46 protein-coding genes and 1 pseudogene (2 of these 47 only partly in view) are annotated in these 57,671 nt (G+C 71.6%); 19 read left to right on the top strand and 28 right to left on the bottom strand.

The window, feature by feature from the left end:
• The 3 genes from ACFY6S_RS02145 to manD form a co-directional block, all read right to left on the bottom strand.
• A protein-coding gene (locus tag ACFY6S_RS02145; protein WP_388829531.1) for an MFS transporter crosses the window boundary here: on the bottom strand, positions 1–83 show its beginning. 1,315 nt of this gene lie to the left of the window's left edge; 83 of the gene's 1,398 nt are visible here — the first part of the coding sequence; its start codon is at positions 81–83; its stop codon lies off the left edge, out of view.
• Positions 84–213: 130 nt separating this feature from the next.
• Positions 214–1,707 carry a mannitol dehydrogenase family protein gene (locus ACFY6S_RS02140; protein ID WP_388829528.1) on the bottom strand — a complete coding sequence of 498 codons (1,494 nt, stop codon included), beginning with the start codon at positions 1,705–1,707 and terminating at the stop codon, positions 214–216.
• On the bottom strand, positions 1,704–2,912 hold the full coding sequence (manD, locus tag ACFY6S_RS02135; RefSeq protein ID WP_388829525.1) for a D-mannonate dehydratase ManD: 1,209 nt from the start codon (positions 2,910–2,912) through the stop codon (positions 1,704–1,706). Before manD ends, ACFY6S_RS02140 begins: the two co-directional genes overlap by 4 nt.
• A gap of 217 nt (positions 2,913–3,129) precedes the next feature.
• On the opposite strand from manD, the gene ACFY6S_RS02130 reads away from it, so the two are divergent.
• On the top strand, positions 3,130–3,843 hold the full coding sequence (locus ACFY6S_RS02130) for a GntR family transcriptional regulator (RefSeq protein WP_388829522.1): 714 nt from the start codon (positions 3,130–3,132) through the stop codon (positions 3,841–3,843).
• A 29-nt stretch (positions 3,844–3,872) separates the two neighbouring features.
• On the opposite strand, the gene ACFY6S_RS02125 is transcribed toward ACFY6S_RS02130, so the two are convergent.
• Positions 3,873–4,274 (bottom strand): DUF6221 family protein, encoded by a 402-nt coding sequence (locus tag ACFY6S_RS02125; protein ID WP_388829519.1) that lies wholly within the window; start codon positions 4,272–4,274, stop codon positions 3,873–3,875.
• A gap of 180 nt (positions 4,275–4,454) precedes the next feature.
• Between ACFY6S_RS02125 and ACFY6S_RS02120 the strand changes: the two genes are divergently transcribed.
• Genes ACFY6S_RS02120 through ACFY6S_RS02110 form a run of 3 tightly spaced genes read left to right on the top strand, consistent with a single transcriptional unit; the run spans position 4,455 to position 6,798 of the window.
• Positions 4,455–5,135 carry an ABC transporter permease gene (locus tag ACFY6S_RS02120; RefSeq protein ID WP_388829516.1) on the top strand — a complete coding sequence of 227 codons (681 nt, stop codon included), beginning with the start codon at positions 4,455–4,457 and terminating at the stop codon, positions 5,133–5,135.
• On the top strand, positions 5,132–5,806 hold the full coding sequence (locus ACFY6S_RS02115) for an ABC transporter permease (RefSeq protein WP_388829513.1): 675 nt from the start codon (positions 5,132–5,134) through the stop codon (positions 5,804–5,806). Before ACFY6S_RS02120 ends, ACFY6S_RS02115 begins: the two co-directional genes overlap by 4 nt.
• Positions 5,803–6,798, top strand: a complete 996-nt coding sequence (locus ACFY6S_RS02110; protein WP_388829510.1) for an ABC transporter substrate-binding protein — start codon at positions 5,803–5,805, stop codon at positions 6,796–6,798. Before ACFY6S_RS02115 ends, ACFY6S_RS02110 begins: the two co-directional genes overlap by 4 nt.
• Before the next feature lie 34 nt (positions 6,799–6,832).
• Here the strand turns inward: ACFY6S_RS02110 and ACFY6S_RS02105 are convergent, their stop codons facing one another.
• On the bottom strand, positions 6,833–7,804 hold the full coding sequence (locus tag ACFY6S_RS02105) for an acetylxylan esterase (protein ID WP_388829507.1): 972 nt from the start codon (positions 7,802–7,804) through the stop codon (positions 6,833–6,835).
• Between the two features lie 216 nt (positions 7,805–8,020).
• Between ACFY6S_RS02105 and ACFY6S_RS02100 the strand changes: the two genes are divergently transcribed.
• Positions 8,021–8,683: an O-methyltransferase gene (locus ACFY6S_RS02100; protein ID WP_388829505.1), complete on the top strand. Its 663-nt coding sequence runs from the start codon at positions 8,021–8,023 to the stop codon at positions 8,681–8,683.
• 42 nt (positions 8,684–8,725) lie between these two features.
• Here the strand turns inward: ACFY6S_RS02100 and ACFY6S_RS02095 are convergent, their stop codons facing one another.
• From ACFY6S_RS02095 to ACFY6S_RS02055, 9 genes are all read right to left on the bottom strand, one after another.
• Positions 8,726–9,850 carry an HAD-IIIC family phosphatase gene (locus ACFY6S_RS02095; RefSeq protein ID WP_388829502.1) on the bottom strand — a complete coding sequence of 375 codons (1,125 nt, stop codon included), beginning with the start codon at positions 9,848–9,850 and terminating at the stop codon, positions 8,726–8,728.
• Positions 9,851–9,882: 32 nt separating this feature from the next.
• Positions 9,883–10,998, bottom strand: a complete 1,116-nt coding sequence (locus tag ACFY6S_RS02090; protein WP_388829499.1) for an acyl-CoA dehydrogenase family protein — start codon at positions 10,996–10,998, stop codon at positions 9,883–9,885.
• Positions 10,991–11,290 carry an acyl carrier protein gene (locus ACFY6S_RS02085; RefSeq protein WP_388829496.1) on the bottom strand — a complete coding sequence of 100 codons (300 nt, stop codon included), beginning with the start codon at positions 11,288–11,290 and terminating at the stop codon, positions 10,991–10,993. Before ACFY6S_RS02085 ends, ACFY6S_RS02090 begins: the two co-directional genes overlap by 8 nt.
• Positions 11,287–12,180 (bottom strand): 3-hydroxyacyl-CoA dehydrogenase family protein, encoded by an 894-nt coding sequence (locus tag ACFY6S_RS02080; RefSeq protein WP_388829493.1) that lies wholly within the window; start codon positions 12,178–12,180, stop codon positions 11,287–11,289. The genes ACFY6S_RS02085 and ACFY6S_RS02080 overlap by 4 nt, the downstream gene beginning before the upstream one ends.
• A 122-nt stretch (positions 12,181–12,302) precedes the next feature.
• Positions 12,303–13,412 (bottom strand): Rieske 2Fe-2S domain-containing protein, encoded by a 1,110-nt coding sequence (locus tag ACFY6S_RS02075; protein ID WP_388829490.1) that lies wholly within the window; start codon positions 13,410–13,412, stop codon positions 12,303–12,305.
• A gap of 10 nt (positions 13,413–13,422) precedes the next feature.
• The gene (locus ACFY6S_RS02070; protein WP_388829487.1) at positions 13,423–14,877 is read right to left on the bottom strand and encodes a cytochrome P450; all 1,455 of its coding nucleotides are present in this window, start codon (positions 14,875–14,877) and stop codon (positions 13,423–13,425) included.
• 17 nt (positions 14,878–14,894) lie between these two features.
• On the bottom strand, positions 14,895–15,908 hold the full coding sequence (locus ACFY6S_RS02065; RefSeq protein WP_388829484.1) for a 3-oxoacyl-[acyl-carrier-protein] synthase III C-terminal domain-containing protein: 1,014 nt from the start codon (positions 15,906–15,908) through the stop codon (positions 14,895–14,897).
• A 17-nt stretch (positions 15,909–15,925) separates the two neighbouring features.
• On the bottom strand, positions 15,926–21,979 hold the full coding sequence (locus ACFY6S_RS02060) for an SDR family oxidoreductase (protein WP_388829481.1): 6,054 nt from the start codon (positions 21,977–21,979) through the stop codon (positions 15,926–15,928).
• Entirely contained in the window at positions 21,976–23,472 is a 1,497-nt protein-coding gene (locus ACFY6S_RS02055) for an acyltransferase domain-containing protein (protein WP_388829478.1), read from the bottom strand. Before ACFY6S_RS02055 ends, ACFY6S_RS02060 begins: the two co-directional genes overlap by 4 nt.
• A 1,220-nt stretch (positions 23,473–24,692) precedes the next feature.
• Between ACFY6S_RS02055 and ACFY6S_RS02050 the strand changes: the two genes are divergently transcribed.
• The 5 genes from ACFY6S_RS02050 to ACFY6S_RS02030 all read left to right on the top strand — a co-directional run bounded on the left by ACFY6S_RS02050 (position 24,693) and on the right by ACFY6S_RS02030 (position 28,814).
• On the top strand, positions 24,693–25,355 hold the full coding sequence (locus ACFY6S_RS02050) for a UbiX family flavin prenyltransferase (RefSeq protein ID WP_388829475.1): 663 nt from the start codon (positions 24,693–24,695) through the stop codon (positions 25,353–25,355).
• A gap of 8 nt (positions 25,356–25,363) precedes the next feature.
• Entirely contained in the window at positions 25,364–25,969 is a 606-nt protein-coding gene (locus ACFY6S_RS02045; RefSeq protein WP_388829472.1) for a UbiX family flavin prenyltransferase, read from the top strand.
• 123 nt (positions 25,970–26,092) lie between these two features.
• Positions 26,093–26,725 carry an NADPH-dependent F420 reductase gene (locus ACFY6S_RS02040; protein ID WP_388829469.1) on the top strand — a complete coding sequence of 211 codons (633 nt, stop codon included), beginning with the start codon at positions 26,093–26,095 and terminating at the stop codon, positions 26,723–26,725.
• A gap of 13 nt (positions 26,726–26,738) precedes the next feature.
• Positions 26,739–28,235, top strand: a complete 1,497-nt coding sequence (locus ACFY6S_RS02035; protein ID WP_388829466.1) for a UbiD family decarboxylase — start codon at positions 26,739–26,741, stop codon at positions 28,233–28,235.
• A 240-nt stretch (positions 28,236–28,475) separates the two neighbouring features.
• On the top strand, positions 28,476–28,814 hold the full coding sequence (locus ACFY6S_RS02030) for a hypothetical protein (protein ID WP_388829463.1): 339 nt from the start codon (positions 28,476–28,478) through the stop codon (positions 28,812–28,814).
• Here ACFY6S_RS02030 and ACFY6S_RS02025 read toward each other — a convergent pair.
• Positions 28,811–28,999 (bottom strand): hypothetical protein, encoded by a 189-nt coding sequence (locus ACFY6S_RS02025; RefSeq protein WP_388829460.1) that lies wholly within the window; start codon positions 28,997–28,999, stop codon positions 28,811–28,813. The genes ACFY6S_RS02030 and ACFY6S_RS02025 overlap by 4 nt on opposite strands.
• 66 nt (positions 29,000–29,065) lie before the next feature.
• On the opposite strand from ACFY6S_RS02025, the gene ACFY6S_RS02020 reads away from it, so the two are divergent.
• On the top strand, positions 29,066–29,839 hold the full coding sequence (locus ACFY6S_RS02020) for a glycosyltransferase family 2 protein (protein ID WP_388829457.1): 774 nt from the start codon (positions 29,066–29,068) through the stop codon (positions 29,837–29,839).
• Between the two features lie 1,032 nt (positions 29,840–30,871).
• Here ACFY6S_RS02020 and ACFY6S_RS02015 read toward each other — a convergent pair.
• The 7 genes from ACFY6S_RS02015 to ACFY6S_RS01985 all read right to left on the bottom strand — a co-directional run bounded on the left by ACFY6S_RS02015 (position 30,872) and on the right by ACFY6S_RS01985 (position 44,587).
• A complete protein-coding gene (locus ACFY6S_RS02015) occupies positions 30,872–32,908 on the bottom strand; it encodes a family 43 glycosylhydrolase (protein WP_388829454.1) in 2,037 nt (678 codons plus the stop codon).
• Positions 32,909–32,941: 33 nt separating this feature from the next.
• Positions 32,942–34,954: a beta-galactosidase gene (locus tag ACFY6S_RS02010; RefSeq protein WP_388829451.1), complete on the bottom strand. Its 2,013-nt coding sequence runs from the start codon at positions 34,952–34,954 to the stop codon at positions 32,942–32,944.
• 58 nt (positions 34,955–35,012) lie between these two features.
• On the bottom strand, positions 35,013–38,666 hold the full coding sequence (locus tag ACFY6S_RS02005) for a glycosyl hydrolase 115 family protein (protein ID WP_388829448.1): 3,654 nt from the start codon (positions 38,664–38,666) through the stop codon (positions 35,013–35,015).
• 163 nt (positions 38,667–38,829) lie between these two features.
• Entirely contained in the window at positions 38,830–41,445 is a 2,616-nt protein-coding gene (locus ACFY6S_RS02000) for an alpha-L-rhamnosidase C-terminal domain-containing protein (protein ID WP_388829445.1), read from the bottom strand.
• 120 nt (positions 41,446–41,565) lie between these two features.
• Complete coding sequence (locus ACFY6S_RS01995) at positions 41,566–42,840, bottom strand: ABC transporter substrate-binding protein (RefSeq protein ID WP_388829442.1); 1,275 nt, start codon at positions 42,838–42,840, stop codon at positions 41,566–41,568.
• A gap of 47 nt (positions 42,841–42,887) precedes the next feature.
• On the bottom strand, positions 42,888–43,709 hold the full coding sequence (locus ACFY6S_RS01990; protein WP_388829439.1) for a carbohydrate ABC transporter permease: 822 nt from the start codon (positions 43,707–43,709) through the stop codon (positions 42,888–42,890).
• A complete protein-coding gene (locus tag ACFY6S_RS01985) occupies positions 43,706–44,587 on the bottom strand; it encodes a carbohydrate ABC transporter permease (protein WP_388829436.1) in 882 nt (293 codons plus the stop codon). Before ACFY6S_RS01985 ends, ACFY6S_RS01990 begins: the two co-directional genes overlap by 4 nt.
• Positions 44,588–44,918: 331 nt before the next feature.
• Between ACFY6S_RS01985 and ACFY6S_RS01980 the strand changes: the two genes are divergently transcribed.
• The gene (locus ACFY6S_RS01980) at positions 44,919–45,923 is read left to right on the top strand and encodes a LacI family DNA-binding transcriptional regulator (protein ID WP_388829433.1); all 1,005 of its coding nucleotides are present in this window, start codon (positions 44,919–44,921) and stop codon (positions 45,921–45,923) included.
• A gap of 75 nt (positions 45,924–45,998) precedes the next feature.
• On the opposite strand, the gene ACFY6S_RS01975 is transcribed toward ACFY6S_RS01980, so the two are convergent.
• Both ACFY6S_RS01975 and ACFY6S_RS01970 read right to left on the bottom strand, forming a co-directional pair.
• Positions 45,999–46,181 (bottom strand): SDR family NAD(P)-dependent oxidoreductase, encoded by a 183-nt coding sequence (locus ACFY6S_RS01975; RefSeq protein WP_388829430.1) that lies wholly within the window; start codon positions 46,179–46,181, stop codon positions 45,999–46,001.
• A gap of 145 nt (positions 46,182–46,326) precedes the next feature.
• A complete protein-coding gene (locus ACFY6S_RS01970) occupies positions 46,327–47,532 on the bottom strand; it encodes an ABC transporter ATP-binding protein (protein ID WP_388829427.1) in 1,206 nt (401 codons plus the stop codon).
• 218 nt (positions 47,533–47,750) lie between these two features.
• Here ACFY6S_RS01970 and ACFY6S_RS01965 point away from each other — a divergent pair, with 218 nt between their 5' ends.
• Positions 47,751–49,049, top strand: coding sequence for an alpha/beta fold hydrolase (locus ACFY6S_RS01965; protein ID WP_388829424.1), 1,299 nt, complete (start codon positions 47,751–47,753; stop codon positions 49,047–49,049).
• Between the two features lie 125 nt (positions 49,050–49,174).
• Complete coding sequence (locus ACFY6S_RS01960) at positions 49,175–49,483, top strand: DUF5133 domain-containing protein (RefSeq protein WP_388829421.1); 309 nt, start codon at positions 49,175–49,177, stop codon at positions 49,481–49,483.
• Positions 49,484–49,556: 73 nt separating this feature from the next.
• On the opposite strand, the gene ACFY6S_RS01955 is transcribed toward ACFY6S_RS01960, so the two are convergent.
• Both ACFY6S_RS01955 and ACFY6S_RS01950 read right to left on the bottom strand, forming a co-directional pair.
• Positions 49,557–50,816 carry an amidohydrolase gene (locus ACFY6S_RS01955; protein ID WP_388829727.1) on the bottom strand — a complete coding sequence of 420 codons (1,260 nt, stop codon included), beginning with the start codon at positions 50,814–50,816 and terminating at the stop codon, positions 49,557–49,559.
• Positions 50,817–51,020: 204 nt separating this feature from the next.
• Positions 51,021–51,536: pseudogene (locus ACFY6S_RS01950) on the bottom strand (trimeric intracellular cation channel family protein); the annotation flags it as partial.
• 284 nt (positions 51,537–51,820) lie between these two features.
• On the opposite strand from ACFY6S_RS01950, the gene ACFY6S_RS01945 reads away from it, so the two are divergent.
• The 5 genes from ACFY6S_RS01945 to ACFY6S_RS01925 all read left to right on the top strand — a co-directional run bounded on the left by ACFY6S_RS01945 (position 51,821) and on the right by ACFY6S_RS01925 (position 56,015).
• Positions 51,821–52,789, top strand: a complete 969-nt coding sequence (locus ACFY6S_RS01945; RefSeq protein WP_388829418.1) for an NADPH:quinone oxidoreductase family protein — start codon at positions 51,821–51,823, stop codon at positions 52,787–52,789.
• On the top strand, positions 52,786–53,973 hold the full coding sequence (locus ACFY6S_RS01940) for an acyl-CoA dehydrogenase family protein (protein ID WP_388829415.1): 1,188 nt from the start codon (positions 52,786–52,788) through the stop codon (positions 53,971–53,973). Before ACFY6S_RS01945 ends, ACFY6S_RS01940 begins: the two co-directional genes overlap by 4 nt.
• Positions 53,970–55,061, top strand: a complete 1,092-nt coding sequence (locus ACFY6S_RS01935) for an acyl-CoA dehydrogenase family protein (RefSeq protein WP_388829412.1) — start codon at positions 53,970–53,972, stop codon at positions 55,059–55,061. Before ACFY6S_RS01940 ends, ACFY6S_RS01935 begins: the two co-directional genes overlap by 4 nt.
• A gap of 188 nt (positions 55,062–55,249) precedes the next feature.
• On the top strand, positions 55,250–55,444 hold the full coding sequence (locus ACFY6S_RS01930; RefSeq protein WP_388829409.1) for a hypothetical protein: 195 nt from the start codon (positions 55,250–55,252) through the stop codon (positions 55,442–55,444).
• Positions 55,445–55,559: 115 nt separating this feature from the next.
• Positions 55,560–56,015: a lamin tail domain-containing protein gene (locus ACFY6S_RS01925; RefSeq protein ID WP_388829406.1), complete on the top strand. Its 456-nt coding sequence runs from the start codon at positions 55,560–55,562 to the stop codon at positions 56,013–56,015.
• A gap of 14 nt (positions 56,016–56,029) precedes the next feature.
• Here the strand turns inward: ACFY6S_RS01925 and ACFY6S_RS01920 are convergent, their stop codons facing one another.
• Positions 56,030–57,013 (bottom strand): XRE family transcriptional regulator, encoded by a 984-nt coding sequence (locus tag ACFY6S_RS01920; protein ID WP_388829403.1) that lies wholly within the window; start codon positions 57,011–57,013, stop codon positions 56,030–56,032.
• Between the two features lie 176 nt (positions 57,014–57,189).
• Positions 57,190–57,671: the 3' end of a S1 family peptidase gene (locus ACFY6S_RS01915; protein WP_388829400.1), read on the bottom strand. 706 nt of this gene lie beyond the right edge of the window; the window shows 482 of its 1,188 coding nt (coding positions 707–1,188); its start codon lies off the right edge, out of view; its stop codon occupies positions 57,190–57,192.

The raw sequence follows: 57,671 nt of genomic DNA, 5'->3' as shown, positions 1-57,671 counted from the left end.
CAGCCGGAGACGGCGGCTCTGGTGAGGTCGCGCGTGGTGCGCGTCACGGGGCCGGTGGGCGCCGTCCGCGTGGTGTCCGTCATGGTGAACTCCGTTGTTCAGGGCCGTGCTCAAGAGCGGGAACGGGGGCTTGCGGTAAGGCGGGGGACGGGGGTGAGCAGCAAAGGGGCTCGGATGGAGGGGCGCGGGTGGAGAGCGGGGCGCGGAGTGCGGTCAGATCTCGACCCGGCCGGCCCGCAGCGCGGGGAGCCGGGCGGTGACGGCCCCGACCAGCGCGGCGTCCTCGGCCAGGTCCGCCGCGCCGACCACCCGCAGCAGCCGCCGTACGGTGTCCTCGGTGTCCGGCACGCCCTGCCGTCCGGCGCTCAGCGCGCCGGCCGCCGGGTCGCTCGTCCCGTACAGCTGGCCACCGTCGAGGCCCGGGCGCGTCGCGTGTACCCAGCCGGCGAGGGCGAGTTCGAGCACCGGGGTGCTCGCCGAGGCGGAGCGCAGCGCGCGCAGCGCGTCGAACCACCGCTCGGGGATCTTCAACGAGCTGTCGGAGCCGATCTGTTGGAGCAGATGGCGCATCGAGGGGTTGCGGAAGCGCTTCACGAGATCGTTCGCGTAGGCCGCCGGATCGGGGCCGCCGGCGGGCAGGGTGGGCCCGACCTCGGCGCACAGGCCCCGTACGAGCCGCTCGCCCCAGTCGGTCGACAGGGCGTCGGCGACGGTGCCGCACCCCGTCGCCGCGCCCAGGTGGGCGAGGGCGGAGTGCGCTCCGTTGAGCAGCCGCAACTTCGTGAGCTGGTACGGCACCACATCGGCGACGAACAGCGCGCCGTCGAGTTCCCACGGCGGGCGCGGCGCCGCGAACGAGTCCTCCAGGACCCAGCTCCGGTACGGTTCCCCGACGACCGGTACGCCGTCGCGCACCCCGAGCGCCGCCTCGGCCGCCCGCCGGTCCGCGTCGGCCGTCGCGGGCACGATCCGGTCGACCACGGTCGCCGGGAAGGCCACCGAGCCCGCCATCCAGTCGAGCACCGCCTGCCGCGCGGGCCAGGAGGACGCCGCGACGAAGCCGCGTACGACCGTGGCGAGCGCGGCGCCGTTCGCGGCCATGTTGTCGCAGGAGACGAGGGTGACCGGCGCGCCTCCCGCGCGCATCCGCGCGGCGAGCCCGGCGGCGATCCGTCCCACGACCGTGGTGAGGTCGCCGCCCTCGGGCGCCGCGAGGTCCCGGGCGATCTCCGGCGCCGAGGTGTCGAGTTCACCGGTGCCGGGACGGCGGTGGTGCCCCTTCTCGGTGATGGTCAGTGTCACCGCCGTGACCTCGGGGGAGGCGAGCAGCGCGTCGATCCGTGCGGCGTCCCGCCGCATCGCGAGCACCTCCGTCACCGATCCGACCACCCGCGTGGCCGGCCCCTCGGGGCGGCGTTCGGTCACCGAGTAGAGGCAGTCCTGTGCCCGCATCGCCGCCACCGTGGCGGCCGAGCGAGGGGCGACCGCGACGATTCCCCACGGTTCGCCGGAGCGTGCCGAGGCCCGCTCGGTGTAGACGGCCTGGTGCGCCCGGTGGAAAGCGCCGAGGCCGAAGTGGACGGTACGGGGCCGCAGTTCGCGCGGATCGACGGCCGGGCGCAGTTCGGGCGCGAGCCGGCCGAGCGTGGCACGTCCCAGCGGCGGCGGTGCGGCGGCGCCCGGCACGGACGAAGTCGTCCCGCTCACCAGTCGTGCACCGACCCGTCGAGTCGGCGCGCCACCGGCAGATAGCGCGCCTGGTACGGGAACCGCTCGGCCGCCTTCTCGTCGTAGGAGACACCGAGGCCCGGTTCCTCCGACGGGTGCAGCATGCCGTCGGCGAAGGTCACCCCGCTGCGGAAGACCTCGGCGGTCTCGTCCGCGTGCCCCATGTACTCCTGGATACCGAAGTTGGGCACGCTGATGTCCACATGGACGGCGGCGGCCAGTGAGACCGGCGAGAGATCCGTCGCCCCGTGCGAGCCGGTCCGCACCTGGTAGAGCGCGGCCAGATCGAAGATCCGGCGCAGATGGGTGATGCCGCCGGCGTGCACGACGGTGGTGCGCACATAGTCGATGAGCTGCTCGGTGATCAGGTGCTGCACGTCCCAGATCGACGTCAGCACCTCGCCGACCGCGATCGGCGTCGTCGTGTGCTGCCGGATCAGCCGGAACGCCTCCTGGTTCTCGGCCGGGGTCGGATCCTCCATCCAGAACAGCTCACTGTCCTCGACGCGCTTGCCGAAGCGGGCCGCCTCGATGGGCGTGAGCCGGTGGTGCACATCGTGCAGCAGATGGAAGCCGAAGCCGAAGCGCTCGCGCACCGCCTCCAGATACGTCGGCGCGAACCGCAGATACGCCCCGGTGTCCCAGGGCTGCTCGTCGGGCAGCGAGGTCGCGGCCGGCTCGTACACCTTGCCCTTGCGCACCCCGTAACTCCCGCCGACGTCCGGTACGGCGGCCTGCGCGCGTACGGCCTTGTAGCCGAGGGCGAGGAACCGTTCGACGTCGTCCAGCAGCGAGGGGACATCCGTACCGCTGGCGTGCGCATAGACCAGGACGCCGTCGCGCGAGCGGCCACCGAGCAGCTGGTAGACGGGCAGGCCGGCGACCTTGCCCTTGATGTCCCACAACGCGGTGTCGACGGCGGCGATCGCGGTCATGGTGACCGGACCCCGGCGCCAGTAGGCGCCCCGGTACAGGTACTGCCACATGTCCTCGATGCGCGCCGGGTCCTTGCCGATCAGCAGCGGGACGAGATGGTCGCGCAGATAGCTGGCGACGGCCAGCTCCCGTCCGTTCAGGGTGGCGTCGCCGTGGCCGGTCACCCCGTCCGACGTCGTGACGCGCAGGGTGACGAAGGTCCGTCCGGGGGAGGCGACGAACACCTCCACACGTTCGATCTTGCTCACAGGTTCACTCCTTCGGACGTTCCTGACCGTGCCGGCCCGGCCGGGCGCGGGAGACCGCCACTGGTCGACACGACTGGTATACAAGCACTGGTCGCGAAGAGAAGCAATACATGTGCGGCACCGCACGGAGCGGGCCGCGGCGGCATCGCCTCGCAGGTCGGCGCGTGCTCCGGACGGGAGTGCGGCCACGGAGCACCCGCCCCGATACGATGAGCGCATGGCTCAATCGAACCGGCGCAGCACCAGCCGCCGCGCCGTCTACACGACGTTGCGCCGCAAGGTCCTGACCCTTGAGTTCCCGCCGGGCTCGGCCCTCTCGGAGAACGAACTCGCGGCATCCCTCGGCGTGAGCCGCACCCCGGTCAGGGAGAGCCTGATCCTGCTGTCCGAGGAGGGCCTCGTCCAGGTCTTTCCGCAGGTCGGATCATTCGTCTCGCGTGTCGACCCGGCCAAGGTCGCCGACGCGCAGTTCCTCCGGGAGGCGGTCGAGCTGGCCTCGCTCGAGGACCTCCCCGCCGAGCTGGACCCCGAGCTGGTCGCCGAGCTGCGGCGCAATCTGGAGGCGCAGCAGCGGCCCGGCCTGGACCTGGAGGGCTTCTTCGAGCTGGACGAGGCGTTCCACCAGTGCCTGCTGCGCCTGAGCGGGCACGGCAGCGCCTGGGCGACGGTCGTCTCCGCCAAGGGACATCTGGACCGCGCCCGCCGGCTCGGTCTCTACGACACCGCCTCGTCGTCCGGCTTCGCCGCCCAGCACGTCGAGATCCTCGACGCGGTACTGGCGGGCGACGTCTCCATGGCCAGGGCGGCGATGCGCGCCCATCTGCGGGCGGTGTTCGACGACGTCGAGCGCATCAGAGCGCGCTCACCCGAACTGTTCGCCACGGACCCGGGAACCGTCCCCGTCCGGCGCAACATCGTCGTCTGGGAGTGAGCTCCACCCCTCCGCCCGCCACCGGGCCGTCACTGGAAGAACCTCGGCAGCCAGCCCGCCCGGTACTCCGGGTGCCCCGCGTGCTCGGCCGCCAACTGGCGTACGACGAAACCGAGCCCGACCGCCCGGCCCGCCCGGAACGTCTGGTCGGGGCGGTCCACGTCCAGCGCGGCCACCTCCTCGTACTCGTCGACGAGCACCCGGCTGGTCTCGATCCTGCGCAGGGTGTGCGCCGGGTCCTGGTACGCGGCGTGCCGGTCGTAGCCGAACCCCTTCAACGTGAACGCGACCGTGCCGTTGGCGTCGTGCACCTCGCCCGGCAGATCGGGCGGGCAGCGCCAGGAGTCGGCGCCCGCCGCCCGCGCGATCGCCTCCTCCTCGTCGAGCCGGGCGCGTACGAAAGCCATCAGGGCGGCGTTGGGGTTCTTCATCAGGGTCCGGTCCTTCACTGCCGTCACCGTCGCGGGCCCAGGCCCGCACCGGTGCTGTTCGTCCAGCTCAGGATGGCGTACGGCGGCCCTCCGCGTCTCCTCGCCGCTCCCTGTCGGCCACGCGCCCCGGACGGCCCAGCAGGACGGGCCGCCGCCGGGGATAGCGTCTGGAATGGACGGGTGACCGCGCCTCCGGACGACTGCCTCGCGCGCAATGACTGGATCTGCGGAGCCTATCTCTCCAGCCGCCGCGCGATCCTCTGGGACGCGGTCCTCCAGCACCTCCAACTGACCTTCTCCGCCGTCCTGCTCGGCCTGCTGATCGCCGTCCCCCTCGCCCTCGCCGCCCGCCGGTGGAACTGGGCGGCCGGCCCCGTCCTCGGCGTCACCACCGTGCTCTACACCATCCCCTCCCTGGCGATGTTCTCCCTGCTGCTGCCGGTGTACGGACTCTCCGCCTCGCTGGTCGTCGCGGGACTCGTCCTGTACTCGCTGACCCTGCTCGTGCGGAACATCCTCGCGGGTCTGCGCGCCGTGCCCGAGGAGACCCGGCAGGCCGCGCGCGGACTGGGATACGGGCCCGTCCGGCTGCTGCTCGCCGTCGAGCTGCCGCTCGCGCTGCCCGCGGTCATGGCCGGCCTGCGGATCGCGACCGTCTCCGCCGTCTCCCTCGTCACCGTCGGGGCGATCGTCGGCCACGGCGGCCTCGGCAATCTCATCTACGCCGGGATGAACACCTTCTTCAAGGCCCAGGTCCTCACCGCCTCCGCCCTGTGCGTCCTGATCGCCGTCGCCGCCGATCTGCTGCTGCTCGGCCTGCAACGGCTCCTCACCCCCTGGACCCGCGGGGCGGCCACATGAACACGCTCACCGCCGCCTGGTCCTGGCTCACCAGCGCCGCCCACTGGCCCGGGCCCGACGGCATCGCGAGCCGGCTCGGCGAACACCTCTTCCTCACCGCCGTCTGTCTCGCCCTCGGCTGCGCGATCGCCCTCCCCGTCGCCCTCGTCCTCGGGCATCTCGGCCGGGGCGGCGCCCTCGCGGTCAACATCTCCAACGCCGGCCGGGCCGTCCCCACCTTCGCCGTCCTCGTGCTGCTGCTCCTCACCCCGGTCGGGGGCCACGGCCAGTGGCCGACGATCATCGCGCTGGTCCTGTTCTCGATTCCGCCGCTGCTCACCAACGCCTACGTCGGGATGCGAGGAGTCGACCAGGACGTCGTCCGGGCGGCGCGCGGCATGGGAATGACCGGCGGCCAGCTGCTGCGGCGGGTCGAGGTACCGCTGGCCCTGCCGCTGATCCTGACCGGGGTACGGATCGCCGCCGTCCAGCTGGTGGCGACCGCGACGCTCGCGGCGCTGGTCGGCGGCGGCGGCCTCGGCCGGATCATCACCGCCGGATTCAATCTCGCCGACACCCCCCAGGTGGTGGCGGGGGCGGTGCTGGTCGCCGTGTTCGCGCTGCTGGTCGAGGCGGTCTTCGTCCTGGTGGGGTGGGCGGCGCCGCGCTGGGTACGGGGCCGGTCCGGATGAGGCCGGCGCCGCGCACCCGTACCCGTGTCCGGGGACGCGCGTCCGCCGGCCGGCGGACGGCCGTCGTCCCGGTCCTGGCGCTGCTGCTGACCGCCGGCTGCGCCACCGGACCCTCATTGGAGCACCGGGGCGCCGTCACCGCGCCGCCGGGTGACAGCAGGCATCTGACCATCGGCTCCGCCGGATTCACCGAGAGCGATCTGCTCGCCCGGATGTACGCGCTGCTGCTGAACCGCGCCGGATATCACACCGAGATCCTCTCCGTGACCAACCGGGAGATCTACGAACCGGCCCTGGAGAGCGGCCAGATCGATGTCGTCCCCGAGTACGCGGCGACCTTCGCCGACTGGCTCGCCGCCAGGGCGCGCGGCCCCGGCTCCCCGGCGGGTTCACCCGATCTGGGCGCGACGATGAAGGCGCTGCGCCCGCTGGCCGCCGCGCGCGGCCTGGCCGTCCTCGACCCCGGCCGCGCCACCGACCAGAACGCCTTCGCGGTGGCCGCCTCCTACGCCCGCGAACACCGGCTCAGAACCCTGAGCGATCTCGGCGCGTCCGGGCTGCCGGTGCGGCTCGCGGCCGGAGACGAATGCGTACAGCGCCCCTACTGCGAGCCGGGGCTGAAGAAGACGTACGGCATCCGCGTCACCGGCATCGACCCCAAGGGCGTCGGCACCACCCCGGCCAAACAGGCCGTGCGCGAGGGTCAGGACCAGATGGTCCTGACCACCACCACCGACGCCACACTCGACCAGTTCGGGCTGGTGCTCCTCGCCGACGACAAGCACCTCCAGAACGCCGACTACATCGTTCCCGTCGTCAACCGCGCACGGGCCGGCGGACCGGGGATCGTCCGCACGCTCGACCGGCTGAACACCGTACTGACCACCGAGGATCTCGCCTCGATGAACCAGCGGGTCGACGACTGGCGCCGGCTGCCGGAGGACGTCGCCACGGCGTATCTGGAATCCAAGGGGCTGCTCCCGGCCGGCTGATCACCCCGGACCACCGCAGGTTTCCCAGGAGTTGTCAGGGCGTCAGCCGGGCCGGAAGCCAGGCCAGTTGAGCGGCCGACTGGTACGCCTCGCCGCCCTCGTGGTCGTTGAAGTGGTACACCTCTATCGACTTGTCCCGGTGCGCGTAGGCGTTGAAGGCGGCGAAGACCGTCGAGGGCGGGCAGGTCTCGTCCTCCAGCGCCACGGAGAACAGCGCCGGGGCCCGCCCGCGCGCCGCGAAGTGCACCCCGTCGAAGTAGCTGAGGGTGCGCCGGGTCCGCTCCGTACGGTCGCGGAAGGTCTTCAGATAGCTGCCCACCTCACGGTACGGATGGCGATCGGTGAACGTCGTGGCGCGCGGGAAGTCGCACAGGAAGGGCACGTCCGCCGCGACCGCCGACAGATCCGGCACCAGCCCGGCCACCGCGAGGCTGATACCGCCCCCCTGACTCGCCCCCCGTACCGCCGTGCGCTCCGCGTCGATCAGCGGATGGGAGCGGGCCGCCTCCACCGCCCGCACCGCGTCCGTGAACAGCCGCCGGTAGTAGTAGGTTTCGGGCTCCTCGATGCCCCGGGTCATGAAGCCGGGGAACGAGGGGGCGCTGCCGACCGGATCAGGGGTGTCGCCGCCGTTCCAGCCGGCGCCCTGGCCCCGGGTGTCCATCACGAAGTGCGCGTACCCGGCGGAGCCCCAGAGCAGATGCGTGTGCGGCAGCCCGCGCCCCCCGCCGTACCCGAGGTACTCCACGACCACCGGCAGCGGTTCACGCGCCCCCGCCGGCAGCACCAGCCAGCCCTTGACGGGGTGGCCGCCGTAGCCCGCGAAGGTCACGTCGAGGACCTCCAGCGTCGTCAGCGCCGTGGACACGGGCCGGAAGCGGGCGTCGAGGTCGTGACCGCGCGCCTCGTCGAGCGTCCTGGCCCAGAACCGGTCGAAGTCGTCCGGCTCCACGGACGCGCTCCGGTAGTCGCGCAACTGGTCGAGGGGCATGTCGGTCAGGGACATAGGAGGACCGCCTTCGTGAGGATCGGCCGGAGGCGCGTCAGGACGCCCGGCGATCACACCGTACGGGCGCGGGCGGGCCGGCAGAAGACCACGCGGGGCCACGCGCACCGACCGCGCGGAGCCCCGGCGAAAGGCCCTGGATCCGGCCGAGTTCGGGCCCGGTGGCACGACTGTGCGCCATTGAGGTTCGACGGGCGGTCATCTAGAGTTTTCGCCATGGCGAATCAGATCGCAGCCGGGCCGGACATTCTGGAATACGTCAGGGATTTCTCGCTCAGGGAAGACGGTATTCTGCGCGATCTGCGCCTGGCGACCGCGGAATTGCCCGGCGGGGAAGCGATGCAGGTCATGGCCGAGGAAGGACAGTTCCTCGCCATTCTGGTCGCGGCGACCGGCGCCGCCGACGTACTGGAGATCGGCACCTTCACCGGTTACAGCACTCTGTGCATGGCGCGTGCCCTGCCGCCGCACGGGCGTCTGGTCACCTGTGACATCAGCGACCGGTGGCCGGAGATCGGTGCTGATTTCTGGCGTCGCGCGGGTGTTTCCGAGCGAATCGAACTTCGCGTCGGTCCGGCGGCCGAAACTCTGGAGGAGATGATTGCCGACGGCCGGTCCGACAGTTTCGGTCTTGTTTTCATCGATGCCGACAAGGCGAATTATCCGCGCTACTACGAGCTGGCATCGCGGCTCGTACGGCCGGGCGGGCTGATCGTGGTCGACAATACGCTTTTCTTCGGCCGGGTCATCGATCCGCTGGCCGAGGACGCGGACACCGCCGGTGTCCGTGAGGTCAATGCCAGAATCCGGGACGACCACCGGATGGACATCTGCATGCTCCCGGTGGCCGACGGCATCACGCTGGTCCGCCGGAAGTGACCACCCCCGGTCCGGGGGCCCCGCGGGCCCGGCCCCGAGCCGTCACGCCCGGTCCGGGGGACCGGCGCCGGCCGGCACCCGGCCGGTCAGGTCCGGCGCGATCAGCCGGACCGTGGTGGGGGCGGCGCGGCGCTCGGGGACGAGATGCAGCAACTGGACGTCCTCGGCCGCCTCCGGCGAGGCGGCGCCCCGGCAGTCGCAGGGCCCCTCGTCGAAGCCGGCGAACCGGTAGGCGATCTCCATCATCCGGTTGCGGTCGGTGGCCCGGAAGTCCGCCAGCAGATGGACACCGGCCCGGGCGGCCCGGTCGGCCAGCCAGTTCAGGATGATCGTGCCGGCGCCGAACGCCACGACCCGGCAGGAGGTGGCGAGCAGTTTGAGGTGCCACACCCGCGCGTGCCTGCGGAGCAGCAGCACACCCACGGCACCGTGCGGCCCGAAGCGGTCGGTCAGCGTGGTGACCAGGACCTCGTGGCCGGGTCGGGTGAGGAGGGAGCGCAGCACCTCGTCCGGATAGTGCACACCGGTCGCGTTCATCTGGCTGGTGCGCAGGGTGAGTTCCTCGACCCGCGACAGCTCGTCCTCGGTGGCCCGCCCGATCCGCATCACCATGTCCAGCGAGCGGAGGAAGTCCTCGTTCGAGCCGCCGAACCGCGCCTGCTCGTCCGTCCGCCGGAAGCCGGCCTGATACATCCTCCGGCGCTGTCGCGCGTCGGCGGTCACCGATCTCGGGCTGAACTCGGGCAGGCCGAGCAGCGTCGCGGCCTCCTCCGCCGGGTAGCAGCGCACGTCCGGAAGGTGGAAGGCGACCTCGGCCCGCTCGGCCGGCTGGTCGTCGATGAAGGCGAGGGCGCCGGGCGCGAAGTCCAACCGCTCGGCGATCCGCCCCACCGCCTGCGACTTGGGCCCCCAGCCGATCTCCGGCACGACGAAGTAGTCGGCGACGCCGAGTGCCTCCAGCCGGGCCCAGGCGAGATCGTGGTCGTTGCGGCTGCACACCGACTGGAGCACCCCGCGCGCGTCCAGACCGACGATCACCTCGCGCACCGCCTCGGACAGGACGACCTCGTCGTCCTCCAGCAGCGTGCCCCGCCAGAGCGTGTTGTCGAGGTCCCAGACCAGGCACTTCACCGGCGCGGACGGGACCGCCGGGGCGGTGTCGCTCATGTTCGGCTCCTTGTCAGGACGTTGCGCGGCGGTCACGAAAGGGGCCGCCGGCTGAGCGCGTGGTCGGCCAACATCAACTGGCACACCTCGGTGCTGCCTTCGATGATCTCCATGAGCTTGGCGTCGCGGTACGCCCGCGCGACGACGTGACCGTCCCGCGCCCCGGCCGACGCCAGCACCTGCACAGCGGCGGCCGCGCCCTTGGCCGCGTGCTCGGCGCTGACGTACTTCGCCAGTACGACGGCGGCGGCCAGGTCGGCGGCGTTCTCGTCCCAGCAGCGACTGGCGTACTCGCAGGCCCGGGTGGCGACCTGCTCGGCGGTCCACAGGTCGGCCAGATGCCGGGCGACGAGCTGGTGCCGCCCCAGCGGCCGGCCGAACTGGTGCCGGGTGTTGGCGTGTTCGACGGCCGCAGCCACACAGGCCCGCAGGATGCCGACGCACCCCCAGGCGACGGAGAGCCGGCCGTAGGCCAGGGCCGTCGTCACGAGCAGCGACAGCGGCTGCCGGCCGCCGCCCAGCAGGCTGCCGAGCGGCAACCGCACCTCGTCCAGCCGGAGGTCCGCGTGCCCGGCGGCCCGGCAGCCGAGCGGATCGGCCAGCCGCCGCACCCGGACCCCGGGGGCGGACCGGGGCACCACCACCACGGCCCCTTCCTCCCCCATCCGCGCGACCACCAGGAAGAAATCGGCGTAGTCGGCGGCGGTCACCCACTTCTTGCGGCCGCTGAGCGACAGGGTGTCCCCCTCGACGGTGACCGTGGTGGTGACGGCCGACAGGTCGCTGCCCGCCTGCGGTTCGCTGAAGGCCACGGCCGCCGTGTCGCCCGAGGCGAGCCGTGGCAGCAGCTCCGCCGCCTGCTCCGGGTCACCGAGCCGCTCGACGGTCCACGCGGCCATGCCCTGCGAGGTCATGACGCTCCGCAGCGAGCCGCACAGACCGCCGACATGGGCGGTGAACGCGCCGCTGTCCGCGCTGTTCCATCCCGGTCCGCCGTACTCCGCCGGCAGCTGGGGGGCGAGCTGCCCGGCCGCCCCGAGCTTCCGCACCAGGTCCTCGGGCAGCCGGCCGGCCCGGTCCCAGTCGCCCGCGCGGTCGCCGACCAGCTCGGTGACCGCCGAGGCCGCCGCGGCGACGGCCTCACGCACCGGTGCCCCCGGAGGCCGGCTGCCGGAGCCGTTCGACCAGGTCGGTCATCCGCCCCACGGTGCGGAAGTTGTCCATCCGCAGGTCGGCGCCGCGCACGGCGATGCCGTACGCCCCCTCCAGATGCACCACCAGCTCCATGGCGAAGAGCGAGGACAACCCTCCGGAGCCGAAGACGTCCGCCTCGGCCGTCCAGGCCCTCCCCGTACGCTTCTCCAGGAACCGCAGCAGGTCCGCCTGTACGGTGCCGGGGCCGCCGGTGGGCTCCACCGGCCGGTCGGATGACGTGGTCATGCCTGTTCTCCCTCGTACTCGTAGAAGCCGCGCCCGCTCTTGCGGCCGAGGTGGCCGGCCCGCACCATCTCCAGCAGCAGGTCGCAGGGACGGCAGCCTTCGTCGCCGGTCCTGCCGTACAGCACCCGGAGCGAGTCGACCAGGTTGTCCAGTCCGATGAGGTCGGCGGTGCGCAGCGGGCCCGTCGGGTGCCCCAGGCATCCCCGCATCAGGCGGTCGACCGACTCGGCGCTCGCGGTACCCGCCGCCACCACCCGCACCGCGTCGTTGATCATGGGGTGCAGGATCCGGCTGGTGACGAACCCCGGCGCGTCCTCGACCACGATCGGCTGCCGGCGCAGCGCGGCGAGCAGGCCCCGCAGCGCGTCCAGGGTGGACTCGCCGGTGTGCGTGCCCCGGATGACCTCGACCGTCCGGATCAGATAGGGCGGATTCATGAAATGGGTACCGATCAGATCCCCCGGCCGGGCCGTCGTGCGGGCCAGTTCGTCGATGGGAATCGCCGACGTGTTGGAGATGATCGGGGTGCCCGGCGCGACCAGCGCCGACACATCGGCGAGGACCTTCGCCTTGGCGTCCGGGTCCTCGGTGACCGCCTCGATGACCGCCGCGGGCGCCGCGCCGTCCGCCGCCACCAGCTCCGCGAGCGACAGGCCGGTCAGGAGAGCGCCGTCGACGGCCCCGTCCGGCAGCGCGCCCATCAGCCGTGCCGTCCGCACCTGGTGGCCGATCCGCGCCGGGGCCCCGTCCAGCCGGCGCCGGTCCACGTCGATCAGCGACACCGTGATCCCGTGCCCCACCGCCAGCGCGGCGATGCCCGACCCCATCACCCCCGCTCCGAGCACCGCCAGTCGCCGCCCGGCCCAGGGAGTACCGTTCTCCGCTGCCATGTCGCCTCTCTTTCGGTCCCGGCCCGGCAGGCCGGCCGCCGGGCTCTGTCGACACACGGTGATCGCCGGCGACAGCGGCCCCGGGGCGGAATCGGCGCCACCCCGGACCGTCGCCCCGGCGCTCACTCCTCCGCGCCGCTCACCTCGGTCCTGGGGGGCCGCGACGGCACGAAGCCGTCCGCGGGTTCCGTGTAGAACTGCTTCGCCCACTGCCGGTACCGGCCGATCGGACCGTCGCCCCTGGCGAGCTTCGGCTGCTCGACGTGCTCCTGGTGGTGCCACATCAGCAGATCCGCGCCGGTGTCGACGCTCGCCACCCGCTGGAGGACGGAGCTGAGCAGCCGGGCGACGGGCATCGCCGCGGCGCGCCCGATCCTGTCGGGCACACCGGGGACGCCGGTCAGCTCCAGCTTCGTGCCGAATCTGAGCTGGATGCGCCCCGGTCCTGTCGCGGTCGCGTGGAGCATCACATAGAGGTTGCCCGCGCCCCGGGGCAGGGGCGTCCGCGCCGCGATGGTGGCCAGTCCGATCACGGTGAGCGTGTAGGACTGGCGCAACCCGCGCATCATCGTGCCGCGGGCGGTCGCGGTGACGGTGCTGACCTGCTCCCCGGCCACCGGCGCGCCCTCGATGTCGAGGCCCTTGAGCCCGTGCAACGCCGGCAGATGCCCCCAGTCGAAGGCGTTCTCGATGACGTCCTGCGGGTGACCGGCGATGTCGAAGGTGTCGTGGCTGTACGGTTGCCGGTCGTCCATGGGGAAGGCCGGGATCTCCCACCGCGGCGGCAGCCCGAGCGCGTGCCACCACACGTAGACGGAGCCGTTGACCTCGCACACGGGATACTGCGCCAGCGACGCCTTCGGCGGTGGTCTGTCGTAACCCGTGCGCACACAGGTACCGGCGGGGTCGAAGGCGAACCGGTGGAACGGGCAGACGATGTCCTCGCCCTCGACCGATCCGCCGACCCCGAGATGCGCTCCCAGATGCGGGCACTGCGGCCGGACGGCCCGCAGCACCCCCTTGGCCGTCCGGTAGAGCACGACCTCCGCGCCCGCGAGCGGACGGGTGGTGACGGCCCCGGGCCGCACCTCGTCGGAGAAGGCCAGACAGAACCACCCGTTCGGGTAAGGGCGGGACGGAGCGTGCAGGGTGTCGGCCGGGACCGGGTGGAACCGGCCGACCTGCCGGGAGCGGAGAAGCTGTTTCACCAGGGGCTTCAAGTGAGGCTTCATGGCATCCCTCCTAGTGCTGCGCCGGGCAGGCGGCGCCGCCCGGCCGCGTGGTCGGCCGGTCGGAAGCGGACCGGGGCGCTGCCACCTGCATCTCGGCGCCATCGGCGCCGCCCGTCCGCCGCTCCCTGAGCCGCAGGTTCAGTCCGCGCGAACTCAGGCTGGTCTCCACCTTGGGCCGGAACGGCTCATCACCGACGGGGGTCAGCTCCCAGCGGGTGACGACCGCGGTGAGGGCCAGGATGGCCTCGATGAGGGCGAACTGGTCCCCGATGCACTTGCGCGCGCCGGCGCCGAACGGGATGTAGGCGGCCCGGTCGGGCTGACCGTCGAGCCAGCGGTCCGGGTCGAACCGGTCGGGCTCGTTGTACAGGTCGGGGCGGCGGTGCAGAAGGTACGGACTGAGCACGATGGTGCTGCCGCTCTTGAGCCGTACCCCGCCGAGTTCGGCGTCCTGCCGGAGCCGGCGGGTCATCATCCACGCGGGCGGGTACAGCCGCAGCGTCTCGGTCACCACGCGCGAGGCCAGACCGAGCGAGGGCAGGTGCGCCGGATCGAGCTTCTCGCCCGCCAGGACGTTGTCGGTCTCGACCTGGAGGCGGTGCTGGACATCCGGGTTCGTGGCGAGCAGGTGCAGCGCCCAGGCCAGCGTGATGGCCGTCGTCTCCATCCCGCCGAGGAAGAACGTGAGGGCCTCGTCGGCGAGTTCGGCGTCGCTCAGCTGCTGCCGGCCGGCCTCGCTCTCCTCGTCGACCGCCGCCACCAGTGTGGAGAGCAGGTCGGCGTGGTCGGTCGGATCGGCGCGCCGCTCGGCGATGATCTCCGCGATGGTGGCCGACAGCCGGTTACGGGCGCGGTCGTAGCGCCGCTTCTGCGGAGTCGGCAGCTGCCGCAGCACGCCGGGGGTCATCATCCGGCGGAAGAACGCGCTGACGATGACGGCGGTGTCGGCCAGGGACCTGCGCATGGTCTCCGCCGGCAGCGCGCCGCTGAACATCGTCTGCATGGTGGCCCGCGTCGTCAGCGTCATCATCTCCTGGGTGATGTCGAGGACATCACCGTCCCGCCAGGACGCCGCCTTCAGTTCGGCCGCCCGCGCGAACACCGCCCCGTACCCGGGCATCCGGGTGGGGTGGAACGACGGCTGGCACAGCCGCCGCTGCCGCCGGTGCAGCGGGTACGAGCAGGTGGACAGGCCGTCGCCGATGACCTCGCGGATCCGGTCGTAGATCGGGCCGCCCTTGTCGAAGACGCGGTCGTTCAGGAACACCTGACGCGTCAGGTCCGGATCGCAGACCATGACGGCGGAACTCGGACCCAGCCGGACGCGCACCAGCTCCCGATAGCCGGACAGCGACATGATGAACGCCAGCGGATCGCGGAGCAGGGGCAGGGCGTGGCCCAGCAGCGGCAGGGCCCGCGGAGCGAGCGGAACCGACGCGTCGGTCGCCGTACTCGTGTCTGTCATGGACAACCTCATTCTGTTCACTGACGGCCGGCCGGTGCCGGGGCGACAGGGTCGCGGGTGATCTCGATCAGCGCGGTGGTCCAGCGGAAGCCGACCCCGAAGCTCACGACGAGGACGTGCTCTCCGGCCCGCAGCGCGCCGGAGCGGAATGTCCGGTCGAGGGCGAGCAGGACATCGGACGGGCCGGCGTGGCCGAGGTGCCGGCCGTAGGTCCAACTGGTGTCGTCGGCACGGAGGCCGAGCGGTGAGCCGGCGAGCAGCAGGTCGAGCACGATCGACCCGATCGCGATGGGCACCACGTGCGAGATGTCCGCCGGCGCCACGGCGGCCTCGTCGAGGACGGTCCGGATGCAGCGGTGCGTGGCCCGTCCCAGCACGTCGATGTGGGGCATGAACCCGGTCTCCTCGACGGGGGCCCGCCGCGCGGCGCCGGTGTGGCCCTCCCTGGCCCGCGTCTGCGCCTCCAGTTGTGGCTCCGTGACATGGGCGGTCGCCACCAGACGGGCGAAGCCCGTCCCCCGCGTGAGGACGGCGGCGGCCCCGGCGTCACCGGCCACGTATCCCAACTCCCGCGCATATCCCCACCGTTCGTCCGGGAAGCGAGTTCCGGTCGTGACCAGCGTGGCTTTCGCGTGCGGCCGGGCGGCGAGGTGTTCGGCCGCGGTGACGAGTGCGGCCGCCCCGCCGTCACTGGCGGCACCGATCTCGATCCCGGCGGTGTCCTTTCCCCCGAGCACCCGCATCAGATAGGCCGCGGGCGTGTAGTGGTCCCCGTCCTGGAAGCCGGCGTGCGCGATCAGGCTCAGGTCGGCACTGGCGACGTCCGCCCGGCGCAGTGCCTTGAGGCCGGCCCGGGCCGCCATCTGCGTCGCCGTGTCGTCCTTCGAGACGGCGGCGGAGGTGAATCCGTTGAGCGCCAGGGCGGAGGGCGGTCCGGCGCCGGGTCCGCCCCGCGGTCGGTGCTCGTACTCGGGCCTGATGGGGGGTACCCACGCGCCGGTCCCGGCGATCGTGATGTCCTGCCACAACACTGCTGTCTCCTCGGCTGTCACGAAAGGGGCGGCTGGAGGACGCCGGGACGGGGCCGGATCAGTTCTCCGCTGTGGTCCAGGGCGTGCGCGCTGACCCCGGCGATCCGGGCCAGCACCCGGCCCCCACCGGTCACGGCGGTCAGGTCCCCGGTGGCGAAGTCGCAGTGCAGCCGGATGACCGGGTTCTCCTCGCTGAGCCGGCAGTCGTTGCCCGGCCCGCTGAGATCGACCTGGTCGAGGCCGGCCATCGGGCCGACCGACGGCGGGGTGTCCCCACGCGGCGGCAGCAGCAACAGGTGCACCATCGCGTCCAGCAGGATCGTCGGCACCGTCATCCCGGCCAGCGCCGGGGCCCAGGCGGCGTGGTCGAGGGCGAACCCGGCGCTGTTCCCGTCCGGCCCGCGCGCGTAGTCGCTGGTGCCGGCGAACGGGCCGGTGAGCGAGATCGGCGGATCGGGGGAGTAGACCGGCATGACGAAATCGGGTTCGGGCTCGTGGGAGGAGCTGTCGGGCGGCGCCGGGAGCGCGGGGAAGCGATTCGCCAGTACGACCGTCGTCTCGCACAACAGGTCGTTGAAGCGCAGTACCTTGCCGTTCCTGCCGACCCGATGCGCCGTCATCCTGACGGCCACCTCGGCCCGGTCCCGCTCCCGGCTGGTGACCCGGGCCTCCACCGTGACGGTACGCGGCGGCCCGGCGAGCCTGACCGTGATCGACGCCCGGCAGGCGAGAGTGCGGAACCCGGTGACCACGAGGCCGGGACAGAGGGCCGAGGCCGCGCCGGCCGCGGCTTCGAGGGTGAACGTACCGGGCAGCGTGTACTCGCCGTTGACCCGGTGGTGGCGCATCCACCGTCCGTCCCGCTCGGCCAGGGTGCGCGGGTCCCAGGTCTTGGTGAAGACCGCCCAGCGCCCGCCGCGGTACAGCACACCGTCGAGCAGCGGTGTGGTCAGCGCCGGGTCCGGCACGGCGGGCGGCGGCGCGTCCGGGGCGGGGAGCCGCGGTTCGCCGGAGGAACCGTGGGTGCTGATCCCGCGCCGGTCCAGCAGGACGCGTTCCTCTTCCCGGATGAAGAACGTCACCCCACTGGCCGGCGGCCTGGTCACGGCGGAGAGGAACTGCGCGCAGCCCTGCGCGGTGCTGATGTAGGCGTCCATGTGGTTGCGTTTGAGGGTCTCCCGCATGGAGACGCTGCTGGCCACACCGACCTCACGCCAGCCGCTCCAGAGGACCGCGATCTCCTGATGCCCCCGAGGTCCGTGCCGCTGGGCCCAGGCGCTGGCGTACGCGAGATACTCGTTGACGGCGCAGTAGTCGATGTCACCCGGCGCGGGGGCGAGCGTGGCCAGGGTGCTGAAGTTGCACCAGATCCGGGGCGTGTGGCCGGCCAGGGCCCGTTTGAGGTTGCGGTAACCGGTGGCCTTGGTGGCCCGGACCGCTCGGAAATCGGTCAGCGTCTTGGCGTGCAGGACCCGGGAGCGCAGGTCGAGGACGGTGTTGATGAGCAGGTCGATCCGGCCGTGCCGGCCGAGGATCTCCCCGAGGACCGCGTCGGTGCGCTCGGCGTCGAGAATGTCGCAGACCCGGTGGTGGACACGGTCGGGGCCGCACAGCTCGGTCAGCCGCCGTACCGTACGGCTCACCTCCAGGCGGGCCTCGGCCTTCTGGTAGGTGGCCCGCAGTTCGCCCAGGGACGCGTCGGGGCGCCTGCGGCGTTCGGCGGCGATGAACTCGGCCTGCGGCGGCAGCGCGTCGCCGGTCTCCGGCAGCGGGGTGCGGCCGATGACGTACACATGGGGCCGGTCGCTGGTGCGGGCGACGGCGTGCAGCAGCTCGGGGGTGATCCCCCGGGCGCCTCCGAAGGCGACCACGACCGAGCCGGGCGGCAGCGTGGCTTCTTCCGCCGGTGGCGGCGGAGCGTGGTCGTCGGCGACGGCCAGGGCGGACCAGTCGCCGCCACGGCAGGCCAGTGTGTGCGTGGGCACCTCGGCGGTGGCCGCCCGCGCCAGCTGGTCCAGGGCGGTCGCCGGGTCGGGGGCGTCGCTGAGCAGGGCCACCCCGCCGCACTGCGGGACCTCGGCGCGGACGGACCGGACGAGGCCGGTGAACAGCCCGCTCAGCGGCGGCGGCAGGTCGTCCGGCAGGGCTCCGAGCAGGACGGCGCTGACGGAGCCGCCGGAGCGCAGCGCGGGCAGCGCCGCCTGGAGTGTGGTGAAGGTGAGGTCCTGAAGATCTTCCAGCCGGGTGGCCTCGGCCTCGTCGGCCGCGTCGTCGTGCACGGGCAGCCGGGACAGGATCCGGACATGGCGGGGGACGAACGGCAGGTCGGTCAGGGCGCGGAGCGCGTTCTCCGGCGGGACGTGGGTGGCGGGTCCGGGCCGTGGGGACCAGACGGCGATGTCCGGGCCGGCCGCGGCGGCGGCGAGATCCGGGGTGTCGGTGAGGACGATGGTGCCCGGCGGGATCGGCGGCGCGGCCGAGTCCCCCCGGGGCGGGGGCATCGGGACGAGCCGGAGGGTCTGGCGGCGGCCGGTGAAGTCCTCGGTGTGTTCCGGCCCGGCCGGGGCGGGCCCGGTACGCTCCGGCGCGTCGTGCGCGGCCGGTTCCACCGCTTCCCCGGCCGGGTCGTGCTGCCGGGGGCCGGCCGGTCCGGTGAACCGGATCAGCGGTGATCCGGGCGCGGCGGGGGCCACGACGGTGTCCGTTCCCGTGACGACGCCCTTGACCACCGCCAGCAGGGCGTCCAGCGACAGGTAGGTGTGTCCGGCGTCGGACAGCACGGGAAGGGAGTGCGCGGGGGCGGCCGGGTGCGCGAGGCCGGCGTGGTCGACCTCGGTGGAGAGCGAGCCCAGGACGGGCAGGTGGTGCTCCAGCGCGGTGGAGCGCCGGGTGACCGCCAGGACGGCGGCACCTTCGGCGATGGACCTGCCATCCGGCACCAGACCGGTGAGATGGCGGTTCCAGCCGCTGATCGGCCGCAGGCACACCGCGCCGATCAGGGCGAGGTCGCAGGCCCGGTGCCGGAGCTGACGCAGGGCCAGGTCGACGGCGGTGTGCGCGGAGTCCCGGTGGGAGTAGACGCTGGCTCCCAGGGCCTGGAAGTCGTAGTAGTTGGCGGCCCGGCCGGACAGGATGCAGGAGACCGCTCCGGTGAAGTCGTCCTCGTTGAGGCCGCCGGGGATCACCCCCTCGGCCTCCGCCATCCCCTTCGCGAGGTATTCCTTCAGCGTCCGCGCCTGTACGGGGTCCGGCAGGATGTCGAAGGTGGTGGCGCACTCACCGGCGTGCACCCGCAGCGCGGCCCGGGTGTTGTGCGTGGTCGGCAGTGTCGAGCCCACCACCACCGCCGTGCTGGGCCGCAGGCTGGTGCCCGGCTCGCCGAGCCGGTCCAGCAGCGGGCCGAGGACCTGGAGCATCATCAGGTGGGCGGCGTCCATGTGACGCATCGTCAGCGGCGGGATACGCACCTGACGCGGGGACGGCAGCGGGTACGGCGTGCCGAACCCGGCGTCCGGGAGCGGCCCTTCACCGCGCAGCCACGCGGGCACCCGGGCGGGCTCCAGGCCGGGCAGGTGGGTGTTCCAGCCCACCACGACCAGCTCCTCCGTGTCGGTGCGCGCGTCACCGCCGCGCCGTCGCGCGGGCGCGGCGGCCGGCACCCGGTCGGAGAGGATCACGTGCGCGTCCGCTCCGCCGAGGCCGAACGACGAGATCCCGACCGTGCGCGGCCGTGCGCGGTCCGTCGGCCAGGGCGCGTCCTCGACCGGTACGGTCAGCCGTTCGCCCCCGCCCAGCAGCGGATGCGGATCGGTGACCACGGGCTGGCCGGGGACCGCCCCGCGTTCCAGGGCGACCAGCGCGTGGGCGACCGAGACCAGGCCCGCCAGCACCCCGGTGTGTCCGAAGACCTGCTTGTTCGACGTCAGCAGGCACGCCTGCTTCCGCGGCCCCAACCGGGAGAGCAGCGACCGTAGTTCGATCTCGTCGCCCACCGGTGTGCCGGTGCCGTGCGCCACGACCCAGTCCACGTCGTCGGCCTCCACGCCCGCGTCGGCCCAGGCCCGGCCGATCGCCAGCTCCTGGCCGCGGGTGGCCGGGGCGTGGATGCCCTTTCCCCGGCCGTCGGCGGCGAGGCCGGTGCCCCGGACGACACCGAGCACCGGGTCGCCGTCCGCCACGGCCCGCGCGTACGGCTTCAGGGCGATCACGACGGCGCCCTCGCCGACGAGGGTCCCGTCGGCGGCCCGGTCGAAGGGGCGTACCCGGCCGCTCATCGAGATGCCCTGGGCCCGGCAGAAGAGGGTGAACCCGATCGGCTCGATCACCGATGTACCACCGACCAGCGCCACGTCGCAGGAGCCCTCACGCAGCGCCTTGACCGCCGCGTCCAGGGCGAACAGTCCGCTGGCGCAGGCCGCGTCCAGGGTCAGGTGCTGTGAGTCGGCCGGGATCAGCCCGCGCAGCGCGTCGCGGGAGACGGAGGCGGGCAGATACGCCTGCGGATTGCCGCCGTCACCTCCGTAGTGGGCGCTGATCGCGTGGTCGGCCAGCTCGGCGAGCCAGTCACCGTCCTGGCCCGCGGGGACCGCCTCGCGCACCATGCGCCGGTACTCGTCGCCCAGCACGACCCCCTGGGGGCCGAGCCCCGTCTGGTCGTGGATGCCGGTGGTCGCGGCGAGCCAGCGGTCCGCCGGGCGCCGGCGGACCCCTGCCAGGGCCTGGACGGTGCAGTGCCGCAGCCATCGTGTGGTCCTGGGCCACCCGGGGTGGCCGGCGTTCCCGTCCGGTTCGGCGATCGAGGCCGGGTCGGGGACGAAGCCGTGGAGGTACCCGGCCTCACGGACGTAGAAGGAGTCGGTGTCCTCCCGGGTGGGCGCCCAGAAGTGCTTCAGGTCGAAGGCGGACGGCTCGCTGGAGAGCAGGACGCCCTCCCGCAACCGGTCCCAGAACTCCGCCGTGTTGTTCGCGCCGGGCAGGGCGAGGCCGAGACCGACGACAGCGACGGCTCCGGGGTCCGTCCCCCGCTCCGGGCCCGGCGGCGCGGCGGGTACGGGGGCGGGAGCCGGTAAGGGCGCCGGGCGGGCGGCCGCCGGGTGTTCGGGGGCGGACCGGCCCGGCTCGGGCGACATCGCCACGACGGAGGCGGGGACGGGGGCCGGTGCGGGCGCCGGGTGGACGGCCGGCTGTGGCCGAGGGGCGGGCCGGCTCGCTTCGAGCGGCGCCTTCACCGCCGTCGCCGCCGGCTGGTTCCGGGCCGGACTCACCCGGTCCGCCAGCCTGCTGTGCAGCCGCAGCCCCTGCATCCCGCCGATGCTGATGCCGCCGTCGGCGACGATCGTCTGACCGGTGATGAAACCGGCGTCCTCGTGCAGGAGGTGGACGATCAACTTGGCCGCGTCCGGCGTCGAGAGGGTACGGCGCATCAGCTCGTCGGCCCTGGCCGGGTCGCCGAGCGCCGCCGCCGGGTCGTCGAGATTGACGACGATCTCACTGGCGATGGAGCCCAGCAGCACCGTGTTGACCCGGACGCCCTGATCGACCAGTTCGAGCGCCAGATAGCGCACCAGCGACTCCAGGGCACCTTTGGTGACACCGCCCGGGCCGTATCCCGGAACCGGCTGGTGTGCCCCGACGCTGGACAGACAGAGGATGCTCGCGCCCGCTCTGCCCTTCATCAGCTCGGCCGCCCGGCGCGAACAGTGGTAGGCCCCCATCACATTGGTGGACCACGCCCGCTGCCAGTAGGTGTCGTCGATGTCGAACAGAGGCAGGAAGGCCCCGCCCGCCGCGTTGTTGATCAGAATGTCCAGACCGCCGTGCCGCTCCTGGACCAGATCGAACATCCGGTCGACCTCGCTGGTCTTGGCCACCGAGGCACGGATGAACTCGCAGCTGTGACCGGCCTCTTCCAGCTCCGCCCGCAGCGACTTCGCCTGATCGACGGAGTGGAAGTAGTTGACGATCACGTGGGCACCGCCCTGCGCCAGGCGGCGGACGATGTCCGCGCCGAGGCTTTTCGCGGCCCCGGTCACGAGCGCGACCCGGCCCCGCAGGCCGTCCGTTGAGGTCATCGCCCGGTAGCCTCCGCCCGCGCTCGCACAACGGTCTCCGCGATCCGCCGCAGCGTGCCGACGGTCAGCAGGGAGGAGTCCGACCGCAGATCGGGCAGTCCGAACCGGTCGGACACCCGGCCGAGCAGGACGACCTGTTTGAGCGACTCCACGCCCAGCTCGGACTCCAGGCCGTCGTCCTCACCGAGGAGGTCCGGCGGGTAGCCCAGGAAGTCGCCGTAGATCGTTCGCAACTCGGTCAGGACCGTTTCGTACTCCGCTCCGGCGGGAGCCGTCGAGCCGACCGGGGCGACGGCGACAGCGGCGACCGCCACCGGAGCGGCCACGGCCTGAGCCACCGACGCCGCCCGGGCCGCCGGCGCGGACGGGGGAGTGGGATCCGTGGGAGGAGCGGAGGAGAGGGGAGGAGCGGAGGACAGGGGGGTCGACGGGACGGGCGCCGCGGCCGGAAGCACCGGAACCGGAGCGGCCGGGGTGGGCGCGCCGACCCGCGCGGCGGGAACCGGCCTGTCGCCCGAGGGCGCCGGCGGGCGCGGGCGGAACGAGCCGATCTCGGCGGATTCGGCGAGCAGCGCCCTGACGGCTTCGACCGGGTCGCTCTCGCTCAGCGGGACGACACACTGCACGCCCGGGATCGACGCCTCGACGAACTTGGTGACGACAGGCCACTCCCCGCACTCCACGAAGGCATCGGCGCCCGCCGCGTGCAGCTCACGGATCGTGTGCAGCATCCGGACCCGGGCCGTGAGCGCGCCCGCGACCAGGTCGACCGGGTCGTCGTCGCCGATGTCCCGCCCCAGCCAGGGCGAACACACGCGCCAGCGCCCGGCGCCGTACGGAACTCGTGGCGCGGTGGCCCGCAGATCCCGCGCGGCCTGCGCCATCGCCGGGGTATGGGTCGGATGCGGGACCTCCAGGGGCAGGCTCGGCCAGCCGAGCGCGTCAGCCACCCGCTCCACATGCTCGATCAATGCCTCCGGACCGCTGATGACGCTCTGCCGAGGGGCGTTCTCGCAGGCGAGTACCAGGTGGGGATGGCTGATCAGCCCGGCGAGCGACTCCGCCCGGCGGCCGTCCACACCGACCGCGATCATCTTTCCGCCCCAGCTCTGCCGGGTCAGCACCTGGGACCGGGCCACGGCCAGGCGCGCGGCGTCCTCCACGGAGAGGTGACCCGCGGCGGCCAGGGCCCACAGCTCCCCGATGCTCTGCCCGACGATCGCGGTGGGCCGGACACCCTCGGCGATCAGCATGTGGTGCGTCGCGATGCTGACCGCGAAGATCTCCAGATACTGCACCTCCGGGCCGCGCCGGTCGCTGGTGTCGTTGTGCTCGATCAGCCGCGTGCTGATGTTGGGAAGTTCCATTTCCCGTGCGGCCTTGTCGATGCGGGACAGTGTTTCCCGTACGGACTCGTAACGGTTGTGGAAATCGCGGAGGACGCCCCCTCGCGGGGCTGCCACCGTGCCGGGCATCACAAAGACGGAATTCACCACGTGCATCATCCTCATCTCCGCCCCGGCCGCCGGTGATGTCGCCTCGGCCGGCCGGGAGTCTGGAACGCCGGGACGGCGCGACGAAATCGACGGCATACGTCCACTTGCTTCGCTGTATCCGAGCGGCGGCTTCAGCGAAATACCGACCCTGCCCTCCTGTCGCTGAGTGCCGTCCCGCCAACGCACGACCCTGCACAGGGGATTGCCTGCCGAGCGGGGACGCCATTCAAGGTAGTCGCGCCTCTTCTTGAGGGTCAACGATCTTGGGGAATTAGTTTCAGCCTAAAAGGATCGAGTTTATTATTTGCCAATCATGTAACAGCGGACGGCGATTGCGGTCTTGTCGTGCGGAGGGGTCTCGTGCAAGCCGGGGTCGGCTGATGGTGAACTCGATCTGCGTAGCGCCTGTTTCGATCGGACATGGCCAGATGTTCGAATGTAACGGACACAGGTTTTGAGCACTTCGCGACGAGGGATTTGGCCGGGATCGGGTGCTGGGGCCGTGCCCGTATGGTGAATGCTCGGCGAGCTGTGTAAAAGGCGTGGCGCATGGGGCTGGATATTCCTCGTCCCCTGATAATGACGCGGACGCACTGCACTCGTCACCACACGGCCGCGACGCTGCCCGTAGACGACATCTCGCCGGAACGGGAAGAGTTCGACGCTCACCGTCATCCAGGTGCCCGTGCCCATTCGCTCCCGAGAGGGCAATGGACCGTCCTCCCCTTCGATGTGGCACAAGCCGCGCACCTAAGGGCTGTCCCGTCATGCCCGGCGGGCGCGCGACGACAGCTACGGCACCTCGCCGCGTTGTCGGAACATCCGCGTACATCCAGTCCGCGGACGCTCCTCCCCGTGCGGTGTGAGTCCTGTTCGCACGGGGAGCGGGACTTCTGCCGTGACGGGAGGTACATGAGCGGGGCATCACTGGCCGGCGCGGCTCGGGTTCCCCACGCTGGTGCGTCGAGCTGGATCACGTGATCCGGGCGGGCGCGTCGGAGCCGGTCGTACTCGCCAAGCCGAAACCGTGACGGCGTGACGGAAAGGGTGCGCGGGCCGCAGTTCAGCCGCTCGTGCGCCGGCCGGGTCGCTTTCGGCCGCGGTGACGCGAGTCACCGCTCCGGATGCGGACATCAGCGGCCTCCCGCAGGATGGTAGAGGCGCTTACGTCTTCGGGGGGAACATCCTGGCATCGGCCTTCCGGAGGGCGACTCACCATGGCAGAACCGGAGCAGCGCAGCATCACCTTGGCCGTGACCGGTGCCGGTGGCACCCGCATGGCCCGGTATGTCCTGGCTGCGCTCGACCGTGACGAGCGGGTCGGCCATATCGACCTGCTGGTGTCGGCCAACGGCCGCAAGCTGATCGCCCACGAGTTCGGTGGATCGGAGCGTGACGACGTCGTACGGGCCGTGCTCGGCAGGCCGTCGGGCAAGGTGTACGCGTGGGATCCCGACGGCTGGGCCGGGCCGGTGAGCTCGGGCAGTTACCCCAGTTGGGGCATGATCGTCGTGCCGTGTGCGCTGGGTGCGGTGAGCCGGATCGCGCAGGGGCAGGCGTCGTCGCTCGTGGAGCGGGCCGCGGATGTGTGTCTCAAGGAGCGGCGGCCGCTCGTGCTGTGCGTGCGTGAGACCCCGTTCAACTTGATCCACCTTCGGAACATGACGCAGGTGACGGAGGCCGGGGCGGTCGTGTACCCGATGATCCCGACGTATTACAACATCCCCGAGACGGTTGAGCAGATGTTCGAGGAGTTCACGGCCCGGCTCCTGGGCTTCGTCGGCCTGGAGCAGACCGACTACTACGCCTGGCGGGAGGGCGGTTCGGCAGCCTCCGCGGAGCGGGCCGCCGCCCGCACCGCCGGCGCGAGCGGGCAGTGAGGTCCGCCATGCGACTTGTCATCGGCATGACCGGCGCCAGCGGCGCGCCCATCGGTGTCCGCCTGCTGGAGACCCTGCGCGAACTCGACGGGGTGGAGACCCACTTGGTGCTCTCGCGGTGGGCCCGCCCGACCATCGAGCTGGAGACCCCCTACACCGCCCGCCAGGTCGGCAAGCTCGCCGACGTGGTGTACGGGCCGGGGGACCAGGCCGCCGCGATCTCTTCGGGCTCCTATCCGGTGGACGGGATGATCATCGCGCCCTGCTCGATGAAGTCCGTCGCGGGCATCAGGACCGGATACGCGGACGGCCTGATCGGTCGGGCCGCCGACGTCACGCTCAAGGAGCGCCGACGCCTCGTGCTGGTCCCGCGCGAGACCCCGCTGAGCGAAATCCACCTGGAGAACCTGCTCGCCCTGTCGCGGATGGGCGCGGTGGTGCTGCCGCCGATGCCCGCGTTCTACACCCACCCCGCCTCGACCGACGACCTCGTCGAGCACACCGTCACCCGGATCCTGGACCAGTTCGCGCTGCCAGCGCCGCACGCGCGGCGCTGGAAGGGGCTGGCCGCCGCGCGCGCCGACCTGGATGACCCTCCCCAGCCGGAGGACTGACCGGTCGGAGCGGTTTCACCAGCTCGGACGGTTCCGCTCCCGGGACCGCACGACCCACGTGGTGCCGCGTTCCACCGTTGGCCCAGCGCCGGCACCGACGTTTGACGGAAGAAGGAGCCAACCGTGGAGATCACGATCGTCGGCGCGGGCAAGATGGCCCGCGGCATCGCCACCCGCGCCCTCGCGGGCGGCCACCGGGTCCGTCTCGTGGACAGCGCCCGGGCCAAGGCGGACGCCCTCGCCGCCGACCTCGGCGCGGGTGCGAGCGGTGCGGACTTCGAAGCGCTGGACGGCGCGGACATCGTCGTGCTCGCCCTGCCGTTCGAGGGGGCGAAGGCCGTGGCCCGCGAGCACGCGCAGGCCCTCGCGGAGAAGGTCGTCGTGGATATCTGCAACCCCGTCGACTTCTCCACCTTCGACTCACTCGTAACCCCGCCGGGCGTGGCAGCCGTCACCCTGGTCGCGGCCGAGGCGCCACGGGCCCGCTTCGTCAAGGCGTTCAACACGACCTTCGCGGGCACGCTGGTGGCGGGCGAGGTGGCCGGGCAGCCCCTGGATGTGTTCCTCGCGGGCGACGACGACGCCGCGAAGGCGACCGTCACCGAACTCGTCAGGAGCGGCGGCCTGCACCCTATCGACGCCGGACCGCTGCGCCGCGCCCTGGAGCTGGAGTCCTTCCAGTTCCTGCACATGACACTGCAGGACCGGCTCGGCCTGAACTGGTCCAGCGCGATCAAGATCATTCCCCAATCCTGACTGAGGTGTCCCCATGACGTCTGACGCATCTGAACAGGAAGCCTCTGTACGGGACTTGCGCTCGGCCTTGGACCGGTTGAAGAACCACCCCGGCCAGTTGCACACCACCGACCACCCGATCGACCCGATGGGCGAACTCGCCGGTGTGTACAAGCGGGTGGGCGCGGGCGGTACCGTCGAGCGCCCCACCCAGCTCGGCCCGGCCATGATGTTCGAGAACGTGAAGGGCTACCCGGGCGCCCGCATCGTGGTCGGCCTGCTGGCCAGCCGCGAACGCGTCGGCATCATGCTGGAGTCGGAGCCGCACAAGCTCACCCAGCGGATGGCCGAGGCCGTCCGCAACCCGATCGAACCGGTCTTCGTCACCGCCGAGGCGGCTCCCTGCCAAGAGGTCGTGCACAAGGCAACCGACGACGGCTTCGACATTCGCACACTGCTGCCCGCCCCCACCAACACCGACGAAGACGCGGGCCCGTACTTCTGCGAGGCACTGGTACTCGGCTCGGACCCGGAGACCGGCCACACCGACGTGACCATTCACCGACTGTGCGTGCAGGGCAAGGACGAGATCTCCATCTTCTTCGCGCCCGGCCGACACATCGACGCGTTCCGGCAGAAGGCCGAGGCCAAGGGCGAGGCGTTGCCCGTCTCCGTCAACATCGGGATCGATCCGGCGGTCTACATCGGCGCCGAGTTCGAGGCGCCGACCACCCCGCTCGGCTTCGACGAACTGACCATCGGCGGCGCCCTGCGCGGCGAGGGCGTCGAACTGGTCGACTGCCTGACGGTCGCGCAGAAGTCCATCGCCCGCTCCGAAATCGTCATCGAGGGCGAGATCCTCCCGAACGTGCGGGTCAAGGAGGACCAGAACACCGGCACCGGGCACGCCATGCCCGAGTTCCCCGGCTGCGATGGCCCCGCCAACCCCGCCCTCCCCCTCATCAAGGTCAAGGCGGTCACCACCCGCACCAACCCGATCGTGCAGACCCTGGTCGGCCCCGGCGAGGAACACGTCTCGCTGGCGGGCATCCCCACCGAGGCAGCCATCTACAAGTCCTGCGAGGACGCCTTCCCCGGCTTCGTGCAGCAGGTGTACGCACACTCCGCGGGCGGCGGCAAGTTCCTCTCCATCATCCAGGTCAAGAAGAACAACGCATTCGAGGACGGCCGCGCCCGTCAGGCCGCCATCCTCGCGCTCGGCGTCTACGCGGAGCTCAAGCACGTCGTCCTGGTCGACGAGGACGTCGACCCGTTCGACAGCGACGACGTGCTGTGGGCCATGACCAACCGCTTCCAGGCCGACAAAGACCTCGTGATCCTCCCCAAGATCGCCGGGCACGTCCTCGACCCCTCCCAGACCCCCCAGTACAACCCGGAGCTCCCGGCCAAGGGCGTCACCGCCAAGATGGTCTACGACGCGACGAAGCCCTACGCGCTGCGCGACACGTTCCGGCGCGCCCATTTCCGCGACGTCGACCCCACCCCCTGGTACCCCGACTACAAAGAATGAGATCTGCCACGACCGAGCCCGCCACCGCAGCCTGCCCGCAGGCCGAGAAGTTGCTCGGCTACGCCATTGATGAGGCACGCGGAAACGGCCCCGGCTCCACGGGGCGGCCTCGGCCGGCCCGCCCCGCACCGACGTTGTCGGCGTGCGCGTCGGGCCCGCACCATACCCACCGGCCGACGCGGCCTCGAACAACCTCGCTGAGCCGCCCAGCAGCCCCAACTGAAACGCCGAGGCCAGGAGTTGCTCGCACATCCACTGCTGCACGGTCGTGAGCTGGTCCCATCCGAGCCGCACCGACTGCACCCACCGCCCCGGATCCTCGCCCGCCGTGGTGGGCGGCGCCTCGCCCGCGTCCAGGTGCGGTGGAAGCACCGCTGCCACATCACCGGCCACGACGGGCGCCAGGACGCGTCGATCTCCTCCAACTGCTCGCGCCGCTCGTCCGACAGCGCCCCGGCCGACGACTTCACCGGCAGTCCCTCGGCACGCCGCTGCTCGGTCTCCTGCGCCTTCCGGGCGGCCGCCCGCGCGTTCTTCAACCCAGCAGACCCGACAACTCCCATCCCGACCACCGACTAGCCCCCGGAGTCCAGCGCGGCGCGCAGCCGCGCGGAGGTCACGTCCTCGACGTAGGAGTGGCCGGCGGCGAGTTGCTGAACTCGGTGAGCGTCCACGTCGTAGCCGATCACGCGGTGCCCCGCCTCCGCGGCGCGTACGGCCGGCGGAAGCCCTACGTAGCCCTGACCAGCGACGACTGTCCGCATGTCAGCTCCTACTCGGTAGCGGTGCTTGAATGGACCGTCATTCCTGATCTGGCAAGGAGATGCGCTGTGCCCCTGGTGTCTGTCGTGATGCCCGTGTACAACTCGGCGGCCACCCTCGGCGCGGCCGTCCGATCGGTGCTGACACAGACGCACAGCGACGTGGAGCTGCTGGTCACCGATGATCAGTCGTCCGACAGCTCGATGGATCTGCTGCGCGAGTTCGCCGCCCAGGACGAGCGCGTGCTGCCGCAATCGGCGCCCGAGCGGGGTGGTGCGGGCCGGGCCCGCAACCTCGCGATCGAGCGGGCCCGTGGGGATTACGTGGCGTTCCTCGACTCCGACGACATGTGGCTGCCGGAGAAGACCGAGAAGCAGCTCGCCTTCGCCGCCGAGGGCGATGCGCCGCTGACGTTCACCAGCTACTTCAAGATGGACGCTGACCACGACGGCGAGAGCACCGACTGGGCCCCGAACGGCCGGGTGATCCGTGCGCGGGCACACGTGGACTACCGCGCGATGCTGGTCCAGGACCACATCGGTGCTCTCACCGCCATGTACGACCGCAATGCCCTGGGCACCAGGCTCATGCCGGAGATGCGTAAGCGCCAGGACTACGCGCTGTGGCTGTCGATCATGCGGGACGGTGCTGACGCCCGGGGCCTGGCCGAGCCGCTTGCGGTGTACCGGGCGGGTCAGGCGGGATCGCTGTCCTCCAACAAGATGTCCTTGGTCAAGTACAACTGGTCGCTGTACCGCGAGCACGAGGATCTGTCGGTCCCGCGGGCTACGCGGGCGCTGGCCGGCGCTGTGTGGCAGTCGCTGCGCAACTCGCGCATCTAGGGCGTGTCGGAGATGTCGATCGACGCAGCCCAGGTCTTGATCGACATCTTGATCGACATTTCGGGTACCGCATGGCGTCAGGCCACCCGGTGGCGGTATCGAGCCGGCGAGACGCCACTGGTGGCGGCACGGCGAGAGCTGCTCGCTGCCAGACCCGGTTGAGCCGCCACAGTTGCCGGCCGTGCTCGGCACCCTGGTGCCAGACGGTCCGTGGCGTGCTCGGGATCGTGCATGACGAGCGATCACAGCGCCTGCCGTGTGAGGGTGAGTTGGACGGTCGACTTGTGGCGGACAGCGACTTGTCGTACCTGGTCGCGATGGTTCGTGCCTGATTCAGAAGGCCGATCCGGCACTCGACTCTGTGTCCGCTCTTGTACATGTCGCGGTCGGATCCAGGCGGGCGGCCGCCGAGGGACCCACGCCGGACCCGGTGTCCGGCCTGGTCCCGCTTCTCCGGGATGGTGTGTGCGATCCCGCGTTTGCGCGGGTAGGAGCGGATCTGACGCGAGGAGTACGCCCGGTCGGCAAGTACATGATCCGGCCGGGTGCCGGGTGTGCCCGACCGGGCCCGGCCCCGTGGCCGTGCCCGTTCGGGGGCTGGACCTGGGGGCGGGACTCGGTGGGTCACCGGTGTGCCGTGGGCCGGCCACACGGCCGGGCCGTCGCCGGCCCCCGCGCGCGGGAAGAGCTGGAGGAGCAGCCGTCGGCCGGAGACCGGGACGGTCTCCTGTCCGCTGTGGAGCGCTTCTCGGCCGTGCGGGAAGCGGCGCTGGTTCACGATGAGGTAGTCCCCGGGCTGGAGCATGAAGGAGATCTGCCCCGGACGAGCTCCGCGGCGAGTTCCCCGGCTGCTTCGGCGTGCGCCTGGCCGAGTTCGGACCTCTCCGGCATCTTGGCGGTGAACCGGAGGAACCCCTCGCCCGGGTCGGAGCCGTCCAGGATCGGCAACGGCGGGTACTCCTCGCCCACGCCGAACAGGTCGAAGCGAGTCCCGTAGTGGTAGGCGCGCCCTTGGCGGTATCAGTGGCGGTATCAGTGGCGGGTCAGCGACAGGGCGTCGAGGGTGACCCAGTGGTTGCCCGCTGTGCTGCGCACCTCGACTGCCACCGTGACGGGGCCCGCAGGGAGCCGCATTCCGTCGCGGGTCACCGTTCGCCACTCGGTGGACGGTTCACCGAGGTCGAGCAGGTACTCCCGTCCGTCGCCGGTGATCCTGATGCGGGCGTGGTCGAGTCCGCCGTCCGTCTTGGTCCTGGCCGAGAGGCGGTACCGTCCCGCGGGCACCGTGCCCTCCTGCGACAGGGAACCCGAGAACGGGCCGGGGGCACCCAACTTGAGGGCGAATCGGGTGGAGTCGGCGCCGGGTGAGATGTTCGCCACGAAGTTGGTCGTGGAGACGTCGGTGTCGATGTGGGTGATCCATCCGGTGAGCTGGGTGACCGGCACCCGGTCGGCGGCGAACTGCGGGTTGAGGAGGTAGTTGTTGTCGCGTCCCGTCGTCCAGACGCCGGTGACGGCGTTCAGTTCCCAGTGGCTCAGCGACCGGAAGACCAGGCCGTCCTCGGTGTCCGCCAGGGGCATCCACTGGTTGTAGCCGAGGCCGTTCCAGGCGAAGTCCGCCCAGCGGTCGCCGCAGAAGACGACGGTGTCCTGGCGCTGTCCGTGGACGGTGACGAAGAAGCCGGTCTGGGTGACATGGCTGTAGTCCTTCTCCGTTCCCGGGAGCACGTACTCGGCCGTGTACTCGCCCTGGATGTCCTGCGTCTTCGATTTGATGACGTACGCCTGCGAGGCGTTCCAGCCGTGCAGGTCCGACGTCGCCACGTAGTAGTGGCCGTCGTACTTGAACATCGCGTTGCCCTCGCGTCCCTCAGGGGCGTAGCCGATCTGGACGGCCGGTTCAATGCTCAGGGAGTCGGCTTCGGCGAGCTTGCTGACGTAGGAGTAGACGCGGCCGGTGCCGCCGGAGAAGACGAGGTAGCCGGTGCCGTCGTCGTCGGCGAAGACCGTCTGGTCCTTGGTGGACTGGGTGGGGACGCCCGCGATCTGCGGCTGGATGGTGGCGTAGGTGAAGTCGTCGGCCGGGTGGTCGCCCTGGAGGAAGAGGACGGCGCCGTTGTTCCCGTCCGTGTCCAGGGCGTTGCCCATCTGGACGAGGAGGACGTACTTGCCGGTGTTGGGGTTGTGGACGACGCCGAGGCGCCCCAGCCACGAGGTGTCCGCGAGGTTCGTCATCCGCGCGAACGTGGAGTCGTTGGTCTCCTTCTCCGACGGGATCCACAGAGGGGTGGACGGTGTCGCGATGTTCTTCTCGAAGGTCCAGTTCGTCAGGTCCTTCGACGAGTAGCAGGTGATCGCGGTGAACGTCGAGTCGTAGGTGCGGGTCGGGCTCTCGAGGTACTGCTCCGCGCCGGTGTAGCGGACTCCGTACCAGTAGTAGGTGTCGCCGAAACGGAAGACGCCGCCGCCCTGGGAGTAGATCGGGTTGCCGTCCGTGTCGCGCCAGAAGGTGTCGTTGCGTATCTCGCCGAAAGCGTGGGCCGCCGTCGGTGTCAGGCCGGCCGCCGCCTGCTGGAGCGCGTTCTTGGCGTGGACGATGTCCGTGCGGGTGGCGTCGTCCGTACGCAGCACCTCTTCGGCGGCGCCGAGCGCACGGGGCAGGTCGTGCCAGGAACGCCGGGTGTAGTCGGCGAGGTCGCGGGTCCTGTACTCGGTGACGAAGCGGCGCAGCCCTCTGGTCATGACCAGGTCGTCGGCCGCGGCCGCGAGCGCCGTCCGTGCTTCCTGCCGCTGTTGCGGGAGCGGTGAACCGGCCAGCAGTGTCGCCGTCGCCGCGCGGACAGGGCCGAACGCGGCCCACGACGCGGGGGTGTAGTCGTCCTCGACCTCGTGGGCGAGTGAACCGTAGAGCTTCTCCAGGTCGTCGCCGCCACCGCCACTGTCCCCGGTGGCGGCGGTGGCGGCGGTGGCGATGGCCGTCTTGGATCCCAGGGCCATCACTGCGACGCCCGTCGCGGCGCCGGCGAGCAGTGAACGGCGCGGAACCGCGCTGTTTCCCATGGCGTTCATTCGGATTCCGTCCTGTCGTGTGAGGCGGTGCGGTCAGCGTTCGTGGATGACGGTGCTGTCGAGCGCGGGGACGTGGAGTGTGTCGATGACATCCTGGTCGCGGAGCAGGTCGCGTCCGCTCGCGGCGAGGTCGATGCCGCGGTCGGTGTGGTTGATGACGAAGAGGTAGCTGGATCCGTCCGCTGCGTGGCGCCGTACGGCCTCGACGCCTGTCGGCAGGTCGGCGACGACGGGGGCGACGCCCGCCTCGGCAAGAACCTGGTCGACGAGGCTGCCCGTGGCCTCGGAGTCGGGGCGGGTGGCGATATACCAGGCGGTGCCGTCGCCGACGGTGTTGCGGGTGACGGCGGGCAGCCCGGCCAGAGGGCCCTCCGCCCAGGTCCGTACGGCCTTCGCGCCTTCCAGGTGGGTCTTCTCGCTCCACAGGTCGGCGCGAGCGCCGTCGTCCAGGGTGAGTACTTCATCCTCGTGGAGGGGGTGGAACTCCTCGGTGCGCACGCCGAGCAGGTCCCGGAAGGCACCGGGGTAGCCCCCGGGGCGCACGTGGTCGAACTCGTCGACGATGCCGCTGAAGAACGTGATCACGACGTGGGCGCCGGCCCGCGCGGCGGCGGTGAGGCGGGCCGCGTCCTGGTCGGTGACGCTGTACAGCATGGGCGCGAACACCGCCCGGTAGCCGGTCGGATCTGCCTGCGCGGGGACGATGTCGACGGTGATGTCGCGCTGCCACAGGGCGCGGTACCAGCGCAGCACCTCCTGGGGGTAGCTCAGGGCGTCGGTCGGGTGGCCGTCCAGTTCGGCGCCCCACCACGACGGGTAGTCGAAGACGAGCGCCACGTCCGCGGTGACTCGGCTGCCCTTGACCGGGGCGAGGGCCTTGAGGCGCCGTCCCAGTTCCACGGTGTTGCGCCACACGTCGGTGTCGCGCCCGGCGTGCGGGACCATCGCGGAGTGATACTTCTCGGCGCCCGCGAGGGACTGGCGCCACTGGAAGAACATGATGGCGTCGGCGCCGCGGGCCAGGTGCGCGAGCGAGTTGCGCAGCATCTGTCCCGGGCCCTTGGCGCGGTTGCGGGGCTGCCAGTTGACGGCCGACGTGGAGTGTTCCATCAGGATCCACGGCGCGCCGCCGGCGACTCCGCGGCTGAGGTCCGCGCTGAAGGCGAGCCCGATGTGGGCCTCGCGGTCGGCGGCGATCAGGTAGTGGTCGTTGGCCACGACGTCCATGTCGGCGGACCAGGAGAAGTAGTCGACCCACTTGTTGTCGGGGAGGGACATCATGAAGTTCGTCGTGGTCGGCACCTGCGGGGTGATCTCGCGCAGCGCGTCGCGCAGGGCCCGGTAGTGGGCGAGCTGTTCGTCCGAGGAGAAGCGGGCGAAGTCGAGTTGCTGGGTGGGGTTGACGAACGTGGGAGCCGCGCGGGGCGGCAGGATCTCCTCGAAGGAGTCGTAGCGCTGGGACCAGAAGGTCGTCCCCCAGGCCGCGTTGAGGTCGTCGATGGAGGCGTAACGCTCCTGGAGCCAGTTGCGGAAGGCGACTTCGGCGTTGTCGGAGTAGTCGTGCGGGACGTGGCAGCCGAGCTCGTTGTCGATGTGCCAGACCGCGAGCGCGGGGTGGTCGCGGTAGCGCTCGGCCATCCGCCGGGTCATGGCCACGGCGTAGCGGCGGAAGACCGGTGAGGAGACGGCGTAGGACTGCCGTGCCCCCTGGCCGAGCACGGTGCCGTCGGCGGTCCTGGGCAGGATCTCGGGGTGCTTGCGCGTGAGCCACGGAGGCGGGGAGGCCGTGGCGGTGGCCAGCGCGACCTGGATGCCGCCCGCGTGCAGCCGGTCCAGCACGTCGTCGAGCCAGGCGAAGTCGTACTCGCCCTCACGGGGCTCCAGTTGGGCCCAGGAGAAGATGGCGACGCTGACGAGGTTGACGCCGGCCTCGCGCATCAGCTCGATGTCCTGCAACTGGACGTCCAGGGGCCACTGTTCGGGGTTGTAGTCGCCGCCGTAGGCGATCCCGGGAACGTTCAGCGGCCAGGCGGGGTGGTTCGGCATGCGGTTCTTCCTCCATGGGGCGGGAGCGCGGGTCCGGAGTACCTGCCCGGGGCAGGTGTCAGGAGCGGGCGGTGGTCGGGCCGGGCCACTGGGCGTCGGCGGGGGCGGGTTCGTCGCCGAGCGTCAGGTACAGGCGGTCGATACGCAGCCGTGCCTTGCGGGCCAGGACCGACAGGGTGTGCGGCCCCTCGGTCAGGTGCAGTTCACTGAGTTCCACCCACACCCAGGTCTGGGCGGAGGCGAAGGTGAACAGGTCGCCGCCGCCGAACTGTTCGGTCACTGGCTGCGGGGTGCCGTCCACGGCCAGGACGCACGAGTCGTCGTCGGCGGAGTCGAACTTGACCAGTGCCCACACGCGGTACGTGCCGGGCGTCCCGATCCGCACGGCGATGTGGAGTCCGGCGGCTGTGAGGGGGTCGGTCCAGTGGCGGCCTGCCGCGTCGACATGCAAGGCCAGCCCCGTGCCGCCGCTCGTCTCGGACTGTGTGTGCGTCCAGCGCACGGCGGGCTCGTCCGCGCTGGGGGTCAGCCAGCCGTCCGCGCTGTCCAGCAGGGCCCGTTCGACCTCGATGGCCAGGACCCCGCCTCGTTCGACGACCGGGCCGGGCGGCAGGCAGGCCAGTGCGTTCTTGGTGCCGTCCGGCCTGACCGCCTGGCGGGGTGCGCCCAACTGGTCCTGCGGGGTGGCCGGGTTGGGGGTGAACGTGGTGTCGCCGCTCCAGTAGCCGCGCGGCACGTGCAGGACGGGCGGCAGGGGGAGGGTGTCGGGGTCGATCCGGTACAGCTCGCGGCACACCTCCTGCGGGCCGGTGAGGTCATGGGCGTGCGGCGCGGGGTCCGGCGCGTCGAGGTCGGGCGCATCAGGGCGCCGGCTCGTGGGCGGGCCCAGAGCCGTGCGGCGTGGCTCCGCGGTGTGGACGACGAGGTGGCTGACGGCCACGTCCTCGTCCAGCGCGCGCAGGCGCAGGGTGTGGTGGCCGGGTTCGGCCCAGGGCAGACGCAGGTGGAGCCGCTCGACGTCCTCGACGACTGCCCGGCTCCAGGTGGACCGGTACTCGTCGGTGATCGCGGATTCCACGACGACCGGGGGCCGGTCGTCGAACTGCGCGGAGAGGCGCAGGCGTCCGGTGGAGTTGAGGGTCGGGGTGCGGTGCACTTCGAGCAGGTGGGCGCCGGCCGTGGTCAGGTGGATGTCGTACTCCGCGACCGGGGCGCACACGGTGGCCCGCGGAGGGTGTGTGGCAGCTGACGTGGCGTCGACCGTGGGGCGCCGCCGTGCTTCCAGAAGGCTGCCGTGTCCGCGTGCGAGGCGGTCGACCTCCACCCAGTTCAGTTCCGTCCCCTCGGTGCGGACGGTGGTCGCCGCCGCGGGCAGGGACACGTGTCCGTCCGCCTCCGGGAAGCACGGGCGCGGGCACGCGAGCTGTGGGGCCGCCGGTTCGACGTTCACGGTGATCGTGACCGTGCGCCCGTCGGTGGGGCTGTGCACCGTGATGTGTCCCTGGCGGCCGTCGGTCGCCGCCGATCGCGGGACGCGGACCGGGAGGCGCCGCTCGGTCCTGACCCGGCCGGTCGTGTCGGGCAGGTCGATCCAGCGGTCGGCGGTGAGGGTGTAGTCGAGCGTGCCCGCGCCGGTGTTGAACACCTCGATCCATTTGGTCCGGGTGCCGTGCGCCGAGAACGTCAGCTGTGGCTCGGTGCCGGGGGTTCGCTCGCCCCAGGTGATGACGCCGAGGCCGGGTTCGGCGAGCGTGAGCGCGGGCCGGGCGGCCGGATACTGGGCCGCGGCCGGCGGCGGGAACGCGTCGGGCGTCATGATGTCCTGCCAACGGCCCTCGGACATGACCGTGTTGTAGTGCTGCACCAGCGCCCGCCGCCACGCGTCGAACCGGCGCGAGAGGTCGAGGTAGTGGTCGGCCGCCGGTAGTTTGCCCTGTTCGTGGGCGAGGGTGCTGCGGTCGGCGAAGTAGAACTGGGCGTTGGTCAGGTAGGCGGCGTGGACCTTGAGGGCCACCAGTTGCATGAAGGCGTCGCGTTCGCCGCCGGGCAGGGCGGCCAGGATCTCGTTGACGTCGTCGTAGAGGCGGCGCAGATGTGCCAGGCGCCGCCCGAACTCGTCGCCGTACGCGGTCTGGGAGAAGACGCGCGAGGTGAGTTGCTCGACCTTGCGCACGTTGTTGAGCTGGGCGTAGTCCTGCAGGATCGCCGCGACCCGGGTGCCGTGGCCGCCGCTGAACGTGCGGTCGACCCAGTCGGCGAGGAACCCGGTGGTGTCCGCGGTCGTGGTTTCCTTGCCGGCCTCCCAGGCGCAGCGCAGGAACAGTTCGATGTCCTGCTCCAGCGGTTTGACCGGGCCGACGTTGTTCACCCACAGCGTGCGGATGCCGCGCTCCCACGCCTTGCGGAGCTCGTTGCGCATCTGCGCGGGAGGCGTGGACGACATCCACAGGTAACTGCGCGACGGCGGCGACCAGTAGGAGGAGTGGTAGTACAGGCCGTGGCCGCCCGAGCGCCGCAGCTCCTGCTCGTCGGGGAAGCGGCGCAGATGCCCGTAGCTGTCGTCGGACCAGATCAGCGTGATGTCCTCGGGCAGCCGCAGCCCGTCGTCGTACAGCGGGAGGACTTCCTTGTACGGCACGAAGATCTGCGGGGCCCCCTGACCGCGCTCTTCGCCGAGGACATCGACGAGCAGCCGGCGCTGGTCCTCGATCACCGTCTCCAGGAGCCGCACGCGGGCGCGGTGCTTCTCCTGCGGGCCGAGTGAATCGTCCTCGTCGATGGCCCGGGTGTGGAAACCGGAGTCGTGGATGCCGCGCATGCCCAGCGTCCACGTGACCTCGTAGCCGCCGTTCTGCTTGATGCCGCCGTTCCAGTACTCGTGCAGGGCCTGCTGGTTGGGGCCGGGGATCGAGTAGTCGTACTCCACGTGCTGTCCGCCGCGTTCGGCGAGCCAGGGCTCCCACTCGTGCTGGTTGCTGCGCAGCAGCATGTCGCAGTGGCTGGTCCCGATGACCACGCCCATCTCGTGGGCCAGTCGGCCGTTGTCGGGGTCGGCGTTGAAGGCGTTGACGTGCATCGCGGGCCACAGGTAGTTGCCCTTCAGGCGCAGCAGCAGCTCGTACACGCGCTCGTAGGTCTGCGGGCCGATGGTGGCGTCGTCGGTGTGTCTGCGCGCCCAGGCGTCGAGTTCCTCCTCGTCGTTGATGAAGATGCCGCGGTAGCGCACCGAGGGATGGTCCGCCGTGCGCAGGCCGCGCTCCACCGTGACGTGCTCGCGGCGGCGGACGGGCACGTCGGCCCACCATCGCCAGGGCGAGACACCCATCGCCTCGCACAGGTCGTACACCCCGAAGGCGGCTCCGCGGGGATCGGCTCCGACGATCCACAGCCGGCCGTCCACCTCCTGGAGGAGATATCCCTCCCAGTGCGGCTGTCCGGTGTCGTCCCGCAGCGCGGAGAGGTCGAGGGCGCTGTGACCGCCCTGTTCGGCGGTGAAGGGGCTGCCGTTCAGGGTGGCGACGACGATGTGGGCGCGGCGTGGATCGCCGACGGTCGTGGTGACGGCGCCGCATACCGCGGTGAGGTCGCGTGCCAGTGCCTGTACGGCGCGGTGCACGGACGGCGGTTCCGACGCGGCGACGGCGATGAGGGTGTCGGTGTCGGGCGCGGCCAGGACGACTCCTGCGGTGGCGTCATCGCAGAGATAGGCCATGATCTTTCGGACCTCGCTGGTGGGGAGTGCGGGCGGGGGTGGGCCCGGCGCGCGGGAGGGCGTGTTTCCGGCAAGCCGGAGTGGACGGTGCTCGAAGGGGGCGCCGCGCGGGTGGGGGCACCCTTGTCAGGGCGGTCGGGTGGTGGACGGACAGGACGTCACGTCATCCGGCGCTGACCCGGTGACAGCCGCCGCCGCTGATCGGGATGTGCGCCACGGTCTCGCTCGGGCTGTGCCGGGACACGCGGCGGTGCGGCGGTGCGGGAGCGTCGGAGGTGACCTCGAGCCGGGCATTCTCCGCGGACAGTGGCACGAGCACGGTTCCGGAGGTTCCGTCCGGGACGGTGACGTCGACGTCGAGGCCGCCGTCGGGTGTGCGCGACCACGCCACCTCGATGGCGCCGTGCGGCGTCGGCATCACGCCCCGCGCCCACGCCAGGTCGCCGGGTTGCGGGGCGACCTCCCAGGTGGCGAACCCGGCGGAGGTGGGGCGGACGCCCAGGACGTGATGGGACAGGGCCGTGGTGGCTCCGGCGGCCCAGCCGTGGGCGAGGCTGGTCGTGGAGTCGAAGCCGGGCGCGCCGTCGGGGCCGAGGAGTTCCCAGGCCGTGCCCACCGCGTGCTGCTCGGCGTCGGCCATGTGTCCCCACAGCCGGCGGATCAGGCGCAGTGCCCGGTCGGTTCGGTGGTGGGCGAACAGCGCGCGTACGAACATGTCGCAGACGTACGGGCTGACGTGCGGCCTGAATCCCGTGTCCGCGCTGAACGGAGAGGGTCCGACGGCCGTGTCGGGAAGCGCCCGTTCCAGCGCGTCGAGGATCCGGACGGCCTCGTCCTCGTCCGGCAGCCCGGTCAGGACGGCCAGGGCGTTGCCGTCCAGGGCCACGGCTGCCGGCTGCTCGTCCGAGAGCCGGTACAGGTGCCGCTCGGCGTCGAACAGGTGGCGGTTGACGGCGGAGCGCAGGGCGTCGGCCTGCGCGCGCAGGTCCTTGGCTTGCGCCGGCAGTTCGAGCGCCTGGGCCAGGTCGGCCGTGCACCGGAGCATCTGGTGGTACGCGGCGTTGTAGGCGGTCACGGCCCCGGTCTTGGGGCCGTCGTACCAGTCCCAGTCGAGGCCGTCGGCCTCGCCGGTGACGATCAGGCCCCGGTGGTCGAGCAGGGTCCGGCACCAGGCCAGCATCTGCCGGGTCCAGGGCCACTGCTCGGCGGCGAGCCGGGGGTCGCCGGTGTACAGGTGGTGGAGGGCGAGGTTGACGACCTGGTGCATGGAGTAGACGGCCGAGTAGGTCTGTCCGCACTGCGGGGCCGTGGCCGGCGGCAGGACGGGCGGGACGCGGGCCGCGGACTGGCCGTTCGCCTCCTGGTAGCCGTTGAGCAGCTCGATCGAACCGCGCACGTAGTCCTCGGCAACGGTGGTGCAGAAGACGTTGGGGATCTGTACGAGCAGGTCCCCGCTCCACACGGTGCGGTCGCGCTTGCCTCCGTCGAGGATGACCGGCAGCGGGTCCGGGTGGCGCACCGCGTCGCCGCTGAACGCCGCGAGGGCGGCGGGGTCGTCGAGCGGGTCCTCGTACAGGACGCGGCCGTCGGCGGCGGTGACCGTCAGATGCCGGAAGCGGGCTCGCTCGGTCGGTTCCTTGAAGCCCCAGGCCTGATGGAAGCCGACCGACCCGGTCGAGCGCGTCGGCACACCCTCGGGCAGGGCGGAGGTGTCCAGCGTGCCCAGCGTGCGTCCGTCGAGGGCGACGGTGATGAGAGGTCCTGCCAGGGTGGTGCGCACCTCGTGCCAGGCGCCGTCGATGAGCGGCACATCGACCGGGACGCGGCCGAGCGGGGTGTAGCGGCGCACGTTGTCCTGCGGGCGGCCCTCGTGCCCGTCGTCGACGGCGAACCGCTCCAGGAAGGACGGGTGTTGGGCGTCTTCGGTGGCGCGCAGGGTGAACAGGTAGCCGTGCCGTCCCTCCTGCGAGGCCCGTACAATCCACCCGGCGGCCCGGTCCAGTACCCGGGTCTTGAAGGTCACCGTGACGTCGCCCCAGTCGGCGCCGGAGTCCAGCACCGCGAGGTGACCGCCGCAGGCCAGCAGCGATCCGTCCTGGACCGTCCACGGAACCGGCAGGGAGCGCGCTGGCAGCTGATTGAGCTGCACGGTGTAGGCGCCGTCGTACCAGATTCGATTGAGCTGGTCCGAGCTGCACGCGAACCATCCGCGGTAGTCCTCGGAGGTGGCCCGGAACCCCGTGAACCGCAGGCCCACGTCACCGATCACGAGCGAGCCGGGTGAGGTCAGCGCGATGCGCTGGTAGCGCAGGCCGCCCTGGGGCAGGCCGGAGGTGACCGTCCGAGGCTCGCGCACGGCCGTGCTCTCGGTGCGGTCCTGGTTCGCCGTGTCGTTGTGGCTTCCCCGGCGATCGCCCTCGGGGCCCGTCCAGGCGGCGCTCTCGCTGTAGGACAGATGCAGGTCGGGCGTGCCCGACACCCCCGTGATCTCGGCCCAGGGCACGCCGGCCACATTCTGACCGTAATCCAGGACCACGCTGGGTTCCGGCCCGCCGGGTTCCATGACCAGTTCGAGGCCACCTGTTGCGTCGATCAGGGCCTGGGCGCCCACGACGCGGCCGTCGCTCGACAGCACGGCGACGGGACGCACCGTGGACTGCTGCGGTCCACGGACGTAGGACCGCCAGTCGGTGTCGGGGCTGAGTTCGGCGCTGCCGACGGTCGCGGGAGTGCCGGGTGCGGCCGACTTGTGGGATGTTCGGGGCTGGGCTGAAGACACGTGAGCCGGTCCTTGAAAGGGGAGGAAGGAGAGAGGGAGAAGTGGAGGGGCGGGCAGGGCGGCACGGCGGACGCGACCGCGGTAGGGCGGGGCGGGAAGGCCGTCCGGTCGGTGCGGGACTCAGGTCGTGTCGAAGGCGTTGTCCATCTTGTCCAGGACGCCGCCGACCGAGTCCTGGCCGCTGAAGAGGCTCTGCACGCCGTCGAAGAGCTGCGGCTGCGTGGTAGTGCTGGGCCATAGGCGATCCGGCCAGGTGGTCGTCCTGTTCTCGTCGTTGAACTGCTTGACCACCTGGTCGACTTGACTCTTCTGCGGTAGATCGCCCGCCATCGCGGCCACGTCACCGAACGCCTTGGCGTGGGCGACCTGTGTCGTCGGCGCGGCCAGATAGGCGAGGAACTTCCCGGCCGCCTCCTTCCTTCCGCTCTTGGCGTTGATGCCGTAGGCGGGGCCGACGGAGGTGGGCAGGTAGGTGTCCTTGGGGTCGTCGTCGGCGGGAAGGGCCGCATAGGTGAGTACGAGGTCCTTGGGGCCGGTCGCGGCGATGGAGCCGGTCTCGGAGGAAACGCTCACCGTGGCGAGGGTGTCGCCCGCGCGGACGGCGTCCTGCACCTGGGAGTAGGGCGTGCCGTTGGGGCTCTTGTTGAAGCAGCCGGCGCGGTTCATCTCCTCAAGCTTGTGCAGGGCGGTCTTCCAGCCGGAGTCGGCGAAGTCGGCCTTGTCGGCCAACTGCCTTTCGACGAAGTCGGGGTGGGGTCCGTACACGAGCGAGGAAGTCAGCGCGTACGGGATCATCTGGGTGGTCCAGGTGTCGGACAGACCGAGGCCGTAGGCCGTCTTGCCGGCCGCCCGAGCGTCCTTGCACAACCGCAGGACCTGGCTCCAGGTCTGCGGAGCGCGCAGCCCGAGCTCGTCCAGCGCGCCCTGGTTGTAGATGCCGCCGATGGAGGAGAGCGTCATCGGTACGGCGACGAGCTTGCCGTCGTCCGTGCTCATCTGCGTGCGTGCGTTGTCCGGGACGCGGGAGGCCCAGGAGGCGTGGGAGAGGTCGGCGTAGTAGCCGCGGCCTCCGGCGAGCTTGGCGCTGACGTTGTTGCCGCCGCCGGGCGGCACCTGGATGACGTCGGGTGCGTTGCCGCCGGCGAGCTGAGGGCCGATGATCTCGCGGTAGTTCTGCGGGTAGTCCTTGACCACCACGGTGATGCCGGGGTTCCTCTTCTCGAAGTCGGGCAGCAGCCTCTTCAGCGCGGTGCCGCCGTTGGTGGCCACGGTCAGAACCTGTCCGCCGCCTTCGGTGGCGGGGGTGTTGGCGGTGGAGCAGGCGGTCAGCGCTGCTGCCATCGTGAGTGCGGCGCACAGGGTGCGCGGGGTGGGGCACTTTGCCGTCGATGACATCGTGCGGCCTTTCGCGGGTGGGTGGTGCGCGGGGGCGGGAGGGTGGTTCAGCCTTTGAGCCCGGAGGCGAAGCCGCGCATGATGAAGCGCTGCATGAGGAAGTAGGCGACCAGGATGGGGATCACCGAGGTGATCAGAGCCGAGAACACCAGCGGCCAGTTGGCGCTGTAATCCCCGACGAATGTGTAGACCGACAGCGGCGCGGTACGGGTGTTGCCGCCGGTCAGGTACAGCAGCGGGTTGAGGAAGTCGTTCCACACCCCGAGGGCGGTGAGGATGGCCACGGTGCCGGTGACCGGGCGGGTCAGCGGGAAGACAACGGACCGGAACATCCGCAGCGGGGCGGCGCCGTCGAGGGTCGCGGCCTCCTCGTAGTCGCGCGGCAGGTCCCGCAGGAACGCCGAGTACAAGAAGACGGAGAACGGCAGGTGGCCCGCTACGTAGATCAGGATCACGGTCACCGGATTGCCGACGAGACCGGCCTTGGAGAACGTCAGGTACAGCGGCAGCATCGCCAGCTGACCGGGAAAGAGGAACCCCGTCAGGAAGAGGTAGAACACTGCGCGGGACCAGCGCTGGGTGCGCCGGGTGATGGTGTAACTAGCCGCCGAGGCGATGACGATGATCAGCACCACGGAAACCACCGTGATGATGGTGCTGTTGACCAGGCTCGGGCCCATGGCCGACTCGGTCCACGCCGTGGAGATGTTCTCGAAGTGCAGCGGCCAGGTGAAGCTCAGGAACCCCGGCGTGCTGTTCGGGTCGCGCAGAGCGACGGACACGAGCACGAAGATCGGGATCATGAAGATCGCCGCGACGGCGATCAGCACCAGCTCAAGGGCGAACGTCCGCCCCGTGTAGCGGTTCATGCCAGCGCCTTCCGTTGCGTCAGCCGGTACTGAACGAAGCCGATGACCCCGACGACGAGGGTCAGAATGACGCCCTGAGCCTGGGCGTTGGGGTACTGGAGGTACAGGAAGCCCGACTTCCAGACGATGGTGGCCATCGTCTCGCTGGCACCCGAGGGGCCGCCGCCGGTCATCGAGAAGACGGTGTCGAACTGCTTGAGATTGCCCAGCACCGTCAGCAGCAGATTGACCACGATGGCGCCGTTGATCAGCGGCAGGGTGATCGACCACGTGCGGCGGAGCGGGCCGGCGCCGTCGATCGCGGCCGCTTCCAGCGCCTCGGTGGGCACGGCCTGCAGTCCGGCCAGATAGATGACCATCGAGTACCCGGCGCCCTGCCAGATGATCGCGGCGCAGACCGAGTACAGCACCAGGTCCGGGTCGCCGAGCCAGTCCTGCTGGAGCGCGCCCAATCCCACCGAGTTCAGCAGTGAGTTGAGGGTGCCGTCCGGGGTGAGCAGGTACTTCCAGAGGTATCCGGCGACGATCGGAGTGAGCACCACAGGCAGGAAGAACACCAGGCGCAGCGCATAGCGGCTTTTCACCCGGGAGTTGAGCCCCAGGGCCAGGAGCAGGCCGATCAGGTTCTGCCCGATCGTGACGACGACCGTGAGCAGGAACGTGTTGGTGATCGCCTTGACCGCGTTGTCGTCGGAGAAGATGTGGCGGTAGTTCCGCAGGCCGACGAAGGACACGACGTCCTTGAAACCGTCCCAGTCGGTGAAGGAGTAGGCCAGCCCCTGCGCGTTGGGGGCGAGGACCACTGCTGCGTAGATCAGGACGGCCGGGAGGGCGAACCACACCGGCGGGCGCAGTCCGGCGCGGCGACGCCGGGACACGTCGTCGATCGTCTGACGATCCGGCGGTTCCGGCGTGGCGACGGGAGGGGCTGGGAGTGCCGTCTGATGTGTGGTCATAGCGACCGGTCCGACGGGGCACAGGCGACTCTCACAAGGCTCATCTCCTTCGACGGCGAATCCTCACGCGGGGACAGCGTCACCGCAGGCCGGCACACCATCCAGAGGGGAGGCGGCTCTGCCGACCGCAGTAAAGTTATCGAGAACGAAACGTTAGTTATCGAGAACGAAAGCCGTCAAGACTTTGAACCGTGTTCACATGGATGATCGGGGTGAGGGCTCCTCAGCGAAGCCCGGGTGCCATCATCGGGACGTGCCCACTTCCACGCCGCCACCCCGACGAACCACGATCTACGACATCGCGCGCACCGCCGGTGTCTCGCACACCACGGTCTCGCGCTACCTGCGCCACGACGGCCAGGGGGTGCGCGACACGATCAAGGAGCGCATCAGCGCCGCCATCGACGAACTCGGCTACCGGCCCAACCTCGCCGCTCGCGCGATGCGGACACGCCGCACCGGACGCCTGGCCATCCTCCTGCCCGCCGGTCAGGCAGTGGGCGCCATTCGCATGCTCGCAGGCGCAACCGAGAAGGCGCACGCACACGGCTATCAGATCGAAGGCGTCACGCTCGAAGGCTCCGCGGCCGTACTCGCCGCCCGCGTACTGGAACTCGCGGAGTCCGGCATGTACGAGGGCGTGCTCTCCCTGACACCCCTGCTCGACGGCGGGCCCGAAACCACTGCCCCCGTCGTGGTGGCCGCCGAGTACGACGAGGAACTGCGCGCCATGGGCGAACTCGCCGACGCCACCGCGATCGCGAAGATCATCGAGGAACTCGCCGCCGCAGGCCATGGGAGCTTCGTGCACGTGGCAGGCGACCGGAACTATCCCACGGCGCGCGCCCGCGAACAGGTCTACCTCGAAACCGTCCAGCGGCTCGGCCTTCGCTCCGTCGGAGTCGTCGGCGGCGACTGGCTGCCGGAAACCAGCCGCGACGCGATCCTCGGGCTGCCCGCCGACGCCGACGTGACGGCGATCGTGGCGGCGAACGACCTGCTCGCCGCCGCCGCGGTGCGCGGAGCAACAGAGCGCGGGTGGAACGTCCCCAACGACATCGTGGTGACCGGATGGGACAACAACCCCGTGGGCGCATGGCTGTCACCGACCCTCACCACCGTCGAGGTCGACTACGAGGAAATCGGACGTCGGGCCATGCACCGGCTCGTCGCGCTGGTACGCGGAGAGACGGCGCCACACCACACCCAGCCGACCGCAACCGTCCTCTGGCGCCGGTCCACCGGCCACGCCAGATAGTCGCCAGGGGCCGATCGGAAGCCGCTCGGACCGGACCTCCGCGGGCTCGGCGCGCGTCGGCCGCCTGATCCGGCGTCATCCGGGCAGCCAGGTCGTTCGCCTCTCGACCCCGCGGGCAGCCATCTCCGTGCGGACGACGCCGGGCTCGGCCACGACCACCTGTACGCCCAGCGCAGCGACCTGCCGGCGGAGCGAGTCGCTGACCGCCTCCAGGGCGAACTTCGCGCCGGCGCACGCGCCAGGCGGGCCAGTCGTCATGCCCGGCGGGCGCGCGACGACAGCTACGGCACCTCGCCGCGTTGCCGGAACAACCGCGTACATCCAGTATGCGGACGCTCCTGCGCCGTGCGATGCACCGCATCTGACGCCGCGCGCTGATCCACCGGGCATGACGGGCCAGCCCCTAGGCGTCCGACACCGAATCGAAGTCGACCTCCGCGCGCCCGATGCCCTGCGCGTCCGCGTCGACCGAGCGGCGCAGCGCCTCGTGGAGCTTCGCCGGGGTCAGTACACCCGCGAAGCGGCTCCCGTCCAGGACCGCCACCCAGCCCGCGTCGTGCTGGAGCATCTCGCTGAACGCCTGCTTCAACGGCGAGCCGAGCGGCACCCACGCCTCCATCCGCCGGGCGAGGTCGCCCACGCGCGGCTGGGCCGGTCCGTCCCGCCCCGGCCGTGCCGGAGGCCGGGCCCGGTCCCCGGCACTGTCGAGCGCGTCGGCGGAGACCCAGCCGTGGAGTTCGCCGTCGCCGTTCAGCACCACCGCCCACCGGGCGCCCTCCGCCCGCAGCCGGCGCGCCGCTTCCCCGGCCGGTTCCTCGGTCCTGGCGACCGGCGGCTCCTCCAGGTCGGCCCGCTCGACCGCGGTGACCGACAGCCGTTTCAACCCCCGGTCGGCGCCGACGAACCGCGCCACGTACGGGGTGGCGGGGGTGCCGAGGACGGCGGCCGGGCTGTCGTACTGCTCGATGCGCCCCTCCCCGTACACGGCGATGCGGTCCCCCATCCGTACCGCTTCCTCGATGTCGTGCGTGACCAGCAGCACCGTCTTGCGCACCGTCGCCTGGAGCGTCAGGAACTCGTTCTGGAGCCGCTCGCGTGCCACCGGGTCCACCGCGCCGAACGGCTCGTCCATCAGCAGCACCGGCGGATCGGCGGCCAGGGCGCGCGCCACCCCCACCCGCTGGCGCTGCCCGCCCGACAACTGCGCCGGATAGCGCGGACCGTACGTCGCCGGGTCGAGCCCCACCAGATCGAGCAGCTCCGCCGCCCGCGCCCGGGCTCTCGACCGCTTCCAGCCGATCAGGGCCGGCACGGTCGCGGTGTTTTCGAGGACCGTACGGTGCGGGAACAGCCCGACCTGCTGGATGACGTAGCCGATCCGGCGGCGCAGCTGGACCGGATCGACCCCGGATATGTCCTGCCCGTCGACGAACACCCGACCGGAGGTGGGCTCGATCAGCCGGTTCACCATCATCATGGTGGTCGTCTTGCCGCAGCCGGAGGGCCCCACCAGCGTCACCAGCTCACCTGCGGCGACCTCGAAGGACAGCCCGTCGACAGCGGTCGTACCGTCCGGGTAGACCTTGCTCACCCGCTCGAACCGGATCATCACCTCACGCTAGGAGCCGCCCGCCCCGCGCGCACGCGGACCGGGACTGTCCGGGATCGACCGGGCCCTTCGGGGCCGGGCGCTGAACGCCACGCGTGCCCCGTGCGTATATCCGGGTCCGGGTGTACGGGGCGGGCTCGGGAGGCCCGTGCCCGGTGTGCTGAACTGTCCGGCACGGACCGCCCCCGCCGGGGGGCCCGTAGCGAAAGGAACCCCTCTTGACCAGCTATCGCCATCCCGGCGTCGTCCTCACCGACCACAGCTTCACGGTCCCCCTGGATCACGACGATCCGGCCGGGGAGCGGATCGAGCTGTACGCGCGCGAGGCCGTCGCGACCGGCCGGGCGGGCGACGACCTGCCCTGGCTGGTCTATCTGGAGGGCGGCCCCGGCTTCGGAGCACGCAGATTCATCGGCCGGCAGGCATGGCTGGGCCGCGCCCTCCAGGAATTCCGGGTGCTCCTGCTCGACCAGCGCGGCACCGGGCTCTCCACCCCGGCCAACCGGCAGACACTGCCGCTGCGCGGCGGCCCCCGGGAACAGGCCGACTACCTGGCGCACTTCCGCGCCGACTCCATCGTGCGCGACTGCGAGACCATCCGGCCGCTGCTGACCGGCGGCGCCCCCTGGACCGTACTGGGCCAGAGCTTCGGCGGTTTCTGCGCCACCCACTACCTCTGCGCCGCCCCCGAGGGCCTGGCCACCGTCCTGATCACCGGCGGGCTGCCCTCGCTCGACGCCACGGCCGACGAGGTCTACCGCGCCGCGTATCCGCGGATCGCCCGCAAGGTCGAGGCGCACTACGCCCGTTACCCGCAGGACATCGGGCGGGCCCGCCGGATCGCGCGATACGTCGCGGAGCACCGGCCGGTGCTGCCGGGCGGCTACACCCTGACCCCCGAGGCGTTCCAGTCGCTCGGCATCCTCCTCGGCGGCGGTGACGGCAGCCACCAGCTGAACCACCTGCTGGAGAACGCCTTCGTCCGCACGCCGAAGGGCCCGGTCCTCTCCGACGCCTTCCAGGAGAACGTGGCGTCCGCGCTCTCGTTCGCCGGGCATCCGCTGTACGCGGTGCTGCACGAGGCGATCTACGGCCAGGCCGACCGGCCGACCGCGTGGGCCGCCGAGCGGGTGCGCGGTGAGTTCGCCCGCTTCGACGCGGCGAAGACCCTGGCCGACGAGGGGCCGTTGTACTTCACCGGAGAGTCCATCCACCCCTGGCACTTCGTGAACGACCCCGCGCTCGCCCCGCTGCGCGAGACCGCGGAACTGCTCGCGGCCCGCACCGACTGGCCCGCGCTGTACGACCCGGCCCGGCTCGCCGCCAACGAGGTGCCGGTCGCCGCCGCCGTCTACCACGACGACATGTACGTCGACACGGAGCACTCGCTGCGTACCGCGCGGGCGATCCGGGGGCTGCGCACCTGGGTGACCGACGAGTTCGAGCACGACGGGGTACGGGCCGGCGGACCGCGCGTCCTGGACCGGCTGCTGGCGCTCGCGCGCGGCGAGGGCTGAGGCGCGCGGGTCCGCCGCCGCGCCGCGCTCCCCGCTCCCGGGCCCGCGCACCGGCCCCGCCCGCGCTCACCGCGCGGATCCGGGGCCCCGGGGGGAGAATGGGGCGCGGGGGCAGGTGCTCCGCTGTGCGACGAGGCGGGCGGGAGCGCGCCGAATCCGAGCGGGAGGTGGTGGACATGCTGCTGCCGAACAGACATCTGGTCGCCGATCTGCTGGCCCGTTACCGGGCCTGGGAGCGGCTGGTCCTCGCCGATCCCCTCGACGAGACCGTACGCGGCCGGTTCGAGGACATCGCGTACACCCTGTGCGTACTGATGGGGCAGCGCACCGCCCGTGAGGCGATCTGGCAGGCGGAGGCGTATCTGCGCCGGATCAGGCCCGTACCGATCTTTCCGGAGGAGCCCACGAGCGTCACGCCGGCGGGCCGCGAGTAGGTCCGCTCGCACGGGCCTGGCCGGCCCAACCCGGCCAGGCCCGCGCCTCGGGGGGAGTCGCTCCCGCTCCCGGTCACGCGTCGCGGACGTCCAGCCAGGCCAGCGCGGCCACGACCAGGGCGGAGACGCCGGTGTCGAGAGTGGGCTGGATCACCGGGGCGAAAGCAGCCGAATGGTTGACGGGGATGTCCTGGTCGACCGTGCCCTTGCGCTTGGCCTCGGCATAGCGATCGGGGTCGACGCCCCCGATCGCCCAGTAGCAGAACGGAACACCCAGGGCTCCGGGGATCTCACTGAAATCCTCGCTGGCGGTCTGTAGTTCCGCGGTACCCGCGCGGTCGCCGAAGTGGGCCCGGAACGCCTCGTCCAGCCGCTTGGCCACGTCGGCGTCGTTGCGGGTGGGAGGGAACTCGGACAGCTTCTCGACGGTCGGTTCCTTCGGCGCCCCGGACGCCTCGGACTCGGCACGGACACAGCGCCGAATGGCGTCCAGGACTCGTTCGCGGGTGGCGTCGTCGTAACTGCGTACGTTCAGTTCGATGACGGCGGATTCCGGGATGACGTTGGGGCTCGATCCGGCCGTGATGCTGCCGACGGTCAGCACGGCGGCCGTGGTGGGCGCGAGTTCGCGGGAGACGATGGTCTGCAGTCGTACGACACACATCGCCGCGAGCACCACGGGGTCGACGGCGGCCTGCGGCTTCGAGCCGTGGGCCCCGCGTCCGTACAGGGTGACCCGCAGGCTGTCGGCGGCGCTGAGGAACGCGCCGGGGCGCACCCCGACGTAACCGGCCGGGTAGGGCAGCACATGCTGGGCGAAAGCGACGTCCGGACGCGGGATCCGGTCTGTCAGCCCGTCGGACAGCATCGCCTCCGCGCCGTCGCCGTTCTCCTCGGAGGGCTGGAACAGCACGACCAAGGTGCCCTGCCACGCGTCCTCGGCCTCGGCCATCAGGCGCGCGAAGCCCAGCATGCAGGACACGTGGACGTCGTGGCCGCAGGCGTGCATGACCGGCACCTCGTTACCGGACCGGTCGGTGGTGGTCACCGTCGAGGCGTAGGACAGCCCGGTGGCCTCCTTCACGGGCAGCGCGTCCATGTCGGCGCGGAGCAGCACGGTGGGGCCGTCGCCGCGTTCCAGGACGCCGACGACTCCGGTGCCGCCGATCCCGTCGGTCACCCGGTAGCCCCAGTCGCGCAGCTGTTCAGCCACGCGTGCCGACGTTCGGGTCTCGGCGAGTCCCAGCTCCGGGTGCGCGTGCAGGTCCCGGTAGAAGTCCTCGATCTCGGACCTGATCCCGTCCAGGCCCTCCAGTACTCGGTCAGCGGTCATGCGGTGACTCCTTGCCAGGTCGGTGGGAGAGGTGCGCCCGCCTCTGGAACGGACGCGCATCTTGCGCACCGCTTCGGCGGGCTCCAGCGGAAGGCCGCCGGGGAGCGCCCAGCCGTGTCGGTTGGCCATCAGGCGCAGCAGCACCGCGCCGAGCACTCCGCAGACAATGCCGATGGTGGGCACGCCCGTACGGGCACACAGGATGTAGAGGCCCGACACCACGACGGCGACGGTCGCGTAAAGCCCGTTTCCTCCCAGTACAGCCGGTACCCGGCGGAGCAGCAAGTCACGGACCGCGCCGCCGCCCACGGCCGTGATGGTGCCCAGCAGTACGGCGGGCAGCCAGCCGAGACCGCCGGCCAGCGTCTTCTGCGCGCCGGCGATGGACCAGAAACCCAGAACGGCGGCGTCCAGCCAGATGAACATGCGGTTCCACTGCTCCTCGCCCACGACGAGGAGGAAGGCCAGGAGAGCCCCGGCGAAGGCGGTGGGCAGATAGGCCGGGTCGGTGAGGGCCACCGGGGTACCACGCTGGAGCAGTGTGTCGCGGATGATGCCGCCGCCGAGGCCGGAGACCGTACCGACGACCAGGTAGCCGAAGAGGTCGAGTCCCTCGGCCCGGGCGACCGCACCGCCGAGCAGGCCGCACACCAGCACGCCGGCCAGGTCGAGGTACCCGGTGACCGTGTTCACGTCCGCCGGTGCCAGCCATGAGGTCATGCGTCCTCCCGAACGGTCCGCATCGACGGCCCGCATCGACGGCCCGCGGTCCTCCGGCGCCCTCTGCGGCCATCGGCTGCCGGGAGCCCGGCCGCCGGTCTCCACCCTGCCCGCCCGGCGAGGGGTTGCCAATCCGGCGCGGACCGACAGGGGCGGTGCCGGGATGGTCTCGGAGCGGGCCGAAGCCGCCGGGCCAGCTCGGTCATCCACCGGATCGACTGTGCAGAGACACAAGCGACCGCTTAGTATGCGCGCGTACTGTCCATCGTGTGTGGAGGCACCCAATGCAGGCATGGCGAGTGCACCGGAACGGCGAGCCGAGCGAGGTGATGCGGCTGGAGGAGGTGGATCGCCCGGTCGCAGCGGACGGGCAGGTTTCCCTGCGGGTGAGGGCGGCGAACATCAACTTCCCCGACGCGCTGCTCTGCCGGGGCCAGTACCAGGTCCGCCCGCCGCTGCCCTTCACCCCCGGTGTCGAGATCTGCGGCGAGACCGAGGACGGCCGGCGGGTCATCGCCACCCCCGCCCTGCCGAACGGCGGTCTCGCCGAGTACGTCGTCGCCGAAGCGGCGGCGCTGCTGCCCGCCCCGGACGCGCTGGACGACGCCGAGGCCGCCGCCCTGCACATCGGCTACCAGACCGGGTGGTTCGGGCTGCACCGGCGGGCCCGGCTCCAGCCGGGGGAGACCCTGCTCGTCCACGCGGCGGCCGGCGGCGTCGGCAGCGCGGCCGTACAGCTCGGCAAGGCCGCAGGGGCCACCGTCATCGGCGTGGTCGGCGGCGCGGACAAGGCCGGGGTCGCCCGGGAGCTGGGCTGCGACCTGGTGATCGACCGGCATGGCGACGACATCGTCGCGGCCGTCAAGGAGGCCACCGGAGGCCGCGGCGCGGACGTCGTCTACGACCCGGTGGGCGGCGACGCCTACGCCAAGTCCGCGAAGTGTGTCGCCTTCGAGGGGCGGATCGTGGTCGTGGGCTTCGCCGGCGGCACCGTCCCCAGCCCGGCCCTCAACCACGCACTGGTGAAGAACTACTCGATCCTGGGCCTGCATTGGGGCCTCTACGCCACCAAGGACCCGGCGGCGGTGGCCCGTTGTCACCGGGAACTGACCGCTCTCGCCGACCGGGGCGCCATCAGGCCGCTCATCGGGGAGCGGGTGGCGATGAAGGGCGCCGCCGACGCCGTGCAGCGCGTCGCCGACGGCGTCACCACCGGCCGCTCCGTTGTCCTCCCGCAGGGCGAGCGCCGATGACCGACGCCACCGAACTGCGGGCCCGGACGGCCGAGTTGCTCGCCGCCCACCCGCCGTCCCGCACCGACAGGGGCGACTTCCTCCGAGCCCGCTTCGACGCCGGCCTGGCCTGGGTGCACTATCCGCCGGGCCTGGGCGGCCTCGACGCGCCGCGCTCCCTCCAGAGCGTCGTGGACGCCGAACTGGCGGCGGCGGGCGCCCCCGGCAACGATCCGCGCCGCATCGGGATCGGCCTCGGCATGGCCGCCCCGACCATCCTGCGGTTCGGCACCCAGGAGCAGAAGGAGCGTTTCCTGCGGCCCCTGTGGGTCGGCGACGAGGTGTGGTGCCAGCTGTTCAGCGAGCCGGGCGCGGGCTCCGACCTCGCGGCGCTGGCGACCCGCGCCGTACGCGAGGACACCTCCGGCGACTGGATCGTCAACGGGCAGAAGGTGTGGACCTCCAGCGCGCATCTCGCCCGCTGGGCCATCCTCGTCGCCCGCACCGACCCCGACCTGCCCAAGCACCGGGGAATCACCTACTTCCTCTGCGACATGACCGACCCGGGGGTGGACGTACGGCCACTGCGCCAGCTCACCGGCGAGGCCGAGTTCAACGAGGTGTTCCTGACCGATGTGCGCATCCCCGACGCACACCGCCTCGGCGGTGTCGGCGAGGGCTGGCAGGTCGCCCGTACGACCCTGATGAACGAGCGGGTCTCCATCGGCGGCGGCGGCCTCCCGCGCGAGGGCGGCATGATCGGCACCCTCGCCCGCACCTGGCGCGAACGGCCGGAGCTGCGCACCCACGAACTGCGTCAACGCCTGCTCACCCTCTGGGTGGAGGCCGAGGTGGCCCGGCTCACGGCGGAGCGGGTGCGCCAGCAGCTCGCAGCCGGACAGCCGGGCCCCGAAGGCAGCGGGCTGAAGCTCTCCTTCGCCCGGCTCAACCAGGAGATCAGCGGCCTGGAAGTGGAACTCCTCGGTGACGAGGGCCTGTTGTACTCCGACTGGACCATGCGCCGGCCCGAGCGGGTCGACTTCACCGGCCGTGACGCCGGCTACCGCTATCTGCGCTCGAAGGGCAACTCCATCGAGGGCGGTACGAGCGAGGTACTGCTGAACATCGTCGCCGAACGCGTTCTCGGGCTGCCCGCGGAGCCGCGTGACGACAAGGACGTCGCCTGGAAGGACCTCGCCCGATGAGCACACCCTCCGATCTGCTCTACTCCGAGCCGGAGGACGACCTGCGCGCGGCGGTGCGGGCATCGCTCACCGCCCGCGCCGACCTCCCGGCGGCGCTCGCGCGCGCCGAGTCGGGCGACCCGTACGACCCCGCGCTGTGGAGTTCGCTCGTCGGCATCGGCGTGGCCGGACTGCTCGTCCCGGAAAGCCTCGGCGGCCAGGGCGCGGGCCCTCGCGAGGCGGCCGTCGTACTGGAGGAACTGGGCCGGGCCGTCACACCCGCGCCCTGTCTCACCAGTTCGGTGGTGGCGACCACGACGCTGCTCGCCTGTGACTCCGACAGCCCGGACATCGCCGGGCTGCTCACGGCGCTCGCGCGCGGCCACAAGGTCGCGGTGCTCGCGCTGCCGCTCGGCACCGCTCCGGACGGTCCGCTGCCCACCGGAGCCGACACGATACGCGGTGTGGCCGACGCCGTACGGGCCGATGTGCTGCTGACGCTCCGTCAGGACGGCCTGTACGCGGTCGAGACGGCCTCGTCCGCCGTCACCGTCGAGCCGCTCACCCCGCTCGACCTGACCCGGCCGCTCGCCACCGTCACCGTCGATCCGGGCGCCGGACTGCGGATCGCCGCGCCTCCGGTGGCGGAGAGTGCCGTACGGGCGGGACTGCTGACCGGGGCGGGGCTGCTCGCCTCGGAACAGCTCGGCGTCGCGGAATGGTGTCTGGAGGAGAGCGTCCGGCACACCAAGGACCGGTACCAGTTCAACCGCCCCGTCGGTTCCTTCCAGGCGCTCAAGCACCGGATGGCCCAGCTGTGGCTGGAGGTCGCCTCGGCCCGCGCCGCCGCCCGGGCCGCGGCCGACGCGCTGGCGACCGGCAGCCCGGACGCTCCGCTCGCGGTCGCGCTCGCCCAGGCGTACTGCGGCCCCGTCGCGGTCCACGCGGCCGAGGAGTGCGTCCAGTTGCACGGCGGTATCGGAATGACCTGGGAGCACCCCGCGCACCTCGCACTCAAACGTGCCAAGTCCGATGCCACGGCGTTCGGTTCGACGGGCCGGCACAAGGAGGCGCTGGCCGTGCTCGCCGACCTGCCCGCCCCCGGATAGAGCCCCCGGCCCCGGGGGCCCGGCGCCGCGCGGACGGCGCCCGTGCGGCACTCGTACGGCGGCCCCCGAGCCCGTCCCCGGACCGAACCACCCGTACGGCGGACACGCCAGTCGGCTGTACGGACCGTCTCCTCCGCCACACTGGCGGCCGAATGCCGCGCACAACGGTGCGGCGGAGGAGGTTGTCCGTGGCCATTTCCATCTCAGTGCTGCTGCTTCTGGTGATTCTCGCGGTGGTCTTCCTGCGCAGCGGAGGGCTCAAGCTCTCGCACGCGCTGGTCTGCGTCCTGCTCGGGTTCTTCCTCGCGGGTACGAGCATGGCGCCGTCCATCGCGAACGGCATCTCCGCGACGGCCGGGGCGGTCAGCGGCCTCAACCGCTGATCCCGCCGATGTCCGCGTTCGGTAACGGGCGTCCACCGGGACCTGCGTTATCCCTATTATGTGCGTCTGCCGAGCTGCCATTGGGGGGTGCTCGGCCCGAACATGGGGATTACGCATGCGTCACACCCGCACACTCGCCGCCGCCGCCGTCGCGGTAGCTTTCGCCGGCCCGGTCCTGCTGCCCGGCCCGGCGCAGGCCGCCGCCGGCTCGGTGCACCTGCACAAGATCTACTACAACAGCCCGGGGCCGGACAACCGCTCCAACGCGAGCCTCAACGCCGAATGGGTGCGGATCAGGAACACCACGTCGAAGGCCGTGAACCTCAAGGGCTGGACCCTGACCGACGCGTCGAGGCACACGTACACCTTCGGTAAGTACAGCCTCGGCAAGGGCAAGACGGTGACCATACGCACCGGCAAGGGCAAGGACACGGCGGCCAACCGCTACCAGAACCGCGGCGCCTACGTGTGGAACAACGACAAGGACACCGCGACGCTGCGCAAGGCGTCCGGCGCCAAGGTCGACACCTGCTCGTACAACAACCCGAGGGCCGACTACAAGAACTGCTGACGGACCCGCCGGAGTCAGGCCCCGTCGGCCCGCGGCCACTCCCAGGAGATGCCGTGGATGCCGGCGGGGCATCTGCCCGCCGCCGCGTGGACCGTGTGCGACGCGTCGAGGACGACCCGGTGGTTGTAGCTCCTGTCCGCACCGGAGCGCTCGCGGTAGTAGCGGTGACCGACCACCGGCAGGGCCGCCGGGTGGAAGTAGATGTGCAGCAGATATTCGCGCAGCCGCACGCGGGTCCGGCGCTCGTAGTGGTCGTCGCGGCCGTCGCCCGGATCGACGGAGATGGTGTAGTCGATGACCGCCGTCTCGTTCTTCGCCAGCTTTCTGCCGAACTCTATGTCGATCACGGCGGTGCTCACCTCGGGCAGGAACCGGACCCGGCCCTGGACTCCGCAGCGCACGGTGGTGCGCACCGCGCGCGCCCCGCTGTCGAAGGTGTGCACGGCGGTCAGCCGGTCCGCGCCCTCGCGCGTGGCACGCAGCACCTGCTGGATGGCGATGGAGCTGAGCCGCCGGTTCTCGTCGATGGTGACGGTCTCGTGGATACTCAGGGTGGCGATGTCCTCGTTCAGCGAGCCGAAGTCGTCGCCGAGGATCTGTTCGGCCAGCGAGTTCTCCCCGAACACCCGGTGCGAGGTACGCAGATCGTGGGCCTGCGACGCGACCCGCCCGCGCGGCCGGTAGGGGCCGATCAGCGAGCGGAGCGCGCCGGTCGGCAGCGCGAGGATGTGCTCCAGCGCATCGACGGCGCGCAGCGATCCGGCCCGTTCGGGCTCGCTGCGCCCGCGCTGCCAGTAGCTGAGGGTGGTCAGGCTGATCCGTATGCCCTGCTCGGCGAGCCGGTTGCGCACCCGGTCCAGGGACAGGCCGCGGCTCTTGATGGCCTGCTGGAAGACCAGGGCGAAGGTGGTGTCCGACGGCGGCGCGTCGGCGGTGCGGTCGAAGGAGGGGGCGGCGCCGTCTCGGCGGCCCTCCTGGTGCACGGGGTTCTGGTGCACGGGTTCTCCTCCCCTCCGGGCGCCGGCCGGAGGCGGCCGGCTCGGACGAGGGGGGTGGGCTCGGACGAGCGGGGCCCGGGCGGTCTCCGGCGGGCCGGTAACGGAACGGTCGAAGGACGGGGGCCACTCACCGTATCCGATGAGCGGCCCCCGTCATCCGGTGGGGGGAGGGGCGATCAGTTGGTGTTCAGCGTGAGCTGGTAGTGCGAGAGGGCGTCGTCCAGCGGCTGGAAGTAGGAGGAACCCGGCGAGTTCACACTGCCGCTGCACTGCTGCGCGGACGGGCCGCCCGAGGTCATGCCCTGGGCCTGGTTGCCCGAGATGTACGCGCCTCCGCTGTCACCGCCCTCGGTGCAGACCGAGGAGCTGCCCAGTCCGGTGACGACGGTGTCGGGGCCGCCGTTGGCGTCGGAGTAGGTGACGGTCACGTTGTAGGAGTTGACCTTGCCGCAGGTCCAGAAGGTGGTACGGCCCGACTTGCACAGGTCGGCGCCGGCCGCGGCCCGCGTGCTGCCCTGGACGGCGACGGTGCCGGCGCTGCCGTACGTCCCGACCTGCGTCGCGATGGAGCTGCCCGAGTCGAGGGCGGCGATGCCCATGTCGACGCTGCGGCTGCCGACGGCGAACCGGGAGTCGGTTCCCTCGGCGAAGCGCGTGC

The sequence above is a fragment of the Streptomyces sp. NPDC012835 genome (genome assembly GCF_042900885.1).
In the GTDB taxonomy this organism is placed as follows: domain Bacteria; phylum Actinomycetota; class Actinomycetes; order Streptomycetales; family Streptomycetaceae; genus Streptomyces.
The sequence above is the reverse complement of the archived record's forward strand: the minus strand, read 5'-3'. Positions and strand labels throughout refer to the sequence as shown.

Coding starts and splice junctions, on each gene's coding strand:
- ACFY6S_RS02130 (WP_388829522.1), top strand. CDS start 3,130: ATGGCTCAATCGAACCGGCGCAGCACCAGCCGCCGCGCCGTCTACACG.
- ACFY6S_RS02125 (WP_388829519.1), bottom strand. CDS start 4,274: ATGAAGAACCCCAACGCCGCCCTGATGGCTTTCGTACGCGCCCGGCTC.
- ACFY6S_RS02115 (WP_388829513.1), top strand. CDS start 5,132: ATGAACACGCTCACCGCCGCCTGGTCCTGGCTCACCAGCGCCGCCCAC.
- ACFY6S_RS02110 (WP_388829510.1), top strand. CDS start 5,803: ATGAGGCCGGCGCCGCGCACCCGTACCCGTGTCCGGGGACGCGCGTCC.
- ACFY6S_RS02105 (WP_388829507.1), bottom strand. CDS start 7,804: ATGTCCCTGACCGACATGCCCCTCGACCAGTTGCGCGACTACCGGAGC.
- ACFY6S_RS02100 (WP_388829505.1), top strand. CDS start 8,021: ATGGCGAATCAGATCGCAGCCGGGCCGGACATTCTGGAATACGTCAGG.
- ACFY6S_RS02095 (WP_388829502.1), bottom strand. CDS start 9,850: ATGAGCGACACCGCCCCGGCGGTCCCGTCCGCGCCGGTGAAGTGCCTG.
- ACFY6S_RS02085 (WP_388829496.1), bottom strand. CDS start 11,290: ATGACCACGTCATCCGACCGGCCGGTGGAGCCCACCGGCGGCCCCGGC.
- ACFY6S_RS02080 (WP_388829493.1), bottom strand. CDS start 12,180: ATGGCAGCGGAGAACGGTACTCCCTGGGCCGGGCGGCGACTGGCGGTG.
- ACFY6S_RS02075 (WP_388829490.1), bottom strand. CDS start 13,412: ATGAAGCCTCACTTGAAGCCCCTGGTGAAACAGCTTCTCCGCTCCCGG.
- ACFY6S_RS02070 (WP_388829487.1), bottom strand. CDS start 14,877: ATGACAGACACGAGTACGGCGACCGACGCGTCGGTTCCGCTCGCTCCG.
- ACFY6S_RS02060 (WP_388829481.1), bottom strand. CDS start 21,979: ATGACCTCAACGGACGGCCTGCGGGGCCGGGTCGCGCTCGTGACCGGG.
- ACFY6S_RS02050 (WP_388829475.1), top strand. CDS start 24,693: ATGGCAGAACCGGAGCAGCGCAGCATCACCTTGGCCGTGACCGGTGCC.
- ACFY6S_RS02045 (WP_388829472.1), top strand. CDS start 25,364: ATGCGACTTGTCATCGGCATGACCGGCGCCAGCGGCGCGCCCATCGGT.
- ACFY6S_RS02035 (WP_388829466.1), top strand. CDS start 26,739: ATGACGTCTGACGCATCTGAACAGGAAGCCTCTGTACGGGACTTGCGC.
- ACFY6S_RS02025 (WP_388829460.1), bottom strand. CDS start 28,999: ATGCGGACAGTCGTCGCTGGTCAGGGCTACGTAGGGCTTCCGCCGGCC.
- ACFY6S_RS02015 (WP_388829454.1), bottom strand. CDS start 32,908: ATGAACGCCATGGGAAACAGCGCGGTTCCGCGCCGTTCACTGCTCGCC.
- ACFY6S_RS02010 (WP_388829451.1), bottom strand. CDS start 34,954: ATGCCGAACCACCCCGCCTGGCCGCTGAACGTTCCCGGGATCGCCTAC.
- ACFY6S_RS02005 (WP_388829448.1), bottom strand. CDS start 38,666: ATGGCCTATCTCTGCGATGACGCCACCGCAGGAGTCGTCCTGGCCGCG.
- ACFY6S_RS01995 (WP_388829442.1), bottom strand. CDS start 42,840: ATGTCATCGACGGCAAAGTGCCCCACCCCGCGCACCCTGTGCGCCGCA.
- ACFY6S_RS01990 (WP_388829439.1), bottom strand. CDS start 43,709: ATGAACCGCTACACGGGGCGGACGTTCGCCCTTGAGCTGGTGCTGATC.
- ACFY6S_RS01975 (WP_388829430.1), bottom strand. CDS start 46,181: ATGACGACTGGCCCGCCTGGCGCGTGCGCCGGCGCGAAGTTCGCCCTG.
- ACFY6S_RS01970 (WP_388829427.1), bottom strand. CDS start 47,532: ATGATCCGGTTCGAGCGGGTGAGCAAGGTCTACCCGGACGGTACGACC.
- ACFY6S_RS01955 (WP_388829727.1), bottom strand. CDS start 50,816: ATGACCGCTGACCGAGTACTGGAGGGCCTGGACGGGATCAGGTCCGAG.
- ACFY6S_RS01945 (WP_388829418.1), top strand. CDS start 51,821: ATGCAGGCATGGCGAGTGCACCGGAACGGCGAGCCGAGCGAGGTGATG.
- ACFY6S_RS01940 (WP_388829415.1), top strand. CDS start 52,786: ATGACCGACGCCACCGAACTGCGGGCCCGGACGGCCGAGTTGCTCGCC.
- ACFY6S_RS01935 (WP_388829412.1), top strand. CDS start 53,970: ATGAGCACACCCTCCGATCTGCTCTACTCCGAGCCGGAGGACGACCTG.
- ACFY6S_RS01925 (WP_388829406.1), top strand. CDS start 55,560: ATGCGTCACACCCGCACACTCGCCGCCGCCGCCGTCGCGGTAGCTTTC.